41 protein-coding genes and 4 pseudogenes (1 of these 45 cut by a window edge) are annotated in these 45328 nt (G+C 48.3%); 24 read left to right on the top strand and 21 right to left on the bottom strand.

What is annotated here, in order from left to right; translation table 11 throughout:
- Positions 1–107: 107 nt before the first annotated feature.
- From NC981_RS20720 to NC981_RS20710, 3 pseudogenes are all read right to left on the bottom strand, one after another.
- Positions 108–194: pseudogene (locus tag NC981_RS20720) on the bottom strand (transposase); the annotation flags it as partial.
- A gap of 114 nt (positions 195–308) precedes the next feature.
- Positions 309–944, bottom strand: a pseudogene (locus NC981_RS20715) (transposase).
- Positions 911–1239, bottom strand: a pseudogene (locus NC981_RS20710) (transposase); the annotation flags it as partial. The pseudogenes NC981_RS20710 and NC981_RS20715, both read right to left, overlap by 34 nt.
- 95 nt (positions 1240–1334) lie before the next feature.
- Between NC981_RS20710 and NC981_RS20705 the strand changes: the two are divergent.
- From NC981_RS20705 to NC981_RS20690, 4 genes and pseudogenes are all read left to right on the top strand, one after another.
- Positions 1335–1538, top strand: a pseudogene (locus NC981_RS20705) (transposase); the annotation flags it as partial.
- Positions 1539–1719: 181 nt separating this feature from the next.
- Positions 1720–2460 carry a DUF3891 family protein gene (locus NC981_RS20700; RefSeq protein WP_348244655.1) on the top strand — a complete coding sequence of 247 codons (741 nt, stop codon included), beginning with the start codon at positions 1720–1722 and terminating at the stop codon, positions 2458–2460.
- The gene (locus tag NC981_RS20695; RefSeq protein ID WP_348244654.1) at positions 2450–2977 is read left to right on the top strand and encodes a GAF domain-containing protein; all 528 of its coding nucleotides are present in this window, start codon (positions 2450–2452) and stop codon (positions 2975–2977) included. The genes NC981_RS20700 and NC981_RS20695 overlap by 11 nt, the downstream gene beginning before the upstream one ends.
- 68 nt (positions 2978–3045) lie before the next feature.
- Entirely contained in the window at positions 3046–4155 is a 1110-nt protein-coding gene (locus tag NC981_RS20690; RefSeq protein WP_348244653.1) for a hybrid sensor histidine kinase/response regulator, read from the top strand.
- A 45-nt stretch (positions 4156–4200) separates the two neighbouring features.
- On the opposite strand, the gene NC981_RS20685 is transcribed toward NC981_RS20690, so the two are convergent.
- The 8 genes from NC981_RS20685 to NC981_RS20650 form a co-directional block, all read right to left on the bottom strand.
- The gene (locus NC981_RS20685; protein WP_348244652.1) at positions 4201–4803 is read right to left on the bottom strand and encodes a sulfite oxidase-like oxidoreductase; all 603 of its coding nucleotides are present in this window, start codon (positions 4801–4803) and stop codon (positions 4201–4203) included.
- 92 nt (positions 4804–4895) lie between these two features.
- Complete coding sequence (locus NC981_RS20680) at positions 4896–5069, bottom strand: 50S ribosomal protein L32 (protein ID WP_190375943.1); 174 nt, start codon at positions 5067–5069, stop codon at positions 4896–4898.
- 56 nt (positions 5070–5125) lie between these two features.
- Positions 5126–8200, bottom strand: coding sequence for an SMC family ATPase (locus tag NC981_RS20675; RefSeq protein WP_348244660.1), 3075 nt, complete (start codon positions 8198–8200; stop codon positions 5126–5128).
- A 97-nt stretch (positions 8201–8297) separates the two neighbouring features.
- A complete protein-coding gene (locus tag NC981_RS20670; RefSeq protein WP_348244651.1) occupies positions 8298–8780 on the bottom strand; it encodes a GNAT family N-acetyltransferase in 483 nt (160 codons plus the stop codon).
- Positions 8758–10749: a hypothetical protein gene (locus NC981_RS20665; protein WP_348244650.1), complete on the bottom strand. Its 1992-nt coding sequence runs from the start codon at positions 10747–10749 to the stop codon at positions 8758–8760. Before NC981_RS20665 ends, NC981_RS20670 begins: the two co-directional genes overlap by 23 nt.
- A gap of 145 nt (positions 10750–10894) precedes the next feature.
- A complete protein-coding gene (locus tag NC981_RS20660) occupies positions 10895–11362 on the bottom strand; it encodes a photosystem I reaction center protein subunit XI (RefSeq protein WP_190375940.1) in 468 nt (155 codons plus the stop codon).
- A gap of 348 nt (positions 11363–11710) precedes the next feature.
- Complete coding sequence (glcF, locus tag NC981_RS20655; protein WP_348244649.1) at positions 11711–13054, bottom strand: glycolate oxidase subunit GlcF; 1344 nt, start codon at positions 13052–13054, stop codon at positions 11711–11713.
- Positions 13055–13057: 3 nt separating this feature from the next.
- Positions 13058–14374, bottom strand: a complete 1317-nt coding sequence (locus tag NC981_RS20650) for an FAD-binding oxidoreductase (RefSeq protein WP_348244648.1) — start codon at positions 14372–14374, stop codon at positions 13058–13060.
- Between the two features lie 199 nt (positions 14375–14573).
- Between NC981_RS20650 and NC981_RS20645 the strand changes: the two genes are divergently transcribed.
- Genes NC981_RS20645 through NC981_RS20635 form a run of 3 tightly spaced genes read left to right on the top strand, consistent with a single transcriptional unit; the run spans position 14574 to position 19417 of the window.
- Complete coding sequence (locus NC981_RS20645; protein ID WP_348244647.1) at positions 14574–17558, top strand: PAS domain S-box protein; 2985 nt, start codon at positions 14574–14576, stop codon at positions 17556–17558.
- A gap of 25 nt (positions 17559–17583) precedes the next feature.
- A complete protein-coding gene (locus NC981_RS20640; protein ID WP_348244646.1) occupies positions 17584–18714 on the top strand; it encodes an ATP-binding protein in 1131 nt (376 codons plus the stop codon).
- Positions 18692–19417, top strand: coding sequence for a response regulator (locus tag NC981_RS20635; protein ID WP_348244645.1), 726 nt, complete (start codon positions 18692–18694; stop codon positions 19415–19417). The genes NC981_RS20640 and NC981_RS20635 overlap by 23 nt, the downstream gene beginning before the upstream one ends.
- A gap of 74 nt (positions 19418–19491) precedes the next feature.
- Here the strand turns inward: NC981_RS20635 and rpe are convergent, their stop codons facing one another.
- Positions 19492–20187: a ribulose-phosphate 3-epimerase gene (gene rpe / locus NC981_RS20630; protein ID WP_190375934.1), complete on the bottom strand. Its 696-nt coding sequence runs from the start codon at positions 20185–20187 to the stop codon at positions 19492–19494.
- Positions 20188–20315: 128 nt separating this feature from the next.
- Between rpe and NC981_RS20625 the strand changes: the two genes are divergently transcribed.
- A complete protein-coding gene (locus tag NC981_RS20625) occupies positions 20316–21917 on the top strand; it encodes a S8 family serine peptidase (protein WP_348244644.1) in 1602 nt (533 codons plus the stop codon).
- 134 nt (positions 21918–22051) lie between these two features.
- A complete protein-coding gene (locus NC981_RS20620) occupies positions 22052–23350 on the top strand; it encodes a serpin family protein (RefSeq protein WP_348244643.1) in 1299 nt (432 codons plus the stop codon).
- Positions 23351–23514: 164 nt separating this feature from the next.
- Here the strand turns inward: NC981_RS20620 and pntB are convergent, their stop codons facing one another.
- Positions 23515–24903 (bottom strand): Re/Si-specific NAD(P)(+) transhydrogenase subunit beta, encoded by a 1389-nt coding sequence (gene pntB, locus NC981_RS20615; RefSeq protein WP_348244642.1) that lies wholly within the window; start codon positions 24901–24903, stop codon positions 23515–23517.
- A gap of 9 nt (positions 24904–24912) precedes the next feature.
- Positions 24913–26517, bottom strand: coding sequence for a Re/Si-specific NAD(P)(+) transhydrogenase subunit alpha (gene pntA, locus NC981_RS20610; RefSeq protein ID WP_348244641.1), 1605 nt, complete (start codon positions 26515–26517; stop codon positions 24913–24915).
- Between the two features lie 554 nt (positions 26518–27071).
- Between pntA and NC981_RS20605 the strand changes: the two genes are divergently transcribed.
- The 10 genes from NC981_RS20605 (at position 27072) to NC981_RS20560 (ending at position 34363) form a co-directional block, all read left to right on the top strand.
- Complete coding sequence (locus NC981_RS20605) at positions 27072–27584, top strand: DUF2808 domain-containing protein (protein WP_348244640.1); 513 nt, start codon at positions 27072–27074, stop codon at positions 27582–27584.
- An 87-nt stretch (positions 27585–27671) separates the two neighbouring features.
- The gene (gene rpmH / locus NC981_RS20600) at positions 27672–27818 is read left to right on the top strand and encodes a 50S ribosomal protein L34 (protein ID WP_072218036.1); all 147 of its coding nucleotides are present in this window, start codon (positions 27672–27674) and stop codon (positions 27816–27818) included.
- A gap of 8 nt (positions 27819–27826) precedes the next feature.
- A complete protein-coding gene (gene rnpA, locus NC981_RS20595; RefSeq protein WP_348244639.1) occupies positions 27827–28174 on the top strand; it encodes a ribonuclease P protein component in 348 nt (115 codons plus the stop codon).
- Positions 28164–28562 (top strand): PH domain-containing protein, encoded by a 399-nt coding sequence (locus tag NC981_RS20590; protein ID WP_190375927.1) that lies wholly within the window; start codon positions 28164–28166, stop codon positions 28560–28562. The genes rnpA and NC981_RS20590 overlap by 11 nt, the downstream gene beginning before the upstream one ends.
- Positions 28563–28653: 91 nt before the next feature.
- Complete coding sequence (gene yidC, locus NC981_RS20585; RefSeq protein WP_348244638.1) at positions 28654–29808, top strand: membrane protein insertase YidC; 1155 nt, start codon at positions 28654–28656, stop codon at positions 29806–29808.
- Between the two features lie 9 nt (positions 29809–29817).
- Positions 29818–30321 (top strand): R3H domain-containing nucleic acid-binding protein, encoded by a 504-nt coding sequence (locus NC981_RS20580; RefSeq protein WP_348244637.1) that lies wholly within the window; start codon positions 29818–29820, stop codon positions 30319–30321.
- Positions 30322–30431: 110 nt separating this feature from the next.
- Positions 30432–30932, top strand: coding sequence for a YceD family protein (locus NC981_RS20575; protein ID WP_348244659.1), 501 nt, complete (start codon positions 30432–30434; stop codon positions 30930–30932).
- A 47-nt stretch (positions 30933–30979) separates the two neighbouring features.
- Positions 30980–32503 carry an AAA family ATPase gene (locus tag NC981_RS20570; RefSeq protein WP_190375923.1) on the top strand — a complete coding sequence of 508 codons (1524 nt, stop codon included), beginning with the start codon at positions 30980–30982 and terminating at the stop codon, positions 32501–32503.
- A 3-nt stretch (positions 32504–32506) separates the two neighbouring features.
- Positions 32507–32953, top strand: a complete 447-nt coding sequence (locus tag NC981_RS20565; protein ID WP_348244636.1) for a DUF29 domain-containing protein — start codon at positions 32507–32509, stop codon at positions 32951–32953.
- A gap of 81 nt (positions 32954–33034) precedes the next feature.
- Positions 33035–34363: an ATP-binding protein gene (locus NC981_RS20560; RefSeq protein ID WP_348244635.1), complete on the top strand. Its 1329-nt coding sequence runs from the start codon at positions 33035–33037 to the stop codon at positions 34361–34363.
- A gap of 65 nt (positions 34364–34428) precedes the next feature.
- Here the strand turns inward: NC981_RS20560 and NC981_RS20555 are convergent, their stop codons facing one another.
- The 4 genes from NC981_RS20555 to def form a co-directional block, all read right to left on the bottom strand.
- Positions 34429–35439 carry a hypothetical protein gene (locus tag NC981_RS20555; protein WP_348244634.1) on the bottom strand — a complete coding sequence of 337 codons (1011 nt, stop codon included), beginning with the start codon at positions 35437–35439 and terminating at the stop codon, positions 34429–34431.
- Positions 35440–35590: 151 nt separating this feature from the next.
- Positions 35591–36937 (bottom strand): PrsW family glutamic-type intramembrane protease, encoded by a 1347-nt coding sequence (locus NC981_RS20550; protein ID WP_348244633.1) that lies wholly within the window; start codon positions 36935–36937, stop codon positions 35591–35593.
- A 151-nt stretch (positions 36938–37088) separates the two neighbouring features.
- Positions 37089–37292 (bottom strand): hypothetical protein, encoded by a 204-nt coding sequence (locus tag NC981_RS20545; protein ID WP_348244632.1) that lies wholly within the window; start codon positions 37290–37292, stop codon positions 37089–37091.
- A 59-nt stretch (positions 37293–37351) separates the two neighbouring features.
- Positions 37352–37915 carry a peptide deformylase gene (gene def, locus NC981_RS20540; RefSeq protein ID WP_348244631.1) on the bottom strand — a complete coding sequence of 188 codons (564 nt, stop codon included), beginning with the start codon at positions 37913–37915 and terminating at the stop codon, positions 37352–37354.
- Between the two features lie 163 nt (positions 37916–38078).
- On the opposite strand from def, the gene NC981_RS20535 reads away from it, so the two are divergent.
- From NC981_RS20535 to NC981_RS20520, 4 genes are all read left to right on the top strand, one after another.
- Positions 38079–38978, top strand: coding sequence for an ABC transporter permease (locus tag NC981_RS20535; RefSeq protein WP_348244630.1), 900 nt, complete (start codon positions 38079–38081; stop codon positions 38976–38978).
- A 439-nt stretch (positions 38979–39417) separates the two neighbouring features.
- On the top strand, positions 39418–40389 hold the full coding sequence (locus tag NC981_RS20530) for an ABC transporter ATP-binding protein (protein ID WP_348244629.1): 972 nt from the start codon (positions 39418–39420) through the stop codon (positions 40387–40389).
- Positions 40386–41186, top strand: a complete 801-nt coding sequence (locus tag NC981_RS20525; protein ID WP_348244628.1) for an ABC transporter permease — start codon at positions 40386–40388, stop codon at positions 41184–41186. Before NC981_RS20530 ends, NC981_RS20525 begins: the two co-directional genes overlap by 4 nt.
- A gap of 4 nt (positions 41187–41190) precedes the next feature.
- Positions 41191–42813: a Gldg family protein gene (locus NC981_RS20520; protein WP_348244627.1), complete on the top strand. Its 1623-nt coding sequence runs from the start codon at positions 41191–41193 to the stop codon at positions 42811–42813.
- Between the two features lie 51 nt (positions 42814–42864).
- Here NC981_RS20520 and NC981_RS20515 read toward each other — a convergent pair whose 3' ends face one another.
- The 3 genes from NC981_RS20515 to NC981_RS20505 all read right to left on the bottom strand — a co-directional run bounded on the left by NC981_RS20515 (position 42865) and on the right by NC981_RS20505 (position 44083).
- Positions 42865–43005 (bottom strand): high light inducible protein, encoded by a 141-nt coding sequence (locus NC981_RS20515; protein WP_190375911.1) that lies wholly within the window; start codon positions 43003–43005, stop codon positions 42865–42867.
- Between the two features lie 189 nt (positions 43006–43194).
- Positions 43195–43722 (bottom strand): FKBP-type peptidyl-prolyl cis-trans isomerase, encoded by a 528-nt coding sequence (locus tag NC981_RS20510; protein WP_190375910.1) that lies wholly within the window; start codon positions 43720–43722, stop codon positions 43195–43197.
- Between the two features lie 37 nt (positions 43723–43759).
- Positions 43760–44083 carry a phasin family protein gene (locus NC981_RS20505; protein WP_190375951.1) on the bottom strand — a complete coding sequence of 108 codons (324 nt, stop codon included), beginning with the start codon at positions 44081–44083 and terminating at the stop codon, positions 43760–43762.
- A gap of 142 nt (positions 44084–44225) precedes the next feature.
- Between NC981_RS20505 and NC981_RS20500 the strand changes: the two genes are divergently transcribed.
- Positions 44226–45328, top strand: partial view of a class I SAM-dependent methyltransferase gene (locus NC981_RS20500; RefSeq protein WP_348244626.1) — the 5' portion only. It continues 79 nt past the right edge of the window; the window shows 1103 of its 1182 coding nt (coding positions 1–1103); it begins with the start codon at positions 44226–44228; its stop codon lies beyond the right edge, outside the window.

Below are 45328 nucleotides of genomic sequence, written 5' to 3'. Positions count from 1 at the left end.
GAGGGTAGCCTCTTGTCAAAATAGCTAGCTGCCAGGGTATTAATTAGAAGAGCCGAATGCATTTACAGAAGTGAGTGTGTTCGGCTTTTCACTTTCTTCACTGCATGAGGCTTACGGTCGTCGGTGTTCGCAGGGGTGAGCTTGAAGGCAAGCAATTCGCCACGCTTGTTGATGATCAGGTGCAGCTTGAAGCCCAAACTTCCACAGCTGAGACTCGAAAGAACGTTACAGCTCTTTCAAACGTAGTCTCAGCTTTCTTTTCGCGCTACCTCCCCGTCGAACTCACGTTAAAGTAACCTGAGTTCGGGTTAAGCCGGAAGCAGCAAATTGTGGTTAATCGCAATTGAGGGCTTCTTCGGTTGATGGCAATACGCAATCAGCCCACCGAGAATGTTGACAAAGCAGTTGACCGCAGAGCGATGGCGCGAATGCTCAATCTGCGAAATGTTCTTCAACTGGTCAATGATCGTTTCGATAATGGAACGCTTGCGGAGCAACAGACGGTCGTTGAGAGGCATTAATCGCTGTTTCATCTTGCGTTTGAGTTTAGTGATGAGTTGAACCCCTGCGGTTTTGAGGAGTTGTTTGCCAAGGTGTTGCCTGGAGTCAGCATGATATTGAGCAACTCACCTCGGTCATTGACAACCAGGTGCAGCTTGAAGTCAAAGAACCAATCGACGGACGTTTTGTCGCATAGCGGCAACATTCTCAAGCACTTTGTTGCGCTCAATGCGGCGATTGTGGCAGACGCGCGACGATGTGGAATCCATAAAACTGATGCCACTGCACGACCCAAAGCACGAGCGCAAATAAGCGCACATCGGCACGAGCGTACCAGGAATCCATTCGATGAAGCGCTGGTAGCTCACCAAGCTAGGAAACGCATCTGCCCACTCGATCTGTACTTTCTCTTGATAGTTTGACTGTCCAAAATTGCTTCTGATGGGCTGGTAACTCGGTGACAACTCACCCTCACCCAAGTCCGCAAATGATCGTGCAATCTCAGCCAAGTTCCATCTTTCCGCCAAGTGCGAAAGTAGCGATACACCGTTTGCCAGGCTGGAAAATCTCCGGGTAAATTGCGCCATGTGCAGCCTTGCGTCAGCAGATAAACAATTGCTTCAAGACCTCCCACACGTTTACCGTACGCGGACGACCTCCAGATTTTGCAGCAGGAATTAACGGTTCAATCAGTTGCCACTGTTCCAGCGTTAAGTTGCTGGAGTATGCTTTACTCATAGCTCTCATTGGTGCTGTCTTGTTGTTATTTACAGCTTATGTCGTGGGAGCTTTTTTACCGATTCACCTACTTCTGAAACATCCTCTTAACCCCACTCGAAGACCGCTTGTTTCTCAGAAAACGCGCCATCGTCGAGACGATCATCGACCAACTCAAGAACATCTCTTAAATTGAGCATTCGCGCCATCGTTTCCCGATTAACTGCTTGGTCAACTTGGTCTGTGGCTTGATTGCCTACTGCCATCAACCGAAGAAGCCCTTCATTGCCATCGACCACAACTTGCTCCCTGCTGCTTAACCGGACCTGAGGTTGAGCAACTTTCCGGGTAGCGATGACTGACTTTAGTTTGTCAGTAATTGATGGCTTAAAGTTTTATTTGACTAACGATGGTGAAACACGAATATTCGATCGTGAGACAGATTCGCTCAAATAGTGCATCCAATATTATCGGCTGTATTGTCGTTTCATCTAAACCGTAATGATCGTTAATGCAACCCAAAACGGTTGGCAGATTATCTATCATCGTGCTCATGCTCTGCTTGCAGCTCAGATTGGTGGACAATGGCGCAGAAAAGATGCTCCGCCTCGTTTGTATGAAACGATCGCTGCTATCTCCCATCATGATGACTTAGAGCGCGAATGGGAAGAAAATAACCTCAATAAAGCAGGTGCGCCTAAAGACTTCACTCAAGACACGGATCAAGAAACTGATTATCATAGCCTCAGAAAACATATCGAAGGGTCGCTGTATCGGGGGCGTTGGGTGGCTTTACTCGTCTCAATGCACTTGCTGCGGTTGAACTCCGCTAAGCGTGGAACCTCTCCCGAAGCGGACAAGTTTCTAGATGAGCAAATTGAAAAGCAAAAACTTTGGCGCGAGGACTTAGGCATTTCTGAAGAAGAAGCAACGCAAGCGTATGACTTCCTGCAATGGTGCGATCGCTGCTCTCTGATTCTGTGCCAACAAGAACTTCCCGCTGACGAACGCCGACTCGAAATCAGCAAAGCTCACGATGATCAGGACTATGATATCAAGCAGTTTGAAAATGGGTTGGTTACGGTCACACCTTGGTGCTTTCAAGATGACAAATTTACGGTCAATGTTGAAGCCACAGTTTTGTCACAGGTCAAATTTGACAGTAATGCAGAACTGACCGAAGCCCTTAAGAACGCGCCGCGTAAGCTGATTGAATGGACGTTTGTAAAAGATGCCGCCTGAGATTGCTGAACTACTGCAAACAAACTCCGCTGATGCACTTCCAGCATTGATGGAGGCGATCGCGCAGTATTTGAACAGTGATCGTTGTTTTGTTTACCTGCGTGATCCCCAGACTCGCTTGGGTCGGGTTCCCTTTTGCTGGACGCGCAACTCAGAGATCCCTACAGTCTATGATGAGGACTGGAAGCCTGAACCTGAATCGCTTGCTGATGAAGATCCGATGTTTGCGGCTGCACTTGCCACTAAACCTTCGATCTTTGTAGAAGACGTGACGACGGCAAGCCCTGAAGTCTTAAATGCACAGTTTGAGCGCGAGAATTTTGGGCATCGGGCACTGATTCATGGGCATCTTTGTCAGGATCATCAGCTTTGGGGAGTTTTGCAGCCTTGTTTGATGCATGAGCCGCGCTATTGGACAGACGAGGAACGATCGACGTTTAGCGAGATGATCGAGAAGATCACCCCACTTGTTGTGCAGTACGTCGAACAATACAGGAAAAATCCATCAGAAGAATGAGGTAGAGTGTAACCTAAGTCGTGTTTATTCAGAATACTGACTGACTTTGCCTTTCATAGGTGGATTGCATGAATCACTCCCCTTTCAACCGATCCCGCACCGTCGATCGTATTCTTGTGGTAGACGACACGCCTGATAACTGTCTGCTAATTCAAGCCATTTTGCAGGACGAAGGTTATCAGGTTGAACTTGCGGATAGTGGCAAAGAAGCCTTACGCCTGATCGAGCAGTCTCCACCTGATTTGGTGTTGCTGGATGTGATGATGCCCGGCATGGATGGGTACGAAGTCACGCGCCGAATTCGAGCGAATATCTCGCTGCCCTTTATGCCGATTTTGCTGACGACGGCTTACGATCAGCCGAGTGTAGCCCAGGGTTTGGATACTGGCGCAGATGATTTCATCCGCAAGCCTGTGCATTTCGATGAATTGTTAGCAAGAGTCCGGGCGCTGCTTCGCTTGAAGCACAGTGTCGATGAGCGCGATCAGATTGCACGTCAGCGAGAGGACTTTGTTTCACGATTGACGCATGACTTGAGAACGCCGTTGGTGGCTGCTGATCGGATGTTGAATCTAATGTCTCAGGGGGCATTAGGTGATCTGTCTAGCGATGTTCAAGATGCAATCTCCACCATGATTCGGAGTAATGCGAACTTGCTGACGATGGTGAACACGCTGCTGGAAGTGTATCGTTACGAGGCGGGACGGAAGACGCTAGTATTTTCGCCTGTTGATTTAGGCGAACTGGCGCAAGAAGTAGTTAAGGAACTTTCACCGCTTGCGATCGACAAGCATTTAACGTTGAAGCTAGAGTTGAATGAGAACGATAACTTCAATGCGAAGGGCGATCGATTAGAACTTTATCGCGTGATGACAAACTTAGTTGGGAATGCGATTAAATTCACCGACGAAGGTTCTGTTTCTGTTCGGTTAACAAAGGTGGATACCGGATTGGTGCCTGCAATTAAGCTCGAAGTGCAGGATACAGGTCCTGGAATTTCGGAGAGCGATCGAGAGAATCTGTTTGAAAGCTTTGTTCCGGGCAAACACAAGCGATCGGGTAGCGGTCTGGGATTGCATCTTACTCGTCGAATTGTTGAGGCGCACAACGGCAGAATCAACGTTTCAACAGAGTTTGGAAAGGGAAGTACCTTTACGGTTTATCTACCGACCCATTAGACCACAAAAGCCGAGGTGTAATGCCTCGGCTTTTGTTTAGAATGTTTAGAAGAATCTTCCGCTATAGCGTTCTTCTTTCCAGGGGTCGCCTCGGTGATGATAGCCGTTGCGCTCCCAAAATCCTAAGTCTTCTTTTGACAGAAATTCTAAACCATTAATCCATTTTGCGCTTTTCCAGGCGTACAGGTGGGGAACGACTAAACGCAATGGCCCACCATGATCGGCTGGTAACGGCTCACCAAACAGCGTATGAGCAAAGAAGTTTTCTTCTCGGACGAAATCTTCCATCGAGATATTCGTTGTATAGCCGCCGTAGCAATGTTCCATAATGTGCACGGCTTTCGGATCGACTGCGATCGCGTTCATAAAGTCGGTCACTTTCACGCCGACCCACTGCACATCCAGCTTTGACCAAGTAGTAACGCAGTGAAAATCGGCGGTAAATTCGCTTTGCGGCAGCGCCATGAAGTCGTCCCAGGAGAAAACTTTCTCCTGAGCCAGTCCCCAGACGCGAAATTGCCAATTAGAACGATCGATGTCTGGAGTGTCGCCGTAGGTCAGAACGGGAAATCCTGTCGCTAGTCTCTGACCGGGAGGAACACGATCGCCATGTTGCGGTTCTGGCTTTTTGAAATATTTGCCTAACATAATCGTGACTTTTGAGAGAGGCGTGACTCTGGAAATATAGCAGAGCCAAAAAAATGCGTGACTCTTCAATTAGACGGAATCACGCATTTTACTTATTCTTCTTCGCCTTCTTCTTCGGTCGGATAGACGAAGCCTTTTGCCCGTCCGGTGAGAATCGATTTGCCGAGAGACAGAGCGCGTTGGGCTTGCAGATTGGCTTTGCGTTTCCAAGTCGCTTTGCGCTGGTCGCGCTTGGCGTTGGAGGTTTTCTTCTTAGGAACTGCCATAGGATCGGCGAATTTAAACAACCCTCCTATTCTACAGGAGTCCAAACCATTTTGATCTATAGGCACAGCATCAGTTCGGAGCCGTTTTGAGTTTTGGTGACTTCGATTCGCGCTTGGAAGGCTTCTCTAAAGTGCGGCATATGCGTAATGGTGAGGATGCAAGCAAATTCTGGCGCGATCGCGTTAATTGCGGCAATCAGGCGATCGCACCCTTCTTGATCTTGAGTGCCGAAGCCTTCATCGACAACGAGCATTTGTAGAGCAGTGCCCGATCGCTGGGCTAACAGTCGCGCTAACGCTAATCGAATGGCAAAATTGACCCGGAATGCTTCTCCACCGGAATAAGTTTCATACGGTCGAGTGCCGTAGGCATCTGCAATGAGAATGTCTAGTGTTTCCATTGCTTTCGCAGTTTTAGTTTTGCGGTTGCGCTGGGTGACAAATTGAACATGAAGCTGATTGGCGCTGAGACGGGACAGAATTTGATTAGTTGTTGCTTCAAGCTGCGGCAGGATGTTCTCGATCATCAATGCTTGAATGCCGTTTTTCCCGAAGGCTTGAGCAAGTTCTTGATAGATACGGCATTGTTGACGAGCGGTTTTGAGTTGGGTGTTGACCGCTTCAAACTGTTGACTCATGAGTTCCTGCTGTTGCTCTTGTTGTTGCAGTCGTCCGAGCTTGGCTAGATGTTCGTCGAGTTGGGTGCGCTGCTGCTGGATTTGTTGTTCAAGGGTTTGAATGTGTGCGGTGAGATCTGGAGTTTGCTCTAGGGCGTGGATGAGTTCTTGACAATTGTGTGTGATGGTTTGTAGATCGTTGAATCGTGCTTGCAAGGTGTGTGTTAGTTCGTAGAGGCGATGTTGAACTTGAGGATAATTTTTTTGAGCTTGTCTGAGTTCTTGATAGCGGAGTTGCCAAGCTTGTGCCTGACGCAATGCTGATCGTATGGCGTTGTGCTGATCTAAGTTGTATCCAATGTCTTGAAGTTGACGATCGTACTGTTGTAAACCTTGCTCCAGAGTTGCGATCAAACTATTACGTTGTTGTTCTAATTGTTCGATTTGTGTTCTGAGAGCGGGTTGGCGCTGCAAGATGTTCGCTTGTCTGCGTTTTGCTTGTTTGATTTCAGCTTGGCGGATTTCTGCCCAACGCCAGCGATCGACGCTTCCCCGCGCCAGTGCATGATCGCGCTCATCATAATTGAGTTGTTGTAGACTGCGATCGAGAATGTTTAGTTCTTCGTGGAGTTCTGGTTCAAAAGCTGCGGTTTTTAGTTGTTCTTCTAGCTTGAGTGATTCGCTAGTAATCTGCGATAGTTGATCTTGAACTTCTGCGGTGTTTTGTAATTGTTCTTGAAGCTGTCCGCGACGTTGCAAAGCATCTCCGTATTGAGCTAACTGTTTCTCAATGTGGGTGTATTCGTCGCGAAGTACCTGGATTTCTCGTTCTGATACGGTTAACTGTTCTCGAATCACCCAGATTTCAGTCAGGATTTCCTCTTTTTGAAGTTGTTGTTTCTCTAGAACTAAGTGCCAATGATGCTCATCTAAAGGTCGATCGCATAATGGACAAGGCGGAAATTCTTGATGTTTGAGTTGCACCAAAGTTGTGCCTGCAAATTCCTCGCTAGTTGTAACCGTTGCTGCTCGCTCTTGTTCTAGCATCCGAATCTTGTGATCAATCTCAGCCAACTGGGCTTCATAGTTGCGCTGATGCGCTTGAAGTTGTTCCATAAAGCTGCGACGCTCTAAGCCTTTCTCGCGGACTTGATCTTGATAGGCTCTAAGCTTTTCCAGTTCTTCGATTTTGACGGCAACTTCGACTGCCGCTTTTTGTAAGGTTGGTTGTCGTTGTTGTTGGGTTTGTAGCTGACGCGCGGAGGTTCGGAGTTCTTCCAGTCGGGCAGAAAGACGGGTGAAAGAACGATCGAGCCGCTGTTGCAGTTGTTGTTTCCGTTGAAGTAGGGGCGAGGCTTGAAGCTGGAGTCGATCGAGCCTTTGCAGGTCTTGACGCGCTAGATTGAGTTGTTCGATCGCAGATTCAATCTCTGCTTCCTTGCTCAATGCTTTTTGAACTTCCTGCAATTGTTCTTGCATGGTAATTTCTTGGGCTTGAACTTTCTGGAGTTGATTTTGTAGCTCTTGCAGTTTTTCGGTTTGTTGCTGCTCGTATTGTTGCCGTTGAGATTGAGCCACCTGATGAGATTGAAACTTTGCAGAGAATAGCTCTTCTTGGGCTTGGAGTGCTTGCCACTGTTGGTAGCCCGCGATAATCGTGCTTTCTTGCTGCAATAGATATTCTAAAGTTTGGCGTTGTTGATCGGTTTGCGATCGTTCTTTTTGCAATCGCTGGCAGTCTTGATTCAGGTTGCGCTGTTGTTGTTGTTGCCAGCTTAATTGTTGTTGCCACGTTTGCCGTTGATGTTGAACGGCTTGGAACTGTTGCAGTTGATGATGATTTGTGGATTGTTGTTGCTGCATTTGTTCCAACACAGCTTCGAGTTTGGAGCGCTCTTGTGCGATCGTATCTCGCTGCTGTAGCTGTTCCCGAATGCTTTCTAAATGCCGTTCTAGTAACTCGACTTGGGCTTTGAACTGACGCGATTTATCTTTCGCTTGCTCAGAGAGTTCATCATACTGATGTAGCTTTAGGAGATCCGCCAGAATTTGCTTGCGTTCAGCCGGACGTTTCAACATGAATTCATCAGCCCGACCTTGACGCAGATAAGCCGAATTGACAAAGGTTTCGTAATCGAGTCTGAGATGCGTCAGGATTAACTGCTGGGTCGATCGGATGCCTTTTGCGGTAAGCGACTTAAATCCGCCACCCTGCATGATCTGAAACTCCAATGTTCCGCCTTGTCCGCGTTGGCGCGTTCTCAGTACTCGATAAGTCTGCTGGTGCATCTGGAAAATAAATTCAACCTGAGCTTCCTTTGCGCCCATGTGAATCACATCGTCTTCAGAAGCTGCTCGACCCTCTCCCCAAAGCACCCAAGAAATTGCCTCTAACAGCGAAGACTTTCCTGCTCCATTTGCGCCGCACACACAGGCAGTATGAAGCCCCTGGAAGTCGAGCGTCGCTTCCCGGTAGCTTAAGAAGTGTCGGAGTGTGAGACGTTGCGGAATCATCGCGGCAATTGCAGAAAACACAGTACGGATGCACGAAAGTACACCAGCACTCGTATATTGAGTGTAATCGTAAGATGAGCGAATTTGCTAAAAAGATCTACAACTTAGATCGATCGCTCACTTGCAAGTTTTTCTCCATGCGATAGTTTGTGAAGGTTTCACCCCGTCGAAAAACCTGCTGCTCTGCAATCACAGTAAAGCCAACGCTCTGAAAAAACGGCTTTGCCGTGATGCTCGCTTCAGTAAAGAGGCGATCGAGGTCTAATTCTCTTGCTTTTGCTTCGATGGCTTGATAAATTGCCCGTCCGATCCCTCGTCGCTGATAATTTTTGTGACAGTAAAAACAATCAATGTGCCCATTTACTTCGAGTTCACCAAATCCAAGAATGAGTCCTGCTTCCTCAGCAACATAAGTGAAGCGACTAGAGCAAACCGTCACCCAATCTCGAAAATTTAGATCATCCGGCGACCAAGCTTGCACTTGAGCGATCGAATAATCGCGCAAATTTACTTCACGCACCGTATCGTGAAATAGCTGCGCGATTTGTTCAGCGTCTTCAGGGCGAAACAATCGAATCATCAAGCGGATCAATCCATAAGTCAGGAAGTTCTTCCGGCGTGACTCGTCGATCGACAGTCACTTTATGGCTTTCACGATTGGTCATGACTTCTACCGCGATCGCCTCGATCTGAATTTCTACGCTCTCAAACGGGACTTTGACCTCGGTTGTTGCTTCCAAATTGCCGTGCCCATCAGGTTTGAAGTCAATGATCCATCGCGACGGTTCAATCATGCCGCGGCTTTGTCGATCGCTCACCCACAGCTTGACGTAGATTTTCGGCGCAATGTCTGGCAGCTTGATCCGAACAGTCGTCGTTTTCCCTCCGGTGAGTTCGGCTTCTGCGATCGTCACGATCGGATCAGGAACAGATTCATGCTCTGGCAGCAGTAAAGGATTTTGAGCGCGATCAGACTGTCCCTTATTGTGACGACGCGACACGATTAATTCAGCGAACGGCAAGATCGGCTCGTCATCGACTACCACTTCACTACTTGACGATTCAGGACTAGCCTGAAACCCAGATTCTTCTAGGGGAGTAATTTCTCGATCGTCTGCTTGAACCTTGAGTTCGCTTGCTTCGGGTTCTTCAAGCGGGGTAAGTAGATCGAGCAAAGCTTCTTCAGTAGGGTCTTCGGGGGCTTCGATGGGCGGTTCAGTCAGTTCAGAAACCTCAGACACAGAAATTTCATCAGAAACCTCAGACACAGAAACCTCGGACAATGGAATTTCTAGCTGAGTCGCTTCTGGGGGAGCGTATTCAGGAATGGCTCCATCGGGCTGAATGCCGAAGTTGGGTAGGTTCAGCGATTTGCGCCGGTACGGACTTGGTGGATGCAGTTGCGGCGGAAGTGCTTGCGTTTCTTTGGGTGTGAAGTTCACCGCTTCAGCATCTTTTGGAGCCGCAACAAAGTCAAGAAAAGCGAGATTGAGCGGCGGCTGCACCGCAGACTTAGGAGCAGGCAAATCTAACATATCTTCCGCCATTGCCCGATCGTCTTCTTTCGCCTGGTACATCGCCTCAAGTAGCTGATCAAGCTCTGCCAGCAGCGTAAAGAATTCGGTTGCAACGATCGGATGTCCCTCAACTTTCGGGTCGTGCAGCGTAATCTCTCCCAACACTAGCTGCGTTTCAAGTCCAGCAGGCAACGTGACCTGATAAGACAATTCAAACGGTAACGCTGCTTGATCCAGTGTTCTGCAAGTTTCTAACAATAGTTCAGAGGTTTGGGGATCGCGCAGGCAAATCCGCAGTTCTGCATCAAGATGCGCCGTTTGAGCCGAAGTAATTTGCCCGGTAATGCTCAAAGAATCGCCCCAACGAGCAATATAAGTATTTTGAGCGAGATCGATCTCAACTAGTGGCGCTGCTGCAACAACTGTCTCTGGCAAGCGGTAATCTGGATACGGTGTTTCTGCAATTAAGCCGTACTCGGTCAAGATTTCGTCTGCGATCGTGGCTGATTCCTGCTCTGCCTGCTGCAAAATCTCCTCAACTGAGACGCGCTCTGGTTCTGCCTTTAAGGCTTCCTCAACCAACGGACGATCAACTTCGATTGCCTTTGCTTCTACCGGCTCAACCTCGATCGCTTCAAACTCTTCAATATCCCAAACTGGACTCCAATCATCTACTGCGTCCGACTCAAGCGACAACACCCGAAACCGCAGCGACTGTGGACTGCCTTCTTGGGGTGAGCAGTGAAACTCCCAAATCCCAGACTGGAGATGGGTGAAGGGAATCACCGCCATTAAGCCGTTTGGATTGGTTTGATAGGTTCGAGTCTGAGTGCGGCGCTTGGGTGGAACCTCGTCGATCGCGTCATACTGAATGCGAACTTCGACGGGTGCGTTTTTATAGCTTGATTTTGCGGCAATGCGATACCGACCTTCCAGAATTTCGGAAGTGTCCAACGGAAGCCAAGCTCGATCGCCGTCTAGCTGTATCAAAAATTCCCAGGTTTGTGGTTCGGGCATAGGTCGGGAGGGCATTTACCACGTTTTGCAGTTAATAGGGTACTTCATGTCAACCCACTTTTGGCGATTTTATCCGCTTGTGCTGAGTTCGCCGCAAAAATATAAAAAAGGCTCGATATCACGATCGAGCCTGTTGGCAAGAAATTTCAGTTCGACAGGGCTAGTTGAATGCACCCGTAAAGATCTTGTCTACGATCGAGAAGTTAGCGATCAGCAGGTAAGCGACGAATGCACCACCTGTTGCACCAACGAAGAATCCGCCTGTAAATTGACTCCAACCTTCGGAGGTTTGCAGCGAATCCGAGGAGGTTTTTTCTCCTTGGAAGGTTGCTAAACCGTAGATCGAAAGACAAGCGGTTGCAATCAAGATGAGTGCGACAGCGGAAATGAGTCCACCGATCGCAGCTTCTTGTGAATCCCGCAGCGGTCCGAGCAATGTCCAAGGACCGACTAAGAAGTAACCATGTGCCATTCCGATTTCCAGTCCGCGCAGCAAGGGAGAAAGCCCTTTGCGGTAAGCGGGTAGGTTGCCAATGAAGGCGCGGGTGAAGGCAGAATCACTGATAGGGGTCGAGAGGTGTCCGGCAAACGGATCGCCGTTATAAGGTTTGATAAGCTCGTCAGCCATATCTTAATTTTTCCTAATGATTCTGAAGAGAACAAAAAGAATTCGAGACTTATTGTAAGTATGCCTTGGGGCTGATTCTGACAAATGCTTCAGAAAAGTTCACTATTTAGGCAGAGGCGATTGGCTCTAACTGCGGTAAGCCAAATTTGCCCTAAGCAAGCCTAAACATAAAAAATTAAAACTCCAAGCAGTATTTGAAGTCAATGTTTAGAGTTCAAGAAGCTTAATATGACCCAACTGATCAGCTCGATGAGAGCAAGAATCGGTTGTCGGACTGTAGGAGTGATGAAAGATCCCGACACGATCGTATGGTTCTGGATCGGCTCACCTAGCAATTACGACAAGCTATTAAAGAAGTTGTAGATCTTTCAACCGAATCCCGCGAATCGAGTAATCTAACAATTGCATCGGATGTAGGACGGGAACTGATTTATCTTGCAGCTTCAGGTGCCGAGAAATCTGCACATAGCAACCAATGTTCGCAGAGGCAATGATCTCTGCTCCGGTATTGGTTAAGTTCTCCACTTTCTGCCGCCCTAACTCGTTCGCGACTTCTGGTTGAAGAATGTTATAAATTCCCGCACTGCCACAACATAATGCTGCATCTACAGGCTCCCGTAATTGGACTCCTGGAATTTTCCGCAACAATTGACGCGGTTGAACACTGATTTTCTGACCATGCAGCATATGACACGCATCTTGATAAACTAACGTTAACGGTTGATCTTGCAACGGGGACAACGGTGCAGTCAGCCCAACTTCAGCCAGAAACTCTTGCACATCTTTGACCTTGCGAACAAAGGCTTCTGCTTTGGTGCAATAGTTCGGATCATCCTGCAATAAATGACCGTATTCTTTCATCGTGTGACCACAGCCAGAAGCATTGATCAAGATTGCATCGACTCCGGTATCGGCAAACGTATCAATCATTCGCCGCGCAAATTGTTTTGCTTCCTCTTCTTGTCCCTGGTGATGCGACAACGCCCCACAACAACCTTGAACTTCCGGTACAACCACTTCACAGCCGTTCGCAGTTAAGACTCGAACCGTTGCATCATTCACGTCTGGATTGAACAAACGCTGCACACAACCCAGAAGCATCCCCACTCGATACCGCTTTTCACCTAGGGCGGGAATCAGTGCGGGAATTGAATCGGTAAAGGCTCTGGCGGGAATCTCCGGTAAGATCGCTTCCATTGCAGACAGTTGCGGCGCGATCGCGTCCAAAAATTTCAGCGATCGCACTAACTTTTGCAATCCTGATTTTTGATAAAGTCCCAACGGTCGCAGTAATGCCCGCATCCGATTCGGATAGGGAAACACCGAGAAAATAAATTGGCGTAAGAGCTTTTGGGGGAGCGATCGCGGCTCTTTGCGCTCAATTTGTGGGCGAGTTGCGCCGATCAGCTTGTCGTACTGCACACCGGATGGGCAAGTTGTCACACAGGCAAGACACCCTAAGCAAGAGTCAAAATGCTGCACCGTCGCGGCATTCAGCGGGATTTCACCTTCGTTAATACCATCCATCAGGTAAATGCGTCCTCGCGGCGAGTCCATTTCCTTACCGATGACGCGATAGCTCGGACAAGTCGATAAACAGAAACCACAATGTACACAAGAATCGATCAGCTTTGGATCGGGGGGATTGTGAGCATCAAAACCGGGATTGGCTACGGAGTCAGAGGTTTGCATTTTTTAAATTCCGCCTACAAAACGGTGAGGACTAAATAGAGTTTGAGGATCAAATTGCGCTTTAATACGCTTCATCCAGTCGATGCTTGCACCGCGCTTCGCGTTCGCATTGCCAGAATAGCCCCACACTTCAAGCTGTTGTTTGAACTCGATCGAGGCTTGCAGCACAGAAAGATATCCGCCTGTGGCTTCACAGATCGATCGTGCTTCTAAAAGTTGCGTTGATCGCGCCTCTCTGACACTCAATCGCCCAATGCCGCTTCCAGCATGAATCAATACTTCCGCAGTCGGTAAAAGTGCAGAAATCTGATTCAGAACTGACACTGCTTCAGACGGCTTTACTCCTATTTTGCAAACGATCTGGTCACTTTGGGCAGATAAATTTATTTGTTCTGTCAACTGCTGCCATAGATCCGAGTCTGCGGGTTCAGAAATGCTTAAATTCAGCGTTTTTCCAACTTCGGTAAATCGTTCAATTTGTTGGTCAACACTTTCCGCAATGCTCTGGAATCGGACTAACAAACTTGGAGTATTCGCAAATCCTAACGCTGCTGTGATCACATTCGACAGCAAATCTACACTCACTGGCGTTAATGCAGAACTTAATAGGGTTTGTGTCACTTTCTCTAACGCAACTGGATCACCCATGAGAATCATCGACCGAGAAACAGGCGGAATCGGATATACCCGCACTGTTGCCTGCGCTAAAATTCCCAGCGTTCCATACGATCCGGTGAGTAGCTTCATCAAATCGTAGCCCGCAACGTTTTTCACCACTCGTCCGCCCGCTTTGACAATCTCACCATCACAGCGCACAAACGTCACACCCAGCAGCATATCGCGCACACTGTTGTAGCGATGCCGCAGCGATCCAGTATCCGCCGTTGCAATCACCCCGCCCAACGTTGCTTGATCGGGCCCCGTCGGGTCGATCGCGCAGAATTGCCCCACTTCGCCGACGATCGATTGCAGCTTGGCAAACGAAATTCCCGCTTCAGCCGTTACGGTTAAATCACCTTCAGCGTGTTCAACCAAGCGATCGAGCTTTTCCGTACTCACCACCAGTGTCACCGCATCGATCACACCGCCCCAATGCAACTTGCTCGCACGACCACAAGGCAGAATGCGCCATTGATTGCGATGAGCACAGGCCACGATCGCGCTTAACTCCTCGATCGAAGTCGGAGTCACCCACGCGATCTGATCGGGATGACGAATTGATCGGGTTAGCTGCGCTTGTTGAAAATCAGATAGAGCATCCCACGTCCGAATTTCTGCAGGTGCGATCGTAGTTGAGAGCGTTTGAAGAACAGTTTGCATCCGAGAATGTAGGGAAAAGAGCAAAATAGGCGAATCAAAGCTGATGAAGAATTGTGGAAGCCTTATGAAAAGATTTCGATTCAGATCCTATCACCTAGGGAATAATACGCTTATATTCGGGGCGAAAGGGAATCACGAGAACCGTAAACCCTAGATCACAGTCCCAATCATTCGGCTTTCCTATTCTTAATGACGATCCATGTACCAGGATGACGCACTGCCCAGAATTGCTCAACTTCAAGCGCTTCTCAGCCGGTGTCAGTGCGATTCTGATACTGAAGCATCTACCCGCTTACAGCTTCAGTCTGCTTTTGCAGATCTAAAAACGACGATCGCTACCCTCCAGCAAGAACTCTATCAGGAACGCACCGCTCGCCAGCAAGCAGAAAACGCCAAAATGCTGCTAGACATGACGATCGAATCTGCCGCAGACGGAATTCTAGCGATCGATTCGCAGGGCAAAATCCTCAGCATCAATCAAACCTTTCGCCAACAGTGGAACATTGAAGCATCTGTGCTGAGCAAAGACATTCGCCTGATAGAGCAGGTGGCTCAACTGCTGGTTGAGCCCAATCTATTCCGTCAGCAGATACAACTCGAAACCGAACAGCCCACGATCGAGGGACATAATCTGCTTTATCTAAAAGACGGGCGAATTCTAGAGCGATTTTCAAAGCCGTTATGGCTCAACAACACGCTCTGGGGTCGAGTAATTAGTATGCGCGACATTACTGAGCAAAGCCACACCCAAAAAAGCCTAATTGCAAGCGAAAAGCTGTTACGCACCGTGGTGATTAACACTCCCACAATCCTCTACGCGCTCGATAAAAACGGAGTCTATACTTTATGCGAAGGTAAAGGGCTTGAAACGTTTGGAGTACAGCCAGGGGTACTGGTTGGGCAATCGATTTACGAGTTTTACCGTGACTATCCGCAAGTGATTCGAGACTTCGATCGTGTCCTTCAAGGCGAGGAACATCGATCGATTTTGGAGTTCGGCGGCGCGTTTTATGACAATCGCGCTACTCCGATTCGCAGCACAGAAGGCGAAGTGATTGGGCTGATCGGCGTTGCCACTGATGTCACTGCCCAGCGCCAAGCTGAAATCGAACTCCAGCAGACCAAACAAGACCTGGAAATTCGCGTCGAATTGCGAACCGTAGAACTCAGAGCCGCAAACGCAAAACTGCAAAAAGAAGTTTCACAACGACGATTAATCGAGCAAAATCTGCGCGAAAAGCAACGCTGTCTGCAAATTTTGAATCAGATTTCGCAAGGCGTTGCGGCTGGATTATCAGTCAACGAATTAATCAAACTGACGACCGATCAAACCGCTCAGCAGTTTCCAGACTTGCGAGTGCTTTATAGCATTATCGAAAATCGTCGATTCAAGGTCATTCACTCGGTTCAACCGCCAACGATGCCGTCTATGCAAGGAGAGGTAGAGAGATTCCACCTGACTCCCTTTTATTTTGAAATGATGCAGCGACGTGAACCGGCGATCGTGGAGGATGTTTTGTCTGACCCCGCATTCGCGTCAATGTCAACCGATATGCTGAGCCGTAGAACCCGTGCGATCGCGATGGTGGCAGTCCAACACTCCACCCACGAAATCGGTATTCTGGCGCTTAATGCTCCGTACGCTAAGCCTTGGACTTCCTCCGAAGTTGAAGTCCTTCAAGAACTCGGCGATTATCTCTCGATCGTGCTGCAAAAAGTCCAGGCACAAGAAGATCGCCAAGCCGCAGAAGAACGCCTGAAATTATTTGAATCTGTAGTTGTCAATGGGAATGATGCCGTAATTATTACCGACGCAGATCTAGAAACCCCAAAAATCACGTATGTTAATGCTGCTTTCGAGCAAATGACAGGATATTCAGCTGAAGAAGTCATCGGAGAAACGGCTACCATTCTCACTCAAGGTGAAAGAAAAGGTGAAAAAATCAATGATGCTCTGATCAAAAGAATCAAAACTGCACTCAGCCACGGAAGATCCATCCGATTTGAACTGATGAACTACCGCGTAGATGGCTCCGAATATTGGGCGGATTTGAATGTAGTGCCGATCGCAAATTTGCAAGGAAAAGTCACCCATTTTGTTGCCGTACAGCGCGACATTACCGATCGCAAATACTCAGAAAAAGCCTTAATCGCCACTCAAGCTCGGTTAAAATATTTGCTTTCTTCCAGTCCTGCCGTGATTTATACTTGTCAACCCGATCGCCATCGCGCCTGTACATTCGTCAGTGAAAATATCACTCAACAACTCGGCTATGAGGTTTGGCAATACCTCAAAGATCCGCAGTTTTGGATCGATCACATTCACCCAGAAGATCGATCGTTCGTGCTAGAGCATTTGCGTAGTTTGCCGCAAGCCGGAGAAATTACTTGCGAATACCGATTCTTACATCATGATGGCTCCTACCGATGGCTGCGAGACAGCATGAAATGGCTGAGTGACCAATCGATCGAAGTGATCGGTTCTGTTGTTGATATTAGCGAACGTAAGTGGGCAGAAAATAAAATTCGGGCATCGCTGCAAGAAAAAGAAGTGATGCTGAAAGAGATTCATCATCGCGTCAAAAATAATCTCCAGGTCGTCTCTAGTCTGCTCAAATTACAAGCAGGACACATTCAAGACCAGCAAATTATTGAAGTGTTCAAAGAAAGCCAGAATCGAGTGAGTGCGATGGCGCTGATTCACGAGAAGCTTTACCAATCTGAGGATCTCGCAAAGACTCATTTTTCAGAGTATATTCATGGTTTAACGAATGCTTTATTTCGCTCTTATTCAGCGAATGCTCGATCAATTCAGCTTCATCTTGATGTTGAAGATGTGCGGTTAAGTATCGATACCGCAATTCCTTGTGGGCTAATTATTAATGAGCTTATTTCTAATTCGCTTAAGTACGCTTTTCCCTTCGGAGAAGCAGGGACTATTTCGGTTCAGCTTCACGCTGAGGAAAATTTTTACAACGATTTACGTGAATTTACGCGCTATCAGCTGGTAGTGCGCGATAATGGGCGCGGCTTTCCGCCAAACCTCGATTTTCGCCAAACCAAATCGCTGGGCTTGCAGCTTGTTTGTATGTTGATTCGCCAATTGCGAGGAGAGATAAACCTTAACCTTGAATCAGGAGTTCAATTTACAATCTCTTTTACAGAACAAAAGCTCAAGGTTTAATCAAGATTCAATTCAGGGCTGAATTATGTCTACTGCTAAAATACTCATCGTTGAGGATGAAAGTATTATCGCCTTGGATATCCAAACAAGCTTACAGAATGCCGGATATCAAGTCGTTTCGATCGCAACCACCGCAGAAGAAGCGCTGAGTGATATCACTCACCTGCAACCCGACTTGGTATTAATGGATGTTCGCTTATCGGGTGAAATGGATGGAGTCGAGACAGCAGAGAAAATCCGTAAAAATTGGCAGTTGCCTGTAGTTTTTTTGACGGCTCATGCCGATGAACCAACCTTAGCGCGAGCTAAAAATGTTCAGCCTTTCGGCTATATTCTAAAGCCCTTTGAAGACCGAGAATTAGTCACAGCGGTTGAGATTGCTTTGTCGCGGCACAAAGCAGAGAGGATGATTCAATCTGCGCTGAAAAAAGAGAAAGAAATCAGCGAACTAAAATCGAGATTTGTGTCAGTTGTATCGCATGAATTTCGCAATCCATTGAATACAATTTTGTTTTCAACGGAACTGCTGCAACGCTACGGAACTCAAATTACTGAGCAAAAAAAGGCAACGTATCTCGAACGCATTCAAGACTCTGTTAAACGAATGCACCAGCTTTTGACGGATGTGTTAACGGTCGGAGAAACCGAGGCAGGAAAGCTACAGTTTATCCCGCAGTCGTTGGATCTCATTCGATTCTGTAAAGAGCTTGTTGACGAATTTCACCTCACCGACAAGCGCAAAAGTTCGATCGCGTTTTCTTACAATGAGACGAATGGGAGTCATTCCCGCCTTGATGAGCGGTTACTGCGCCACATTTTGACCAATTTATTATCGAATGCAGTGAAATACTCCCCTAGCGGTGAGTTGATTGACTTTAGATTGGAGCTGAGCGATCGTAGCGCTGTGTTTCAGATTCGCGATCGTGGCATTGGCATTCCAAAATCGGAGCAAACGGATTTGTTTCAATCGTTTCATCGTGCTAGCAATGCAAAATCGATTCCAGGGACGGGTTTAGGCTTGTCGATCGTGAAACAATGCGTTGATCTGCACGGCGGCACGATTACCGTTGAGAGCGAGGAAAATCAGGGAACTCTAGTTACAGTAACGCTACCGATAAATAGACAGTCCACGTATGAAAACGATCCTCGTGATTGAAGACGAACAAACCGTTCGAGAGTCGATTTTAGATTTGCTGGAAGCTGAGGGATTTCGGGGAATTGGCGGCGAGAATGGTCAGATTGGGGTGCAACTGGCACATGATCATCATCCAGATTTGATCTTGTGTGACGTGACGATGCCCGACTGTGATGGCTTCTCTGTGCTGACTCAACTCCGCACCTCGCCCGATACGTCTGGAATTCCGTTTATTTTTCTCTCTGCTCGCAGCGCCAAAACTGACCAGCGCCAAGGCATGGAACTCGGTGCGGACGACTATCTGACCAAGCCCTGCACGGCGACGGATTTGCTAGGGGCGGTCGTCGGTCGCTTGGCAAAATATGAGGCGTTAGCGGAGTGCTATTCGCGCCAGGTTAAGCCAGCCAAGCCAGAAAAAGCGAAAAGTCAGCCCGTTTCTTTGCCTGTAACTGCGCCACAGGTTTCTGGAACACGCGATGGTTTGCTGAACCATTTCTATCAGGAGCTTCGCAATCCGCTTTCTAATATCAATATGGCGCTGCATTTATTGAGATTAGGGCGAGTTGGACAGGAATCAGCGATCGACATCTTAGAGCGCGACTACGGACGGGAGTTGGCGGTGCTGCAAGCGGTGTATCAGCTTCAGGAGCATCTGATTCCAGAGAGCGCTGAACTGCTGCGGAACTGTAATTTAGCTCAAATTATGAGCGAAGACTCAGTTTGATCGAGGGATGGAATGCAAAAAAGCCGATCGCACTACTGCGATCGGCTTTTTTGGCTTAATCGAAATTGAATCAATTAAACGGTTGCAAGTTCCGGTGCGGGGCGCTTGCTGTTGCGAATGCCTTCGATCGCGGCTGCATAATCGGGAGCATTAAATACCGCAGAACCCGCAACGATCGCGTTTGCACCAGCTTCGATCACTTGCCAGGTGTTGTTCGCTTTTAAGCCACCATCGACTTCGATCCAAGGATCGAGTCCGCGCTCATCGCACATCTGACGCAGCTTACGAATTTTCGGCAACACGCCGGGAATAAAGCTTTGTCCACCAAATCCAGGGTTAACGCTCATAATCAGAACCAGATCGCAGAGTTCCAGAACATAGTCGATCAGCTCCAAGGGGCTACCCGGATTGAGCACAACTCCTGCTTTCTTGCCGTACTCTTTGATCTGTCCCAGAGTGCGGTGCAGGTGCGGCGAGGCGTTGTGTTCCGCGTGAACGTAGATGTGATCCGCTCCAGCTTTAGCAAAATCACCAACGTATTTTTCTGGCTCTACAATCATCAAGTGGACATCCAGTGGCTTTTGGGTCACAGGACGGATTGCTTCAACGATCAGGGGGCCGATCGTAATGTTCGGCACAAACCGACCATCCATCACATCAACGTGAATCCAGTCGGCTCCGGCGGCATCAACCGCACGAATTTCGTCGCCTAACCGACTAAAATCAGCAGAGAGAATCGAAGGTGCAATGACGATCGGTTTATTGGACATGACGGTGTGTTCCCCTTGGAGAGCATGATTTTGTGATCAGTTTAACAAATTGTGAAGGCTTTCTCTCAGATTTTGGTCAGGGTTTGCACAAATCTTAGGAATAAATACTCAAAAACGGAGCGTGAAGGATGAAGTGGCTGGTGGGACTTGGTGGAATGTGGATTGCAGTTGCCGCACAAGCGATGCCTATAGCAGAAAGCTCGATCGGTGCCTCTGGCATTGATGCACTCCGGCTTCAGCAGGCTCCCTACAATCTCACTGGAAAGAAGATTGCGATCGGGCAAGTGGAAATCGGACGACCTCCTCGATTTGGTGTGGATAAAGCCAGTACAACGAATCAGACGATCGGCTTAACGCGAGTTTTTTTCCGCAATCAGCCCGCAAAAACGAATACAAACTTAGATACTCATGCGGCTCAGGTTGCGAGTGTGATGATCGGGGATAGTAAAGCGGTGCGAGGAGTTGCGCCAGAGGCTCGGCTTTATTCTTCTGCCGCAGCCACTCCACAGCGCAGCGGACAAGCCGAGGAATGTCTTTCAGCCCAGCAGGTCACCTTGCAGAATGGGGGGGATGTGAGAGCAATTAACTTTAGCTTTGGGGAAGCATTGCAGCAAGATCCGCGCCCGAATGCTCGATTAGACGGAAATGCACTTCTAACCCAATGTATTGATTGGTTATCACTGAAGCATAATTCTTTGTTCATTGTGGCAGGGAATCAAGGAAAAGGCGGCATTCCGATTCCAACGGATAGCTATAACGGCATGACAGTTTCGTTCACACGGCGAGTCGGAGCGGAGTATGCAAAAATTGATTTTTCAAATATTGGAGATACTTATCCGCGCATTTTTAAGCGCAATGATGGCGTTGAGACGAGCTTAGGAGGTCGTCGATCGCTCTCGCTCACGGCCCCGGGAAGTAGGATTAACGTCGCAAATCTTAGGGGTAAACAAACGACCGCCGTTGGCTCAAGTTTCGCGGCTCCCCATGTGACTGCAACCGTGGCACTGTTGCAGGAATTTGGCGATCGACAACTCCGCGCTGGTTGTAAAGGGGGCTGTAAATTACCTTGGACAACGGATGCTCGTCGTCATGAAGTGATGAAAGCGGTACTGATGAATTCTGCTGACAAAATCAAAGACAAAGGCGATGGGCGATTGCTCGGAATGACGCGCACGATCGTAGAGAAAGACAATAAAACTTGGCTAGATTCTGATGCGTATAAAGACAGCAGAATTCCCTTAAACATTCAGATGGGCGCGGGACAATTGAATGCGTTTCGAGCGTATCAGCAGTTTAGTGCCGGACAATGGACACCGAATCGAGCAGTACCCGCGATCGGCTGGAACTACGGCAAAATCGAAACAAAGAAGTCAGTACAAGACTATCTGATTGAGAAGCCTTTGCTGCAAGGAAGCTATGTTTCTGCAACCTTAGCCTGGAATCGATTGGTGGAGTTAAACGATCGCAATCGCAACGGTGAATTTGAGATTGGGGAGAGCTTTCGCGATCGGGGTCTGAATAAGCTGGATCTTTATCTAATGCGGGCGGAAGACAATGATATTCGCAAAAGCATCTGGTCATCAGTCAGCGACATTGATAGTGTCCAGCATATTTTTTATCCAGTGCCAGCAACCGGACGTTATAAAATTCGGGTCGTTTTCCGTCAACAAGTGAATCAGCCCGTACAATCCTATGCGCTAGCATGGTGGACGGCTCCGTCTCAAAAATAGTAACGCGCTCTCTACGCAATTGTGGAATTGGTTAATGTAGCCATAGATAGCGGATTCATCGAGGCGCTACACAATTGAGGTCACTTGGAATGGGTGGATCGCTTGACCCATTCCAAATTTTCTTGGAGAGGAGTATGGTCATCACTCAACGCGTGAAATCTCTTAAAGTTGGAGTTGCACTGATCGCTACACTGATTGCGATTAGCGCGATTTCTTGTTCTGGTTCAGCAAGCTCACAAAATCCTAAACTAGAGATTAGTCAGGGTACGCGAGCACGTACCCGTATAGCAGAGCTATCGAAACCCGTTCAAGCAGTCAATCCGAAAATTGTGGAAGCCAATACAAAGTTTGGGTTTAAGTTGTTTTCTGAGGTTCTGAAGCAAGATCGCAACAAGAATGTGTTTGTCTCGCCTTCGAGTGTGGCGATCGCGCTTTCGATGGCGTACAACGGTGCTAACGGTGAAACAAAAGCAGCAATGGCAAAAGCGCTAGAGTTTCAAGGCATGACGCTTGAACAAGTTAACCAGGCGCATCGTGATTTAAGAGCGGCTCTCGAAAAAGCTGATCCAAAAGTTCAACTGTCGATCGCGAATTCACTTTGGGCAAAACAAGGAGTTGCCTTTAATTCAAGCTTCTTAGAGAGAAATGCAAAATTCTACGATGCGAAGGTTAAATCTTTAGATTTCGATCAGCCTAGTGCGTCTGATGAGATTAATGGCTGGGTGAAGGAAAGTACACGCGGCAAAATTCCGAAGATTATCGATCGCATTAATCCAGATGATGTGATGTTTTTGATCAATGCGATTTACTTCAAAGGTCAATGGACAGATGAATTTGATAAAAGCAATACACAAACCCGACCCTTTTCGCTAACGAATGGCTCAAAAAAACAAGTGCCTTTGATGAAGCGGCAAGGCAAGTATCGCTATGCTGAAACAGATCAATTTCAGGCGATTAACTTACCTTACGGCGATCGACGCTTAAGCATGTATGTATTTCTGCCCAAGTCGAACTTAGCTGAATTTCAGAAGACTTTAACGGTTCAGAATTGGCAAACTTGGATGAGGCAATTTAGCAGCCGTGATGGAGAGATTCAACTGCCCCGCTTCAAGATGGATTATGAGGTCGAGCTAAAAACGGCGCTATCAGCGATCGGCATGAGTGTTGCGTTTGATGATGCTGCGGATTTCTCTGGTCTAAGTAAAGCAACCACTAAAATTGACCAAGTCAAACATAAGACGTTTGTTGAAGTGAACGAGGAAGGAACGGAGGCGGCCGCAGTAACCTCGATTGGGATTGTTACAACTTCGCTTCCGATCGAACAAGCTCCGTTTAAGATGACTGTCGATCGACCATTCTTCTGTGTAATTCGGGACAATCGAACCGGTGAAATTTTGTTTATGGGGTCGATCGTCAATCCAGAGTCCAAGTAGTTGAACGTGCGATCGTGATTTAGAGAGGAATAGCGATCGCTTTGCAACCCATTGCAAACAAAAAATCGCCTATTGAATGACTCCAATGAGGCGATTACCATGACGTTTGACCTTGAAAAGACGTAAAAGCGCTAAGCTTCTACGGTTGCGAGATGCAACGGGGTTTAGGCGACGACCAATGCGTTAAGTTGATTCAGAATCGCATCCGTGTTCTTCTTCGCATCGCCAAAAAGCATATGAGTGTTTTCCTTATAGAACAGTGGGTTCTCAACGCCTGCATATCCACTTCCAAGACTGCGCTTCAGCACGATCGTAGTCTTCGCCTTCCATACTTCTAGAACGGGCATTCCTGCGATCGAGCAGCTTGGATCTTCCACGGCGCTAGGGTTGACGGTATCATTTGCGCCAATCACTAGCACAACATCCGTTTCAGCAAAATCATCATTGATCTCATCCATTTCTAGAACAATGTCATAGGGTACTTTTGCCTCAGCAAGTAACACATTCATGTGTCCTGGAAGCCTTCCGGCGACGGGATGAATGCCGAATCGAACATGAATACCGCGACTTCGCAAGATTTTTGTAATCTCAGAAATCGGGTGCTGTGCTTGCGCCACCGCCATGCCGTAGCCTGGAACAATGATCACACTGTTAGCATTCTCTAATTGCTCAACGGCTTCCTCAATTGAAATCGATTTAGCTTCTCCGGTGATCTCCCTAGCGTTAGAACGATTGCCTGTTCCAAATCCACCTAAAATTACACTGATAAACGATCGATTCATCGCCTTACACATGATGTAGCTCAGAATCGCACCACTACTTCCGACTAATGCACCGGTGATGATCAAGAGATCATTCGACAACATAAATCCAGCCGCAGCCGCAGCCCAGCCAGAGTAGCTATTCAACATGGAAATCACAACGGGCATATCTGCACCGCCGATCGCCATAACTAGATGCACACCCAAAACACCCGCCAGTACACACATGATTAACAGTGCTGTGATTGATTGATGAGCTAAGAACTGTGCTCCTAATCCTACACAAGCCACCAACAATCCAATGTTTAATAGATGCCGGCCTGGAAGCAATAGCGACTTACTGCTGATTAATCCTCGCAGCTTTCCAAACGCTACGATCGATCCCGTAAATGTTACCGCCCCAATAAACGCACCGATAAAAATTTCAGCTTGATGAATGGTTGCTTCTGCCCCAATTAAAGTTTGCGGTTGTAGATGGTTAGCAATTCCCACCAGTACCGCAGCCATTCCAACAAAGCTATGCAGCATTGCAACTAGCTCAGGCATCTCAGTCATGGCAACTCGACTCGCCAATATTGCACCAATGATTGCCCCCGGTAGAATAACGGTTGCCAAAACTCCGTATCCGGTCACATCACTGCGAAGCACAGTTGCGAGAAATGCGATCGACATTCCTGCAATCCCATACCAATTTCCTTTGGTTGCGGTTTCCTGATTGGAAAGCCCGCTCAAGCTTAAAATAAACAATGCGCTGGCGGCAATGTAAGCCACATTAGAAAGACTGTCAAACATTGCACACCTCTATTGTTTTTGAAACATCTTAAGCATTCGCTGAGTTACTAAAAAGCCTCCAGCAATGTTAATCGTGCCGATCAGAACTGCGATCGCGCCTAAAATTGTTGTGGCGGAAGTTGGAGTTCCCGAAATTTGCAGCATTCCACCCAGAATGATGATGCCGCTAATGGCATTCGTCACACTCATCAAAGGAGTATGCAATGCAGGTTTCACATTCCAGATCACCTGCCATCCCACAAAGCAAGCTAAGACAAACACAGTGAAGTGACTGAGAAATGTGGAAGGCGCGATCGTTCCAATCCCCAGCAGTCCCACTCCTAAAAGCATTGTCCAAATCCAAGAGGGGATCGATCGCTGCCGAACAGCCGAAACTTCAGCAATGGGCGTTTCAGGCTTCTGTGATACAGGCGTAACCACTTTCGGTAAGGGCGCAACCGTTTCGCCCTGATGCAGCACCAATGCCCCTCGAATCACTTCATCTTCTAAATCAACGCGATAGTTATCATTTCTACCCATATCATCGAGCAGATGGCACAGATTCTTGCCATAAAGCTGGCTTGCCTGCGCTGCCATTCGACTGGGTAAATCCGTTAGACCAATGACAGTTACGCCGTGATGTTGAGCAATTTCTCCAGGGTGTGTCACCTCACAGTTGCCGCCTTGCTCTGCTGCTAGATCGACAATGACAGAACCTTGTTTCATGCTCTCAACCATTGCTTTAGTGATTAAAGTTGGAGCTTTCTTGCCTGGAATCAATGCCGTCGTAATGATGATATCGACTTCTTTCGCCTGAGCGGCAAACAGTTCCAGTTCGGCTTTGATAAACTCAGGGCTCATGGTTTTTGCATAGCCACCCTGCCCCGTACCGTCCTCCTCAAACGCTAACTCTAAGAACTCGGCTCCTAAGCTTTGCACCTGCTCTTTTACCGCTGGACGAGTATCAAATGCGCGAACAATTGCACCGAGCGATCGTGCGGTTCCCACTGCCGCCAGTCCTGCAACTCCAGCCCCAATCACCAGCACTTTCGCAGGGGGAACCTTGCCCGCTGCGGTGATTTGTCCTGTAAAAAACCGTCCAAACTGATGCGCTGCCTCGATCACGGCTCGATATCCAGCGATATTTGCCATCGAACTCAAAGCATCTAATTTCTGAGCGCGACTAATTCGAGGAACAGCATCCATCGCTAATACAGTCGCCTTACGATTCGCTAGATGTTCGACTAATTCTGGATGCTGTGCTGCCCAGATAAAACTAATCAGCGTCGTGCCTTCGTGTAACAAATCCGCTTCATGTTTGTTAAGGTGCGAATTCCAGATGGGGGGTCGAACTTTTAGAATCAAATCGGCATGAGACCAAAGCGTTTCAGTATCGACAATGATTCGACATCCAGCTTGTAAATAGGCTTCATCTGAAAAATTTGCAGCTTCTCCGGCTCCAGATTCAATCAATATCTCAAAGCCGTATTTTTGCAAAATTTTTACAGTGTCCGGCGTGGCAGCAACTCGACATTCTCCAGCATAAATTTCTTTTGGAATTCCAATTTTTCTATAAAGAGCGGGAGACTGTTCAGGTTGTCCCGCCTCTGATTCCTTGTCGATCGCGATCGTCATGCTGTCTCCTCATTATGGCGTTTTGTAACAGCGATTCACTACGGTCTAAGCTTTTCTCAGTCATACTCGAAAACACAAGACAACAAACCCCTTGTGTTTCAAAAAGTAATCAAACAAGCAGATTTTCAAAAATTATAGATTCAGGAAATGTCAATGAAATAAAGATTTTTGCAAGTTTAGTTTCTCAAAGATTTAGGTAAAAAATGCTATGAAAATCGACAGATTTTATAATTTGAAATCTAAATTCAATCTGTTTAACATTCTTGCGAATCTTAATAGAACAAAGGCTCTGTTAAACTTGACTTGAATTGATTGGTACAAAACCCGCTGTGACCTAAGCGCTCCAAAAACTACACTTCTGGCTGGCGACACCCTTCCTTTACCACTGCTCGGTTTATTAGAAATTGACCCGGAGCAAATTTCTTAATCAGGAACAAAACGATCGACGATCGCGTCTTCACACCGTATCCCCCTATGCAGGTTCCTGCTACTCTCAGTATTAATTCACTTAACCCTTACTCATCTTTTTCTTTATGCTACTGAAAAGAAATTCAATGCGTCGCGCCGTTTCAGCCCTTGCGATCGCAGGTAGCCTCCTCGCAAGTGTACCCTTGGGTGCGATCGCTCAAGGTTTACCGGGTCTGACGCTCTTCAGTGGCGTTGGAGCAGGCAAGCAACTCAACTATCGACTCGACTTTGGCGGAAACACAGGCTCCTGGGATCGGTACCGCTTCCGGGTTCCCCGTGACAAAGTGAAAGTCGCGATCGCACAGTTCTCGATCGACTATCCCAACTACTTCAAAGGCACATTCGACCCGAAAGAAGTCGAACTGTTAGTCAACGACAAAAAAGTTGCGATTCAAGAAGTGAAGTGGGAAAAAGACAACTATGTGATCGAAATTTTCCCCCAAGAACCGGTTCCGGCTGGTTCTAACGTTGAAATGATTTTCTCAAACGTTCGCAACCCCAACAGCGGCGGTATGTTCTACTTCAATTGTCGCGTTCTGTCGCCTGGAGATGTCCCCTTGCTGCGTGACATCGGCACCTGGATTGTGACGATTCAGTAACCGAAAATCGTGATACGCTAGTAGACTGTGACTTTTCCCACGGTCTACTTATTTTTTGCTTGGGATTAATTTACTGGAGCCACAACTATGACAAAGCGCACTTTAGGCGGAACAAGCCGCAAGCGGAGACGGGTATCAGGATTTCGTGCCCGGATGCGGACGAAAAATGGACAAAAAGTGATTCAAGCACGCCGTAAAAAAGGACGCTTGCGCCTCTCTGTTTCAAGTTCCTGATCCCGGTTTTGCTGCCCCAAGAAAATCGCCTGAAACATCGACGAGATTTTGATGCCGTTTATCAGCGAGGATTTCGTCGAGGTTCACGTTGTTTCACCCTAAGAGCGCTGAAATGCCCTGAACAGCCGACCCGTATCGGTATCTCAATTAGTAAAAAGGTGAGTAAACGCGCAGTGATTCGCAACCGGATTAAACGCCAGGTTCGATCGATTTTGCGAAGTTTTCTCCCTCGCACGAAACCGGGATATGCGATCGTCATCGGCGTGCGAATCGAAGCGACCGAGTGTGATTATTCTCAATATCTGCAAGAATTAGAGCAGCTATTGGTTAAAGCTGAGGTGCTGAATGGCAATTAAAGAAGAAGTCTTCTACGAAGGTGGGCCGCATATTGGGGACTTGATTATCAACGTTCTTCTAGGTTTTACCGTGATTTGTTTGCCGCTCACGGTCGGTTCGATCGTCCGGGCGCTTTGGCTGCGCTATCGCATTACTAATCGCCGCATTAGTGTCGTTGGTGGCTGGCAAGGGCGCGATCGGGCGGATGTTATTTATTCAGAAATCACGAAAGTCGTCACTGTCCCGCGCGGGATTGGAGCCTATGGCGATATGGTGTTAACCCTCCGCGACGGAAGCCGCATCGAATTACGAGCGATTCCCAAGTTCCGGGAAGTGTATGACTTTATCAACGAACGGCTTTCAGACAGAGCCAAAAAAGTTAGTGGCAGTCTCGGAAGTCAACCTTAAAGTTGCCACCCTGAGCGCTACACTGGATTTGGCATTTTCGATTCTGAAATGCCTTGATCACTTTAGACCCTATTAGGTAGACGTAAAGCGAATGGACTTTGGTGTAGGCTTCTTATCCAATAACGTGATGCTGCCGATCCTGGATTTTTTCTATGGGATCGTACCGAGCTATGGGTTGGCGATCGTAGCGTTGACTCTAGTCATTCGCTTTGCCCTCTATCCGCTTAGCGCAGGTTCAATCCGCAGTATGCGCCGCATGAAGGTGACTCAACCTGTGATGCAAAAGCGCGTTAAAGAAATTCAGGAACGATATAAAAATGATCCTGCAAAACAGCAGGAAGAAATGAGCGCAATCTACAAGGAGTTTGGCAATCCGTTAGCGGGGTGCTTCCCGGTAGTCTTGCAGATGCCAATTCTGTTTGCGCTGTTTGCGACGCTCAGAGGCTCACCCTTTTCAGATGTGCCTTACACGGTGAACTTCCAGATTGCGCCTCAAGCTCAAGTTGAGCAAGTTGCACCCCAAGCGTTTGTCACTCCGCCACAAAACATTTACGTGGCAGATGGTATTCACGCGAAAATTAGCGCGATCGCGCCGAGTGGTACGAAGTTGGCTGTCGGTGAGAAAACCAAGATTGAATTTCAAACTTTAGACGGCAAGCCATTTACGGAACTGGAAGCGCAATATAGCAGCAGCCTAACGCCGAGACTGAAAGCTACGACTGGCGCTGAGCGCATCAAGATTAACGAAGACGGCACGATCGAAGCGCTTCAGCCGGGAGATGCGACGGTTCAGGCATTTATCCCTGGATTGGCTGCGGACAAAGGCTTCTTGTTTATCGATCAGCTTGGGCGAGTCGGTGCAGTTGATCCAGATGGCACCTTCCACTGGGACATCATCGGTATGGTGGTTTTCTTTGGGCTCAGCCTTTATATCAGCCAGTTGATTTCGGGACAGGGTTCGACAGGCAATCCTCAGCAAGACACCATCAACAAAGTTACGCCTGTGATTTTCTCTGGAATGTTCTTGTTCTTCCCCTTGCCCGCAGGTGTGCTGATGTACATGGTAATCGCGAACATTTTCCAGACGGCTCAAACCTTCCTTCTGTCGCGTGAACCGTTACCTGAAAATCTTCAGAAGTTAGTCGAAGCGGAAGCTGGGGCAACTGCGAAAGCTAGCGGTGGAAGTGCAAAGTCGGATGGCGATGATCCGCTCCCGTTTGAACCTGGCCGTAAGAAGAAGGCATAGTGGGGACGTATGGCTGAAACTCAATTGCAGCAGCGGGGACAGCAGTGGCTCGAAACTTTTCTGAAGCTGGCTGCTTTTCCCGCAACCGTAACCCCGGAAGTGCGAAATACCTTTGCTGAGAAAAGTTGCTGGTTGACGATCGACCATACTTCCCTGCAGCCTGCTCAGATCGAAGCGCTACTCGGTAGCAATGGCGCGGTTCTTGATTCGATTCAATATTTGGCAAGTGCGATTCTGAATATTGGGCAAGAAGAGCAGATTGCTTACACGATCGAAATCGATGGCTATCGCGATCGGCGACTGAAGGAACTGACTGCGATCGCTGAATCTGCCGCCAATCAAGTGCGAGAAACCGGTGAAGAGTACGAAATTAAAGCGCTTTCTTCAGCCGAGCGTCGTCAGGTGCATTCGATTCTTCAAAGCAGCGATGACATTGAAACTTACAGTCGGGGTCAAGAACCCGATCGGCGACTGGTGGTTCGTCTCGCTGGCTCTGGTTCAGACGAAGCATAGTTCGGATAAAATTCGTTAGACTAAGAAAGCGGAGGATTTGTACAAGCAAGTTTTCCGCTTTTTCCATGTGGATCGCTCAATTGCGATCGTTCCCTTCAGCATTAAGCCGTATGGAAGCTATTCATATTCCCCGCCTGATTCATTGCCCTGAGCACACGCAGACGATCGAGTTCAAGACACTCCTCGAAAATCTGAAAACTCTGACTCCGGTTCAAGGCTGGATTAAAATTACGCATCAAGGCAATTTTCTCGAAGTTTCCGCCAAAGCAGAAACGATCGTCACTTTGACCTGTCATCGCTGTTTGCAGCAGTTTAATCATCGATTAGCGATCGAGTCGAGCGAGATGATTTGGCTCGATGAGACGGCTGATCAACTGGAGGAATTGCCGCTCGATCGCGATCTTTCAATGGATGATCTGGTTGAAACGCTGCCGCCGAACGGTTACTTTGATCCAGCAGCTTGGCTGTATGAGCAGCTTTCACTCGAAATTCCCCAGCGCCAACTCTGTGAGCAAGACTGTAAGGGCATTGAAGTAGTGGACGAGATTAAAAATCCAGGGATTGATAGCCGTTGGGCAGCCTTACAAACGTTGAAGGGTCATCTCAATTAGCCTGATGTTGTACGGTAGAAGAAAGACCGTACAACATCAAGCTATTTATGAGTTTTAGCGACGAATTCAACCTGCTAATCCGGGCGCGGTATCCGATTATCTATATTCCAACTCGTGAGGAAGAACGAGTCGAAGCCGCGATCGCTCAAACTGCGAAAGCACAGGGCGATCGTGCCGTCTATATCTGGGATTTTGTCGATGGCTATCAAGGCAATCCTAACGATGTCGGATTTGGAAAACGCAATCCCCTGCAAGCGCTTGAATTTGTTGAAAAACTGCCGATGAGTGCGCCCGCAGTTTTCATTTTGCGGGACTTTCACCGATTTTTAGAAGATATTTCGATTTCGCGGAAACTGAGAAATCTAGCTCGATTGCTGAAATCTCAGCCCAAAAATCTGGTGCTGTTATCGTCTCAAATTTCGATTCCTGATGATTTGAGCGAAGTGCTGACCGTGTTAGAGTTTCCGCTTCCGGGTGCAACGGAGATCAAAACTGAGATTGAACGGCTTCTCAGTGCAACAGGTCAGCGACTTGAGAATAAGACATTGGATGAATTGGTGCGATCGTGCCAGGGATTGTCGATCGAGCGAATTCGGCGCGTTCTGGCACGGGCGTTCGCGCTCCACGGTGAACTGCGCCCGGATGATGTTGAACTGATTCTTGAGGAAAAGCGCCAAACCATCCGCCAAACTCAAATTCTCGATTTCTATCCAGCCAAAGAAGATATTTCAGATATTGGAGGATTGGATAACTTAAAAGATTGGCTACTCAGACGAGGCGGATCATTTAGCGATCGCGCTCGACAATACGGTCTGCCGCATCCGAAAGGCTTGATGCTAGTTGGAATTCAGGGAACGGGCAAATCGCTGACGGCAAAAGCGATCGCGCATCATTGGCATTTACCGTTACTGCGCTTGGATGTAGGACGATTGTTCGGTGGCTTAGTTGGGGAGTCAGAATCGCGCACTCGCCAAATGATTCAGCTTGCCGAGGCGCTTGCCCCCTGTGTGCTGTGGATCGATGAAATTGATAAAGCCTTTTCTGGCGTGGATGGTCGCAGCGATTCTGGTACGACCAGCCGAGTGTTCGGAACCTTCATCACCTGGATGGCGGAGAAGAAATCGCCGGTGTTCGTGGTTGCAACCGCCAACAATATTCAAGCGCTTCCACCAGAGATGCTAAGAAAAGGGCGATTTGATGAGATTTTCTTTGTGGGACTGCCGACGCAGGAAGAACGTCGATCGATCTTTTCCGTTCATCTTTCTCGCCTGCGTCCGCACAATTTGAAGCAATATGATCTCGATCGACTAGCCTACGAAACACCAGATTTCTCAGGAGCTGAGATCGAGCAGACTTTAATCGAAGCGATGCACATTGGCTTTAGTCAGAATCGCGACTTTATGACCGATGACATTCTGGAAGCGGCAAGTCAGATCGTGCCACTAGCACGGACTGCCAAAGAACAGATTGATTTCCTGCAAGACTGGGCAGCCGCTGGAAAAGCGCGGCTTGCTTCAAAGCATAGTCAGTTAAGCGATCGTATTCAACGCCAACTTCAACAACCGGAATAGATTATGACTCAGGCAACACAACGGCTGCTTTATGAAACAGATTACGTACAGTGGATTGAGACGACCGTTGAACGTCTGCGAAATGGCGACTATGACAGTGTTGATTGGGAGAACTTGCTCGATGAGATTGAAGACATGGCGCGAAGTCAGCGACGCAGTTTGAAAAGCAATTTAATTGTTGTGTTGCTGCATCTGCTGAAATGGCAGTATCAGTCTGAGAAACGCAGTGGTTGCTGGGAATCAAGCTTGTTAGAACATCGACATCGGCTTCAAGATGACATTCAAGACTCTCCCAGTCTCAAGCCTTATCTTGAAACGATTCTTGCCGAGTCGTACATCAGAGCAACAAAACAGGCAAAAGCTGAAACAGGTTTACCATTACAAACCTTTCCTAGTGAATGCCCTTATGATGTTGCCTCGATTCTTGATGATGATTTTTTGCCCAATTGAATCCAGAGGAGCATTAGGACAAGGTTCATCGATCGTAAGCTTTAGTGCTACTCTAAGACTCTGAATTCCTATCCTAGTCTTATGTCTCAGCCTAAACTTACAAAGCGTGTTTCAACTGCCTTAGTCAATGCTCTAAGTGCAGGCGTTGTGCCGCGAGTGGGTTTAGAGCATATTGCTGTGGGACGCGAAAAGGAAATTGCCGCAATTCGCCAAGATTTTGAGCATATCGCGAATGGCGGTGCGGCGTTTCGATTTGTGATTGGGCGGTATGGAGCCGGGAAAAGTTTCACGCTGCAACTGATTCGCAATTTGGCGATGGAAAGCGGATTTGTGGTTGCAGATGCGGACATCACACCCGATCGACGCTTAACGGGAAGCCAAGGGGCAGGAGTCGCAACTTATCGTGAACTGATGCGAAATTTGGCGACTAAAAGCCGTCCTGAAGGCGGGGCATTGACGATTATTCTGGAACGCTGGATTGCAGCGATTCAAGCGCAAGTGGCACAAGAAACCGGAATGAAGCCGAATGAAGAAGGCTTTGATCAGCAAGTCGAAGCGCGAATTCGATTGGTGACTCAGGATGTTGCGGATTTAGTCAATGGGTTTGATTTCGCGACGGTGATTATTGCGTATTGGACGGGATATCGATCGAATGATGACACGAAAAAAGAATCGGCACTGCGTTGGCTACGAGGAGAGTTTTCAACCAAAACCGAAGCAAAAGCAGCGTTAGGGGTTCGGGTAATCATTGATGACGATTCTTGGTATGACTACATTAAATTAATCGCTCGATTTGCGGCAGATATTGATTACAAAGGCTTGATTGTGATTCTCGATGAAGTGGTGCATTTATCGAAGATTCCAACTGCGATCGCTCGTCAAAACAATTACGATAAGCTCCTTGCAATGTTCAACGATGCGATGCAGGGTAAAGTCAGTCATTTAGGAACGTTGATTGGTGGAACACCGCAGTTTTTAGAAGATCCGCGACGGGGATTGTATAGCGATCCGGCTTGGCAGCGTCGAACGGCGCAAAGTCGCGTGGTGCAATCGGATGCGATCGACACTAGCGCTCCAGTGATTCATCTTGACCCGCTGAATGATTCTGAACTTCAGGGGTTATTGCAGCGAATTGCGATCGTCTTTTTTACTCACTATGAGTTGAACAAGCAGTTAACTTCGGATGAAATTTCTCGATTTATCGCAGCAGTACGGAGTGGCAGAGTCGGAACTGAAACGCGACTCACTCCAGGCGAAATTATTCGCGATTTTATGACCGCATTGAATCTGATACAACAAAATCCGCCGCTCAAATTCAATGAACTAATTAATACTCAGCAATACCAATCTGCAACAGTCAGAACAACACAACCCGCAACAGATGACGAATTTGCTGAATTCACGCTTTAAATAAAAAATTCGCTCTCCAAATTTTAAGGAAAATCTAGAGAGCGATCGAGCATTAACCTTTGCGACTAGAAGCCTGCAAAGTTATAGCCAATTCCCAGAAGAACGCCCACTGCGGCTTGACCCGTCACAGAAGCATTCACTGAAGCCGTTGCTGTAAACTGCGACGAAATGGGCACATCAATTCCACCCGTCAGCAGCAGACCGACATCACCGCCGCGACCTGTCGAAATGGCTGCACCGATTCCCAAAAAGGGAGCCGCCGTAAATCCTAAATCACCTGTTACACTTTCACCGAAGCTAAAGTCATAAGTGATAGGCAGAAGAATCGCTACATCGTCAGCAAACAACACAGATGGGCGAACCGAGAAATTCCGCGTTAAGCCAATTTTGCTTAATAACGCAAAGCTGCCTTCACCTAGAGCAATGTCGCCGTCGCCAATTCCAATGTTGCCGCCAACTCCGACGTAGCTAGAACCGGAACGGGTCGCACGACCAGGCGCAAACTCGCTAGCTGGCGTGGTTCCAGGGGTTGTCCCAGGAGTTGTGGTGTCGGGCGTGGTGGTCGTGCCCGGCGTTGTCGGTGTACCAGAAGGCGTGGTGGTCGTGCCAGAAGGCGTTGTTTCAGGCGTGATGGTCGTGCCGCCCGGTGTTGTGGGCGTACTAGAAGGCGTGGTGGCGGGTGCAACGGGTGTTGCATCTTGTGTCGTGCTCGGAGTGGTATTGCTCGGTGTCGTATCTGCGGGGTTTGTCGGATTGCCCGCAGGAGTGTTTCCCGGAACCGATCGACCCGGAGCAATTTCGCTCGGTGTAGAAGGTGTTGTTTGTGCCACCGTAAAGCGAGCGTCAGCCGCAAATCCTTGGCTTACAGGAAGCTGATTGATACTGATCGCAGGTTGACCCAATGATGCTGCACCATTTGAAGCAACAGAACGGGTAGCAGCTTTAACTGTGCTGGGTTCTTGTGCATTCGCCTTGAGTTCACCTGCAACGAGCGCGATTGAGATAAGTGACAGCGGTAAAAAGAGTTTTAGCGCTGCTTTTGGCGCACTTGCGCCAAGGCGTGGATTCAAAGTCATAGTCGAATGATTATCGTTTGAGTTTAATGGCGATGCAGGCGTGGAAATACCTGTAATTCGAGCCTAATGCTCAAACTTGTAAACAACTTCTTACTTAAGTTCAAGTCAGAAGTTGTTCGGTGTATATCGCAGGATAGAGTTTTTCGTCGCGCTAGGATTTTAGGCGAGTAGCGAAGTTCTGCGATCGCGTGGGTGATATGCTCCGGGCTTTAAGGATTGCGGCAGCCAGAAAGGCGTAAGACACCATTCCCACTAATGCCAAAAGAATTTCGCTGACGCTTCCCATAACGTTCCAGAGAGCGTGAAGTCCAGACGCGGTTAAATAACCGATCAACAGGATCAGCCAGCTTTGGCGCGATTTTAGGACTGCCAGCCCTATGAAGTATCCAAAGTAACCGCTATACGCCATGTGTCCTGCAGTTGCGCCTAATAACCGCGGGATCAGCACTTGTAAGCCACGCAGTTGATCCCATCCGGTTCCGAGTTGCAGCGATGTTGTTTGAATCATGTCGGGAACGTATTGCCCCAAAGTTTCTATTAGGGTAAAGCCAACGGCGGATGCTGCTCCTAGAAGGATGCCGTCCAGAGGTTCCCGGATGCCGACACGATCGTTCCACGGAGCAGGCAGAACGCGCCCAATTAGAAACAACGCACCTAACGGCAGTGCTTTTAGCAGTTCTTCCATGAGTCCCGCGCCAAAGAACATCCGAATGAATAACATCAACGGATTGATTGGTTCTCCGGGGGTTGGAACTTGTCCAGGCAGCACTTCTCGAAACAGTGCGACAAATAGCGGTAAGACGGGACTCCGGAGTAAGAAATAGGTTCCCATGGCCGAGAGAGCCATTACCCACCAGGGCTTGCGCTTTCCGCACAGTCGATAGACGAAGTAAAATCCGACTAGGGCAATGTAACCTGCTAATAGACGGTTAAATAATAAAGGCTGTCCGACCGCAACGAATAAGCCCACGACAAAGACGATCGTCACCACGCTCGGAACGAGGAAGGCTTTGTGCGTCAGTTCTCGTCCGGTGGAAACGATCGGAAACAGTTGCGTCAAGGTGACGGGATCGGCTGGAGTTAGAGACGGAGAAATTGCTTCTTGCTGAGTCGCCACGGCGACCTCGCGATTGAACTCTACCAGATACTCAAAAATATATTCAGGTCCATCATTGCCCAAAGACACGCGATCGCCCGGCTGCAAAAGCTGACATCCTCGCAATTGCTGTCCATTTAGATAGGTGCCATTAGAACTGTTGAGGTCACAAATCCACCAGGCTGGGCGTTCTCCGGCATTTGGTTCACTGGGTCGCACTTCAGCATGACGACGCGAAACCGAGGCAAACCGCAGCGGATCGACGACAATTTGACAGCGAGGATCACGCCCGATCGCGATTACTGCGTCGATGGGTAGGGAATGTACCAGTAATTTGGGATTTGCAGGATCGTCGATCGACAGTTGCCGCAGGCAAGCGATCGGACTAATTTCGCCCGTCATGGAAGAAGTTCAAGCAGTGAGCGTTTGCTAGAACCATACAGTAAAACCAGGGAAATGATGATAATTTCCAGCACGTTATTGAAGATAGGGCTTCAGTCTTCCGATCGCGCTTGAGCTTGAGCAATCGGCAGGTTCTAGGTTTTTTATCGGCTTATTGATTATTGGCTCTTGCATCGGCAACTGCGGCAATAAAGCTAACGATCGTCAACGGGGCGCTAATCGCCAAAATCGCTCCGGTGACTACAGTTCCATATTCAGGATTTCCGGATGTGAGTTCAAACACGCACCCGACTGCGGCGATCGCGGCAACACAGGACACGCCCAGAAATAAACCGCTTTTCGGTGTCATTATCATAATTCTTGCCTCTAAGACTGAAAAACCGTCAGGGGTGCTGACGGTTTGTTTAGTCTTTATTATCCGACGGGACGGACATCATTTGCTGAGAAGCCGCGTTTTTTCAGTTCTTGGTTCAGTGCCAGTTTGTTTTCGACGCGATCGACGAACAAAACACCATTCAGGTGATCGATTTCGTGCTGAATACAGCGCGACAATAATCCATCAGCCGCCAAGGTTCTCATCCGTCCGGTTTCGTCTTTGAAAGAAACTTCAATTTCTTCTGGGCGCTCGACATCGAGATATACACCGGGAATGCTGAGGCAGCCTTCTTGGCCGCTACAGGTTGTCGTGCCTGATTTTTTAATCACGGGATTAATCAGCACCAGCGGCGAAACTTCGGGTTTATCTGGCTCGATGTCTACGACGATGATTTGCTTGTGGATGCCGACTTGAGGAGCCGCAAGCCCGATGCCGTCTTCGCTGTACATGGTTTGCAGCATTTGCCGGACGATTTCGCGCACTTCATCATCCACCTTCGCCACTCGTTTTGCAGGCTGACGCAACACGCGATCGCCCATGTGGTGCATCTGTAACGGTGGATTGTCTAATTTCTTCTTCTCGACCAAAACTGAGGAGGGCATGGGATGTGTCACCTAAAACTGAGGTTCAAAGGTCGGAGTGATTCCGTGTTGGTTCTATTTTAGCGAATGGGTGACGAATTCAGTGGGTAATCCGGATGCTGGTTTTAATTCTGAATGTTACAAGGGGGTCGCACTGTGAAAATTGTTTTGTGGGAGGAGGAGGATGTTTCGGTTCTTCACCAAGTTCGATTATTTGTGGCGTGAGACGTGGCTGGGCTTGCGGCGTGGCGGCTGGATGAATTGGGCAGCGGTGAGTATGGTGACGGTGCTGCTGTTTTTATTTGGCATGAGTTTACAGGCTTCTTGGCAGTTGGAGAGCTTGCTGACTCAGTTTGGCAGTCAGCTTGAGGTTTCTGCTTATTTAGAAACTGGGGTGGCGGCGGATGTGCTGCGATCGGTGGTGGAAAAACTGCCGGAAGTGGCTTCGGTGCAGGATGTTTCTAAAGAGCAAGCCTGGAGTAGTTTGGTGCAAGAGTTGGGTTTGTCAAACTTAAAAGATGCAACGCAGCAGCTTCAAGGCAATCCGCTGGTGGATGAGTTACGGGTGAAGGCGCGATCGTCGGAGGCGGTTCCGGCTTTAGCGGAGAAATTAAAGAACATTCGCGGGGTCGAAGAGGTTCAGTATGTGAGCGAAGCGGTTCAGAGAATGGCTCAACTGAGTCGGGGATTTAACTCGATGAGTACCGCCATTATTGGGTTGCTGACGGCAACGGCGATCGCGGTGATCAATACGACGATTCGATTGATTGTGTTGGCGCGTCGCAAAGAGATTGAAGTGATGCAGCTTGTCGGCGCAACTCGAAGCTGGATTTATTTGCCGTTTCTGACTCAGGGTGTGGTGTTTGGGGTTGCAGGATCGGCGATCGCTTTTATGCTGATTCAGGCGATCGAAAAATTTATCCGGCATCAATTGAGCGGACAAGCGGAGTTTGTGCAGTTTTTGACGACTGGGGCAGTTAGACCAATCGAGGTGATCGCGCTGCCGTTGATTCTATTGGCGTTTGGCGCAATGGTTGGATTTGTGGGTAGTGTGTTGGCAGTGCGGCGATTTGCCAGGATTTGAGAAGAAGTTTAGGAAGGAGCGCGAGCACTGAAATTGCTCTCCGAATCACTGATACCGAATCAATTTATTAATGCGACAGATCTTGGAAGCCCCCTAAATCCCCCATACTGGGGGACTTTGAGAATCCGAAACAGATTTGGCCTGAAGTCCCCCAGTATGGGGGATTTAGGGGGCGAAGGATCTGTCGCACTCAAAAATCAATTTGGTATGAAACAGCAATCGCGAGGACTGAAATTGCAATCGCGAGGACTGAAATTGCAATCGCGAGAACTGAAATTGCAATCGCGACCACTAAAGACTACTAAAACAGTGCATCCGATCGCTGATCTCAATTTTGAGAAAGACTGAGAGCAAATCGTATCGGTTTGCGTCAAAATGCAGGCAGTCGCGGCAAAACTTTGCTACTCTACGAGACTGCGACCCTAGTTCTCTCAGGTTTATGATCGAAGTTGAGCATCTCAGCAAAGTTTATGGTTCAACCGCAGCGATCGAGGATGTAACTTTTTCGGTCGAAGCAGGCGAAATTCTCGGTTTTTTAGGACCTAACGGTGCTGGAAAAACTACCACGATGCGAATTCTGTCGGGCTATCTACCAGCGAGCCGAGGAACGGCAAAAGTTGCAGGGTTTGAGGTGCATGAGAATTTGATGGCGGTGCGGCAGAAGATCGGATATTTGCCGGAAACGCCGCCGCTTTACCCTGAGATGACAGTTCAGGGATTTCTCAACTTTGTCGCACAGATTAAGGGCGTGAGTGCGGGCGATCGTCCGACTCGAATTCAAACCGCCTTGGAAAAAACCGGATTAGTAGACAAGCGCAAAACGCTGATTCGTAAGCTGTCTAAAGGGTATCGACAACGAGTCGGAATTGCTCAAGCGATTGTGCATGATCCCCCTGTAATTATTCTCGACGAACCCACGGTCGGACTTGATCCACGCCAAATTATCGAAGTGCGGAATTTAATCAAGCAACTCGCGGGCGATCACACCGTTATTCTCTCAACGCATATTCTGCCAGAAGTGAGTATGACCTGCGATCGCGTCACGATTATTAATCGCGGTCAAGTGGTCGCAACCAATACGCCGGATCAGTTAATGGCGCAACTCAATCGCGGTTTGGGCTACGAGTTAGATGTGGAGGGCAATTGGAACGCGATCGAGCAGTGCTTAAACTTAGTTGAAGATGTGCAATCGATCGAGCAACTCTCAGGTTCAGATCAACGTTATCGCATTCGTGTAATATCGCAATCCGAAACAGAACCAGGACGGGAGATTGCCAGTGTCCTAGTGCGAAATGGGGTTGGACTGTATGAGATGCGACGCATGCAAGCCAGCTTAGAAGACGTGTTTTTAGAGCTAACGACCGAAGAGAAACCTGTAGAAGACGCGATTGAGGGAGAGCCAGAAGCATGAAGACAGTTCTATTCAACACTTTGGCGATCTATCGGCGAGAATTGCTCAGCTACTTCACGTCGCCCTTAGCGTATACGATCGCAGCCGTGTTCTGGCTGATTTCTGGCTTTCTGTTTACAGTAACGCTCGATGGAGTGATCCAACAGGCAGCCCAGTACGATCAAGCCGCCGCCGCAGGAATTAGAACGGCTCCGATCGACATCCCTTATGAATTCATCCGCACGATCTTAGGAGTGATTGGTTCACTATCACTGTTTGTATTACCCGTTCTATCGATGGGGCTATATGCAGAAGAGCGCAAGCGCGGCACCTTAGAATTGCTAGCGACATCACCCTTAACGAATTGGGCGGTTGCAGTGGGGAAATTACTGGGTGTGATGACGTTTTTCTTTACGATGTCATTACCGTTACTGCTATATGAAGCGATCGCGCTCTCAAATATTAATCCACCGATTCAACTTAATGTTCTATTGCTGGGTCATGCTGGGTTGCTTCTACTGGCTGGAGCAGTCTTGTCGTTAGGAATGTTTATGTCATCTCTAACAGATAGTACGATCGTTGCTGCAATTTTCACATTCGCGTTAGTCATGGCGTTGTGGGTTGTGGATTTAGTGGCAAAAAATTTTGGGGGTGCGATTGGAGAAGCGCTCGGACATTTATCCTTACTAAAACACTATACAAACCTGATCCAAGGCATTGTTGATACCAGTAGTCTTGTGGTGTTTGCAAGCTACATTTTTCTTGGAATTTTTCTGACGGCTCAATCGATCGATACCTTCCGTTTCCAGCGTTCCTAGTGTTATGAAAAGACGCTTAAATTTCGTAAAATTTCTGATTCTACCGGGCGCAATGCTAATTCTTGCAGGCATTTCCGCTGGGATTATCTCTGGAGCTTGGGGAGCGATTCCAACCGGATTGATCATCGCAGGAATTGTAGTAATCGGCTTGTGGATGTTACTAATGGGACGCTTCAAAGATCCATTAGAGCCAAGCTTTTGGAGAAGACGATCGACGCAAGCCAGCACCAATGCGATCGTGAGTACGATCGCGGTTCTCGTGATTCTTGGTTTGATTAACTTCCTCGCAGTCCGATCGGCACAACGAATTGATTTAACCGAATCTCGGCTCTTCACCTTGTCGCCCGAATCTCAGCAAGTTTTGCGAGAAATGCAGCAAGGCGTAAAGGTTTGGGTGTTCTCCGGCGATCGCAATCCTCAAGATGTCGATTTACTGGAAAACTATCAGCGCAGAACGCCGAAATTTACCTTTGAGTACATTGATCCTCAGACAAATCCAGGTCTAGCGCAAGCGTTTGGGATTAAGAATGCAGGCGATAATCGCGATGTGTTTATCGAACTGCAATCGAGCAAGCGCCGCCAATTTCTGCAAAGCATTTCCTCGCAAGCTAGACTTTCTGAAAATCGGGTCACGAATGGAATTTTGCAGATTACGAGCGATCGACGCTCTAAAGCCTATTTCCTTCAAGGTCACGGAGAAAAATCGCTCACCGACGGAGAAGGGGCGATTTCTAACTCGGTCAAAGCTTTAGAAGAAAAGAACTTTACCAGCGAACCGCTCAATCTGGCTCAACTGGGGAAAGTGCCAGCGGATGCTTCTGTGGTTCTCGTTGTCGGTGCGACTCGCGCCCTGGCAGAAGGTGAAGTGAAAGCCCTCCAAGATTACTCAAATCAGGGTGGAAACTTGCTCATTGCGATCGACCCCAACATTAAATCGGGTCTCGATGCGCTGCTTGGAACTTGGGGAGTCAAACTCGACGATCGCATTGCTATTAACGCACCCGATCAGCGATTAACCAACGCAGGCCCCGCTGTGGCTGTCGTCACGCAATACGGTGCTCACCCTATCACCAAAGACTTTGGCAACGGTATTTCGTTCTACCCGATCGCACGTCCGATCGACATTACCCAGACCCCAGGCATTCAAGCGACCCCACTTTTGCTAACCGATCCCCAAAGCTGGGCAGAATCCAACATCAAGCAGCAACCCCTTAAGCTAGACGGCGGCGATCGACCAGGGCCCTTAGCGATCGGAGTTGCGCTTGAACGCATCGTTACGCCGACTGTTTCCCCGTCTCCCTCCCCTAGTCCAAGCCCGACTGCCTCCCCTTCTCCAAGCCCCACAGCCTCACCTGCCAAACCCGCGAGAATGATCATTTTCGGCAATTCCACCTTTGTCGTCAACGGCTTTTTCAATCAGCAGCTTAATGGCGATGTTTTTCTCAATTCCGTTACCTGGCTGAGTCAAGACCAACTCCAGCCGCTCTCCATTCGTCCCAAAGAAGTGAGAAATCGCCGCATTGTTCTCACCAATGAACAAGCTGTGCTGATTGGATTTTTAGCGTTAGGACTTGTGCCCTTATTCGGCTTTGTGAGTGCTGGTGTGGTTTGGTGGCAAAGGCGCTAAAAAACCTGGGGTAACGTTACCCCAGGCGCATAACGATAAACCCAGTGAGAATTACATCAAGCCCAACTGAGCGAGAATGCCTTTTCCGGTCATTAGCTCAGTCGCAAGACCGATCGCCAAGCCAAGCATAGCCAAGCGACCATTCCAGCTTTCAGCGAAATTGGTAAACCCAAACTTTGCCTTTTTCTCCATGTCCATTCCCTCTTTCAGAAGAAAGATTACGATACATAAGTTAACACTTCTTAAAAGATTTGACCATCATCAGATGTGAAGACGAACGATTAAAGCGCTTCGATGGCTCTGTGTCATCAAGCATTTCGCCATAAAAATAAGCCCTCCAGCACTAACACTGAAGAGCCTGAAAAATCACTAAATTGCGACTTAGCCAACCTTAAGCAATTCCACATCAAAGAGCAGTGTCGCATTCGGTGGAATCGGGCCAATGCCGCGACTGCCATAACCTAAGTCTGGTGGAATCTCCAGCATTCTTCGTCCGCCGACTTTCATCGTGCCGACTCCTTCATCCCAGCCCTTGATCACTTGACCCACACCGATCTTGAACTTAAACGGCTGACCCCGATCGCGGGAACTATCAAACTTCGTTCCGTCGGTTAACGTGCCCGTATAATGCACCGTCACGACTTGACCTTCTTGGGGCGTCGCGCCCGTTCCTTCAACAACCTCGGTGTATTTCAGTCCAGAAGCTGTTGTGACCGTTTCTTTATTCTCTGCGTTAGGAGTTGTCATAGGTTTAAGATCAGCAGCTTGAGCCACTTGAACAACAGGAGCAGTCTCGGTTTCGGTTAGGTTTGCCGCGATCGCACTGTCCCGCGAACCCGTTACTTGTGCCACAATCAGCAGCACTACGCAAACCACCATTACACCAAAACTGATCAAAATCTCTCTCATCGATCAGTCCTCTCGAATGTGCTTTCTAATTCTGACACTATTTCCAGAGCTTATTTTCTAAATCGCGCAGTTGGCGTTCTAAGCGATCGAGTCGTCCCCGCAATTCATCCATCTCGGCTTGACGCGGTACACCGAGATCCATCAGCATATTGCGAAGCTGACGCTGCATCTGAGCTTCAAATCCGCCCTGCTCGGTTTTCAATTGAGTCATCAAATCATCAACAAAGCCCTTTGCTTGCTCAGGGTCTAGCTTGCCGTCTTTTACCCACTGATCACCCACTTGTTTGAGTCTTTCGGTAACCAGAGAAGTTGTCCCCACACCCAACATCAGAAGCTGCGTGATCCAATTATTGTTATCCATGATTTTTTGTGTAGCCTGATCGGTTCCGCTTACGTCCATTGTGGCAAATCTCGATCGATTCGCAACAGGACGGTTTCCCGTCACAGGGGCGCATCGAATGAGAGACTAGATCTATATCGGCTTGCTGTGATTTTTCCTAACTATGTCAGACTCTCAAACGATTAGTGCTGCGGTTGCTGCGCTTTATAATACGTATCCTTTTCCCCCAGAGCCTTTATTAGATGAGCCACCGCCCGGATATAACTGGCGCTGGAATTGGCTTGCTGCTTACAGTTTTTGCACCGGACAAAAACCAACTCGCCAAGATGTCCGAATTTTAGACGCAGGCTGTGGAACAGGTGTAGGGACTGAATATCTCGTTCACTTAAATCCCCAGGCTCATGTCACTGGAATCGATCTGAGTTCGGGAGCTTTGTCGGTTGCACAAGAACGCTGTCAACGATCGGGAGCCGATCGCGTCGAGTTCCATCACCTCAGCCTTTACGATGCGGATCAATTGTCAGGACAGTTTGACTTAATCAACTGCGTTGGAGTTCTGCACCATTTACCCGATCCGATTCGGGGGATTCGATCGCTCTCTGCCAAACTTGCGCCTGGTGGATTGATGCACATCTTTGTGTATTCAGAATTGGGACGACATGAAATTCAACTAATGCAAGAAGCGATCGCGCTGTTGCAGTCTGATCGCTCGAATTACCGGGAAGGAGTTGCGATCGGGCGACAACTTTTCGCGTCGTTGCCTCCGAATAATCGTCTGGTGCGCCGGGAGCAGGAGCGCTGGTCGATGGAAAATACGCGAGATGAATGTTTTGCCGATATGTATGTGCATCCGCAAGAAGTCGATTACAACATTCATACCCTGTTTGAGTTGATTGATGCTTCGGGCTTAGAATTCCTGGGCTTTTCTAATCCGCGTCAGTGGGAAGCGTTGCGATTGTTCAATCATCCCGAATTATTAGAACGGGCAGAACAACTGAGCGATCGAGAACGATACCGCTTGATTGAACTGCTCGATCCAGAGTCCGTGACTCACTATGAATTCTTTCTGAGTAAAGGAGAGTTACCGCGATCGGACTGGAGTTCCGACGAAGCGCTGTTGAATGCTATTCCTGAGCGGAGCCCTTGTATGGATGGTTGGGAAAGTCGCTGTTTGTTTAACTACGACTACCAAATCATTAACTTGTCCGAGGATGAGTTTGCATTTCTCAAGGCTTGCGATGGCAATCAAACGCGATCTGTGAAAGA

It is taken from the genome of Leptolyngbya sp. DQ-M1 (assembly GCF_039962505.1).
In the GTDB taxonomy this organism is placed as follows: Bacteria; Cyanobacteriota; Cyanobacteriia; order Leptolyngbyales; family Leptolyngbyaceae; genus Leptolyngbya.
This window is presented reverse-complemented; position numbering and strand designations above follow the sequence as displayed.

Bases quoted from the DNA above. Each gene is read 5' to 3' on its own strand.
- NC981_RS20700 (WP_348244655.1), top strand. From the start codon at position 1,720: ATGATCGTTAATGCAACCCAAAACGGTTGGCAGATTATCTATCATCGT.
- NC981_RS20695 (WP_348244654.1), top strand. From the start codon at position 2,450: ATGCCGCCTGAGATTGCTGAACTACTGCAAACAAACTCCGCTGATGCA.
- NC981_RS20690 (WP_348244653.1), top strand. From the start codon at position 3,046: ATGAATCACTCCCCTTTCAACCGATCCCGCACCGTCGATCGTATTCTT.
- NC981_RS20685 (WP_348244652.1), bottom strand. From the start codon at position 4,803: ATGTTAGGCAAATATTTCAAAAAGCCAGAACCGCAACATGGCGATCGT.
- NC981_RS20680 (WP_190375943.1), bottom strand. From the start codon at position 5,069: ATGGCAGTTCCTAAGAAGAAAACCTCCAACGCCAAGCGCGACCAGCGC.
- NC981_RS20675 (WP_348244660.1), bottom strand. From the start codon at position 8,200: ATGATTCCGCAACGTCTCACACTCCGACACTTCTTAAGCTACCGGGAA.
- NC981_RS20670 (WP_348244651.1), bottom strand. From the start codon at position 8,780: ATGATTCGATTGTTTCGCCCTGAAGACGCTGAACAAATCGCGCAGCTA.
- NC981_RS20665 (WP_348244650.1), bottom strand. From the start codon at position 10,749: ATGCCCTCCCGACCTATGCCCGAACCACAAACCTGGGAATTTTTGATA.
- NC981_RS20660 (WP_190375940.1), bottom strand. From the start codon at position 11,362: ATGGCTGACGAGCTTATCAAACCTTATAACGGCGATCCGTTTGCCGGA.
- glcF (WP_348244649.1), bottom strand. From the start codon at position 13,054: ATGCAAACCTCTGACTCCGTAGCCAATCCCGGTTTTGATGCTCACAAT.
- NC981_RS20650 (WP_348244648.1), bottom strand. From the start codon at position 14,374: ATGCAAACTGTTCTTCAAACGCTCTCAACTACGATCGCACCTGCAGAA.
- NC981_RS20645 (WP_348244647.1), top strand. From the start codon at position 14,574: ATGTACCAGGATGACGCACTGCCCAGAATTGCTCAACTTCAAGCGCTT.
- NC981_RS20640 (WP_348244646.1), top strand. From the start codon at position 17,584: ATGTCTACTGCTAAAATACTCATCGTTGAGGATGAAAGTATTATCGCC.
- NC981_RS20635 (WP_348244645.1), top strand. From the start codon at position 18,692: ATGAAAACGATCCTCGTGATTGAAGACGAACAAACCGTTCGAGAGTCG.
- rpe (WP_190375934.1), bottom strand. From the start codon at position 20,187: ATGTCCAATAAACCGATCGTCATTGCACCTTCGATTCTCTCTGCTGAT.
- NC981_RS20625 (WP_348244644.1), top strand. From the start codon at position 20,316: ATGAAGTGGCTGGTGGGACTTGGTGGAATGTGGATTGCAGTTGCCGCA.
- NC981_RS20620 (WP_348244643.1), top strand. From the start codon at position 22,052: ATGGTCATCACTCAACGCGTGAAATCTCTTAAAGTTGGAGTTGCACTG.
- pntB (WP_348244642.1), bottom strand. From the start codon at position 24,903: ATGTTTGACAGTCTTTCTAATGTGGCTTACATTGCCGCCAGCGCATTG.
- pntA (WP_348244641.1), bottom strand. From the start codon at position 26,517: ATGACGATCGCGATCGACAAGGAATCAGAGGCGGGACAACCTGAACAG.
- NC981_RS20605 (WP_348244640.1), top strand. From the start codon at position 27,072: ATGCGTCGCGCCGTTTCAGCCCTTGCGATCGCAGGTAGCCTCCTCGCA.
- rpmH (WP_072218036.1), top strand. From the start codon at position 27,672: ATGACAAAGCGCACTTTAGGCGGAACAAGCCGCAAGCGGAGACGGGTA.
- NC981_RS20590 (WP_190375927.1), top strand. From the start codon at position 28,164: ATGGCAATTAAAGAAGAAGTCTTCTACGAAGGTGGGCCGCATATTGGG.
- yidC (WP_348244638.1), top strand. From the start codon at position 28,654: ATGGACTTTGGTGTAGGCTTCTTATCCAATAACGTGATGCTGCCGATC.
- NC981_RS20580 (WP_348244637.1), top strand. From the start codon at position 29,818: ATGGCTGAAACTCAATTGCAGCAGCGGGGACAGCAGTGGCTCGAAACT.
- NC981_RS20575 (WP_348244659.1), top strand. From the start codon at position 30,432: ATGGAAGCTATTCATATTCCCCGCCTGATTCATTGCCCTGAGCACACG.
- NC981_RS20570 (WP_190375923.1), top strand. From the start codon at position 30,980: ATGAGTTTTAGCGACGAATTCAACCTGCTAATCCGGGCGCGGTATCCG.
- NC981_RS20565 (WP_348244636.1), top strand. From the start codon at position 32,507: ATGACTCAGGCAACACAACGGCTGCTTTATGAAACAGATTACGTACAG.
- NC981_RS20560 (WP_348244635.1), top strand. From the start codon at position 33,035: ATGTCTCAGCCTAAACTTACAAAGCGTGTTTCAACTGCCTTAGTCAAT.
- NC981_RS20555 (WP_348244634.1), bottom strand. From the start codon at position 35,439: ATGACTTTGAATCCACGCCTTGGCGCAAGTGCGCCAAAAGCAGCGCTA.
- NC981_RS20550 (WP_348244633.1), bottom strand. From the start codon at position 36,937: ATGACGGGCGAAATTAGTCCGATCGCTTGCCTGCGGCAACTGTCGATC.
- NC981_RS20545 (WP_348244632.1), bottom strand. From the start codon at position 37,292: ATGATAATGACACCGAAAAGCGGTTTATTTCTGGGCGTGTCCTGTGTT.
- def (WP_348244631.1), bottom strand. From the start codon at position 37,915: ATGCCCTCCTCAGTTTTGGTCGAGAAGAAGAAATTAGACAATCCACCG.
- NC981_RS20535 (WP_348244630.1), top strand. From the start codon at position 38,079: ATGTTTCGGTTCTTCACCAAGTTCGATTATTTGTGGCGTGAGACGTGG.
- NC981_RS20530 (WP_348244629.1), top strand. From the start codon at position 39,418: ATGATCGAAGTTGAGCATCTCAGCAAAGTTTATGGTTCAACCGCAGCG.
- NC981_RS20525 (WP_348244628.1), top strand. From the start codon at position 40,386: ATGAAGACAGTTCTATTCAACACTTTGGCGATCTATCGGCGAGAATTG.
- NC981_RS20520 (WP_348244627.1), top strand. From the start codon at position 41,191: ATGAAAAGACGCTTAAATTTCGTAAAATTTCTGATTCTACCGGGCGCA.
- NC981_RS20515 (WP_190375911.1), bottom strand. From the start codon at position 43,005: ATGGAGAAAAAGGCAAAGTTTGGGTTTACCAATTTCGCTGAAAGCTGG.
- NC981_RS20510 (WP_190375910.1), bottom strand. From the start codon at position 43,722: ATGAGAGAGATTTTGATCAGTTTTGGTGTAATGGTGGTTTGCGTAGTG.
- NC981_RS20505 (WP_190375951.1), bottom strand. From the start codon at position 44,083: ATGGATAACAATAATTGGATCACGCAGCTTCTGATGTTGGGTGTGGGG.